At 70.3% G+C, this 55360-nt stretch carries 54 protein-coding genes (1 of these 54 running past the window's edge); 10 read left to right on the plus strand and 44 right to left on the minus strand.

Features of this window, described 5'->3' with window-relative positions:
* Positions 1-178 precede the first annotated feature (178 nt).
* The 23 genes from MCHT01_RS09590 to MCHT01_RS09700 all read right to left on the minus strand — a co-directional run bounded on the left by MCHT01_RS09590 (position 179) and on the right by MCHT01_RS09700 (position 25474).
* Positions 179-2779 carry a protein kinase domain-containing protein gene (locus MCHT01_RS09590; RefSeq protein WP_067064980.1) on the minus strand — a complete coding sequence of 867 codons (2601 nt, stop codon included), beginning with the start codon at positions 2777-2779 and terminating at the stop codon, positions 179-181.
* A 127-nt stretch (positions 2780-2906) separates the two neighbouring features.
* Complete coding sequence (locus MCHT01_RS09595) at positions 2907-3872, minus strand: beta propeller repeat protein (protein WP_148661467.1); 966 nt, start codon at positions 3870-3872, stop codon at positions 2907-2909.
* A gap of 13 nt (positions 3873-3885) precedes the next feature.
* Positions 3886-4806 carry a type VI immunity family protein gene (locus tag MCHT01_RS09600; RefSeq protein ID WP_067064983.1) on the minus strand — a complete coding sequence of 307 codons (921 nt, stop codon included), beginning with the start codon at positions 4804-4806 and terminating at the stop codon, positions 3886-3888.
* A 14-nt stretch (positions 4807-4820) separates the two neighbouring features.
* Complete coding sequence (locus MCHT01_RS09605; protein ID WP_067064985.1) at positions 4821-5771, minus strand: hypothetical protein; 951 nt, start codon at positions 5769-5771, stop codon at positions 4821-4823.
* 41 nt (positions 5772-5812) lie between these two features.
* Positions 5813-6424 carry a hypothetical protein gene (locus MCHT01_RS09610; protein ID WP_148661468.1) on the minus strand — a complete coding sequence of 204 codons (612 nt, stop codon included), beginning with the start codon at positions 6422-6424 and terminating at the stop codon, positions 5813-5815.
* 4 nt (positions 6425-6428) lie between these two features.
* Positions 6429-6800 (minus strand): PAAR-like domain-containing protein, encoded by a 372-nt coding sequence (locus MCHT01_RS26165; protein ID WP_067064988.1) that lies wholly within the window; start codon positions 6798-6800, stop codon positions 6429-6431.
* Positions 6797-7909 (minus strand): hypothetical protein, encoded by a 1113-nt coding sequence (locus tag MCHT01_RS26170; RefSeq protein WP_067064990.1) that lies wholly within the window; start codon positions 7907-7909, stop codon positions 6797-6799. Before MCHT01_RS26170 ends, MCHT01_RS26165 begins: the two co-directional genes overlap by 4 nt.
* Positions 7906-8928, minus strand: coding sequence for a DUF2169 family type VI secretion system accessory protein (locus MCHT01_RS09625; protein ID WP_067064992.1), 1023 nt, complete (start codon positions 8926-8928; stop codon positions 7906-7908). The genes MCHT01_RS26170 and MCHT01_RS09625 overlap by 4 nt, the downstream gene beginning before the upstream one ends.
* Before the next feature lie 13 nt (positions 8929-8941).
* Positions 8942-10327: a hypothetical protein gene (locus MCHT01_RS09630; RefSeq protein ID WP_148661469.1), complete on the minus strand. Its 1386-nt coding sequence runs from the start codon at positions 10325-10327 to the stop codon at positions 8942-8944.
* The gene (locus tag MCHT01_RS09635; RefSeq protein ID WP_067064995.1) at positions 10324-10776 is read right to left on the minus strand and encodes a hypothetical protein; all 453 of its coding nucleotides are present in this window, start codon (positions 10774-10776) and stop codon (positions 10324-10326) included. Before MCHT01_RS09635 ends, MCHT01_RS09630 begins: the two co-directional genes overlap by 4 nt.
* Before the next feature lie 10 nt (positions 10777-10786).
* Positions 10787-13063: a type VI secretion system Vgr family protein gene (locus MCHT01_RS09640; RefSeq protein WP_084452292.1), complete on the minus strand. Its 2277-nt coding sequence runs from the start codon at positions 13061-13063 to the stop codon at positions 10787-10789.
* Positions 13064-13257: 194 nt separating this feature from the next.
* Complete coding sequence (locus MCHT01_RS09645; protein WP_067064999.1) at positions 13258-13770, minus strand: hypothetical protein; 513 nt, start codon at positions 13768-13770, stop codon at positions 13258-13260.
* 90 nt (positions 13771-13860) lie between these two features.
* Positions 13861-14355 carry a hypothetical protein gene (locus tag MCHT01_RS09650; protein WP_067065001.1) on the minus strand — a complete coding sequence of 165 codons (495 nt, stop codon included), beginning with the start codon at positions 14353-14355 and terminating at the stop codon, positions 13861-13863.
* A gap of 139 nt (positions 14356-14494) precedes the next feature.
* Positions 14495-14959, minus strand: a complete 465-nt coding sequence (locus tag MCHT01_RS09655; RefSeq protein WP_148661470.1) for an outer membrane protein assembly factor BamE — start codon at positions 14957-14959, stop codon at positions 14495-14497.
* 60 nt (positions 14960-15019) lie between these two features.
* Positions 15020-16015: a hypothetical protein gene (locus MCHT01_RS09660; RefSeq protein ID WP_067065004.1), complete on the minus strand. Its 996-nt coding sequence runs from the start codon at positions 16013-16015 to the stop codon at positions 15020-15022.
* 88 nt (positions 16016-16103) lie between these two features.
* On the minus strand, positions 16104-16547 hold the full coding sequence (locus MCHT01_RS09665) for a hypothetical protein (protein WP_067065006.1): 444 nt from the start codon (positions 16545-16547) through the stop codon (positions 16104-16106).
* Position 16548: 1 nt separating this feature from the next.
* The gene (locus MCHT01_RS09670) at positions 16549-17898 is read right to left on the minus strand and encodes a hypothetical protein (protein WP_067065008.1); all 1350 of its coding nucleotides are present in this window, start codon (positions 17896-17898) and stop codon (positions 16549-16551) included.
* Positions 17899-17925: 27 nt separating this feature from the next.
* Positions 17926-18906, minus strand: coding sequence for a hypothetical protein (locus tag MCHT01_RS26175; RefSeq protein ID WP_148661471.1), 981 nt, complete (start codon positions 18904-18906; stop codon positions 17926-17928).
* Positions 18907-18933: 27 nt separating this feature from the next.
* Positions 18934-20529, minus strand: coding sequence for a PAAR-like domain-containing protein (locus tag MCHT01_RS25570; RefSeq protein ID WP_084452294.1), 1596 nt, complete (start codon positions 20527-20529; stop codon positions 18934-18936).
* Positions 20530-20534: 5 nt separating this feature from the next.
* Positions 20535-21644, minus strand: a complete 1110-nt coding sequence (locus tag MCHT01_RS09685; RefSeq protein ID WP_067065011.1) for a hypothetical protein — start codon at positions 21642-21644, stop codon at positions 20535-20537.
* The gene (locus MCHT01_RS09690) at positions 21641-22765 is read right to left on the minus strand and encodes a DUF2169 family type VI secretion system accessory protein (protein WP_067065014.1); all 1125 of its coding nucleotides are present in this window, start codon (positions 22763-22765) and stop codon (positions 21641-21643) included. The genes MCHT01_RS09685 and MCHT01_RS09690 overlap by 4 nt, the downstream gene beginning before the upstream one ends.
* A gap of 14 nt (positions 22766-22779) precedes the next feature.
* Entirely contained in the window at positions 22780-23337 is a 558-nt protein-coding gene (locus MCHT01_RS09695) for a hypothetical protein (protein ID WP_067065015.1), read from the minus strand.
* 1 nt (position 23338) lies between these two features.
* The gene (locus MCHT01_RS09700; RefSeq protein WP_084452296.1) at positions 23339-25474 is read right to left on the minus strand and encodes a type VI secretion system Vgr family protein; all 2136 of its coding nucleotides are present in this window, start codon (positions 25472-25474) and stop codon (positions 23339-23341) included.
* Between the two features lie 238 nt (positions 25475-25712).
* Here MCHT01_RS09700 and MCHT01_RS09705 point away from each other — a divergent pair, with 238 nt between their 5' ends.
* Entirely contained in the window at positions 25713-26459 is a 747-nt protein-coding gene (locus tag MCHT01_RS09705) for a hypothetical protein (RefSeq protein WP_148661472.1), read from the plus strand.
* A 181-nt stretch (positions 26460-26640) separates the two neighbouring features.
* Here MCHT01_RS09705 and tssH read toward each other — a convergent pair whose 3' ends face one another.
* From tssH to MCHT01_RS09770, 14 genes are all read right to left on the minus strand, one after another.
* On the minus strand, positions 26641-29292 hold the full coding sequence (gene tssH / locus MCHT01_RS09710; RefSeq protein ID WP_067065020.1) for a type VI secretion system ATPase TssH: 2652 nt from the start codon (positions 29290-29292) through the stop codon (positions 26641-26643).
* A complete protein-coding gene (tssG, locus tag MCHT01_RS09715) occupies positions 29289-30515 on the minus strand; it encodes a type VI secretion system baseplate subunit TssG (protein WP_084452298.1) in 1227 nt (408 codons plus the stop codon). The genes tssH and tssG overlap by 4 nt, the downstream gene beginning before the upstream one ends.
* Complete coding sequence (tssF, locus tag MCHT01_RS09720) at positions 30512-32395, minus strand: type VI secretion system baseplate subunit TssF (protein WP_067065022.1); 1884 nt, start codon at positions 32393-32395, stop codon at positions 30512-30514. Before tssF ends, tssG begins: the two co-directional genes overlap by 4 nt.
* Before the next feature lie 5 nt (positions 32396-32400).
* The gene (gene tssE, locus MCHT01_RS09725) at positions 32401-32895 is read right to left on the minus strand and encodes a type VI secretion system baseplate subunit TssE (protein WP_067065023.1); all 495 of its coding nucleotides are present in this window, start codon (positions 32893-32895) and stop codon (positions 32401-32403) included.
* Positions 32896-32917: 22 nt separating this feature from the next.
* Complete coding sequence (locus MCHT01_RS27715) at positions 32918-33049, minus strand: hypothetical protein (RefSeq protein ID WP_259375143.1); 132 nt, start codon at positions 33047-33049, stop codon at positions 32918-32920.
* Positions 33050-33166: 117 nt separating this feature from the next.
* Positions 33167-33829: a hypothetical protein gene (locus MCHT01_RS09730; protein WP_067065025.1), complete on the minus strand. Its 663-nt coding sequence runs from the start codon at positions 33827-33829 to the stop codon at positions 33167-33169.
* Positions 33830-34630 carry a type VI secretion system accessory protein TagJ gene (locus MCHT01_RS09735; protein WP_067065027.1) on the minus strand — a complete coding sequence of 267 codons (801 nt, stop codon included), beginning with the start codon at positions 34628-34630 and terminating at the stop codon, positions 33830-33832. It lies immediately after the preceding gene.
* 17 nt (positions 34631-34647) lie between these two features.
* Positions 34648-35148, minus strand: a complete 501-nt coding sequence (locus MCHT01_RS09740; protein WP_067065029.1) for an Hcp family type VI secretion system effector — start codon at positions 35146-35148, stop codon at positions 34648-34650.
* A 143-nt stretch (positions 35149-35291) separates the two neighbouring features.
* Entirely contained in the window at positions 35292-35771 is a 480-nt protein-coding gene (locus MCHT01_RS09745; RefSeq protein ID WP_067065034.1) for an Hcp family type VI secretion system effector, read from the minus strand.
* Positions 35772-35938: 167 nt separating this feature from the next.
* Positions 35939-37438: a type VI secretion system contractile sheath large subunit gene (gene tssC, locus MCHT01_RS09750; RefSeq protein WP_067065035.1), complete on the minus strand. Its 1500-nt coding sequence runs from the start codon at positions 37436-37438 to the stop codon at positions 35939-35941.
* Positions 37439-37486: 48 nt separating this feature from the next.
* Entirely contained in the window at positions 37487-37996 is a 510-nt protein-coding gene (tssB, locus tag MCHT01_RS09755; RefSeq protein ID WP_067065037.1) for a type VI secretion system contractile sheath small subunit, read from the minus strand.
* A gap of 94 nt (positions 37997-38090) precedes the next feature.
* Positions 38091-39128 carry a type VI secretion system protein TssA gene (tssA, locus tag MCHT01_RS09760; RefSeq protein WP_067065039.1) on the minus strand — a complete coding sequence of 346 codons (1038 nt, stop codon included), beginning with the start codon at positions 39126-39128 and terminating at the stop codon, positions 38091-38093.
* A 224-nt stretch (positions 39129-39352) separates the two neighbouring features.
* Positions 39353-41431 (minus strand): hybrid sensor histidine kinase/response regulator, encoded by a 2079-nt coding sequence (locus MCHT01_RS09765; protein ID WP_067065040.1) that lies wholly within the window; start codon positions 41429-41431, stop codon positions 39353-39355.
* A 4-nt stretch (positions 41432-41435) separates the two neighbouring features.
* Positions 41436-42125: a response regulator transcription factor gene (locus tag MCHT01_RS09770; RefSeq protein ID WP_084452302.1), complete on the minus strand. Its 690-nt coding sequence runs from the start codon at positions 42123-42125 to the stop codon at positions 41436-41438.
* Positions 42126-42566: 441 nt separating this feature from the next.
* On the opposite strand from MCHT01_RS09770, the gene MCHT01_RS09775 reads away from it, so the two are divergent.
* Positions 42567-43346, plus strand: a complete 780-nt coding sequence (locus MCHT01_RS09775; protein ID WP_067065043.1) for a MipA/OmpV family protein — start codon at positions 42567-42569, stop codon at positions 43344-43346.
* Positions 43347-43392: 46 nt separating this feature from the next.
* Complete coding sequence (locus MCHT01_RS09780; protein ID WP_067065045.1) at positions 43393-44508, plus strand: sterol desaturase family protein; 1116 nt, start codon at positions 43393-43395, stop codon at positions 44506-44508.
* 144 nt (positions 44509-44652) lie between these two features.
* Here the strand turns inward: MCHT01_RS09780 and MCHT01_RS09785 are convergent, their stop codons facing one another.
* The 4 genes from MCHT01_RS09785 to MCHT01_RS09800 all read right to left on the minus strand — a co-directional run bounded on the left by MCHT01_RS09785 (position 44653) and on the right by MCHT01_RS09800 (position 47287).
* Positions 44653-45429: a FadR/GntR family transcriptional regulator gene (locus MCHT01_RS09785; protein WP_067065046.1), complete on the minus strand. Its 777-nt coding sequence runs from the start codon at positions 45427-45429 to the stop codon at positions 44653-44655.
* Between the two features lie 22 nt (positions 45430-45451).
* Positions 45452-45850 carry a type II toxin-antitoxin system VapC family toxin gene (locus tag MCHT01_RS09790; RefSeq protein WP_067065047.1) on the minus strand — a complete coding sequence of 133 codons (399 nt, stop codon included), beginning with the start codon at positions 45848-45850 and terminating at the stop codon, positions 45452-45454.
* On the minus strand, positions 45850-46071 hold the full coding sequence (locus tag MCHT01_RS09795; RefSeq protein WP_067065049.1) for an AbrB/MazE/SpoVT family DNA-binding domain-containing protein: 222 nt from the start codon (positions 46069-46071) through the stop codon (positions 45850-45852). The genes MCHT01_RS09790 and MCHT01_RS09795 overlap by 1 nt, the downstream gene beginning before the upstream one ends.
* A 67-nt stretch (positions 46072-46138) precedes the next feature.
* Entirely contained in the window at positions 46139-47287 is a 1149-nt protein-coding gene (locus MCHT01_RS09800) for a beta family protein (RefSeq protein WP_067065051.1), read from the minus strand.
* Between the two features lie 281 nt (positions 47288-47568).
* Here MCHT01_RS09800 and MCHT01_RS09805 point away from each other — a divergent pair, with 281 nt between their 5' ends.
* Positions 47569-48744: an alpha/beta fold hydrolase gene (locus MCHT01_RS09805; RefSeq protein WP_084452306.1), complete on the plus strand. Its 1176-nt coding sequence runs from the start codon at positions 47569-47571 to the stop codon at positions 48742-48744.
* A gap of 192 nt (positions 48745-48936) precedes the next feature.
* Here the strand turns inward: MCHT01_RS09805 and MCHT01_RS09810 are convergent, their stop codons facing one another.
* Positions 48937-49386, minus strand: a complete 450-nt coding sequence (locus MCHT01_RS09810) for a DUF4148 domain-containing protein (protein WP_067065053.1) — start codon at positions 49384-49386, stop codon at positions 48937-48939.
* A 142-nt stretch (positions 49387-49528) separates the two neighbouring features.
* Between MCHT01_RS09810 and MCHT01_RS09815 the strand changes: the two genes are divergently transcribed.
* A complete protein-coding gene (locus tag MCHT01_RS09815; RefSeq protein ID WP_067065054.1) occupies positions 49529-50317 on the plus strand; it encodes an ATP-binding protein in 789 nt (262 codons plus the stop codon).
* On the plus strand, positions 50314-51648 hold the full coding sequence (locus MCHT01_RS09820) for a 3-oxoacyl-ACP reductase (protein ID WP_067065055.1): 1335 nt from the start codon (positions 50314-50316) through the stop codon (positions 51646-51648). Before MCHT01_RS09815 ends, MCHT01_RS09820 begins: the two co-directional genes overlap by 4 nt.
* A 22-nt stretch (positions 51649-51670) precedes the next feature.
* Here the strand turns inward: MCHT01_RS09820 and MCHT01_RS25575 are convergent, their stop codons facing one another.
* Positions 51671-51826, minus strand: coding sequence for a DUF3309 family protein (locus tag MCHT01_RS25575; RefSeq protein WP_084452310.1), 156 nt, complete (start codon positions 51824-51826; stop codon positions 51671-51673).
* 290 nt (positions 51827-52116) lie between these two features.
* Between MCHT01_RS25575 and MCHT01_RS09825 the strand changes: the two genes are divergently transcribed.
* Both MCHT01_RS09825 and MCHT01_RS09830 read left to right on the plus strand, forming a co-directional pair.
* Positions 52117-52401 (plus strand): type II toxin-antitoxin system TacA family antitoxin, encoded by a 285-nt coding sequence (locus MCHT01_RS09825; protein WP_067065056.1) that lies wholly within the window; start codon positions 52117-52119, stop codon positions 52399-52401.
* Complete coding sequence (locus MCHT01_RS09830) at positions 52389-52886, plus strand: GNAT family N-acetyltransferase (protein WP_148661473.1); 498 nt, start codon at positions 52389-52391, stop codon at positions 52884-52886. The genes MCHT01_RS09825 and MCHT01_RS09830 overlap by 13 nt, the downstream gene beginning before the upstream one ends.
* A 24-nt stretch (positions 52887-52910) precedes the next feature.
* On the opposite strand, the gene MCHT01_RS09835 is transcribed toward MCHT01_RS09830, so the two are convergent.
* A complete protein-coding gene (locus tag MCHT01_RS09835) occupies positions 52911-53798 on the minus strand; it encodes a LysR family transcriptional regulator (RefSeq protein ID WP_067065058.1) in 888 nt (295 codons plus the stop codon).
* A gap of 139 nt (positions 53799-53937) precedes the next feature.
* Between MCHT01_RS09835 and MCHT01_RS09840 the strand changes: the two genes are divergently transcribed.
* The gene (locus MCHT01_RS09840; RefSeq protein ID WP_245643211.1) at positions 53938-54645 is read left to right on the plus strand and encodes a substrate-binding domain-containing protein; all 708 of its coding nucleotides are present in this window, start codon (positions 53938-53940) and stop codon (positions 54643-54645) included.
* A gap of 33 nt (positions 54646-54678) precedes the next feature.
* A protein-coding gene (gene ligK, locus MCHT01_RS09845) for a 4-carboxy-4-hydroxy-2-oxoadipate aldolase/oxaloacetate decarboxylase (RefSeq protein WP_067065060.1) crosses the window boundary here: on the plus strand, positions 54679-55360 show its 5' portion. The gene runs 2 nt beyond the window's last position; 682 of the gene's 684 nt are visible here — the first part of the coding sequence; the start codon lies at positions 54679-54681; its stop codon straddles the right edge of the window (only 1 of its three bases is visible, at position 55360).

Raw genomic sequence — 55360 nt, forward strand, 5'->3', positions numbered from 1 at the left:
AGACTCCCCGCATCATTCGTCAGGCAGCGATCCTCCAGACTCTCCGCGCCATTCGTTGAAGAACAGCGCGCGTCCGGGCGCCCTCTCCCGCTTGCGGGAGAGGGTTGGGGTGAGGGTCTTCGGGCTGTAGCGCCCAGCGCATTCAAGCCTGTCATAGGCAGAGATCCTTTGCGAGAGCTCACGACTGCGCCGGCCCTTCGGGCCGGGCAGGCGGCAAGGTGTCGTCGGTGGGGGCGGTGCCACGCGGTGCCGGCGCGTGCGCGTGCTCGTCGCCCTCCGCCTCGGCGAGCGCCGCGCCCGGCGCGGGCATCGGTCCGGCCGTGACCGGCGCGGCGGCCTTGGCGGCGGAGGCCGCCAGCGCCTGCTTGTCCTGCAGCGCCTGGGCCATGCGGTCGAACGCCGCATAAAGCAAGCCGAACTCGTCCTTCCGCTGCTCGCGAATCCGGAAGTCGACGCGGCCGCGGCCGATCTCGTCCAGCGCCTCCACGACCAGCTTGATCGGACGCGAGAACCAGTTGGCGACGAAAAACATCGCGATTGCCACCGCCAGCACGGTCACCACCGCCAGCACCGCCATCAGCGTGCGCGACAGCCGCGCCACGCTTTCCAGCGGCCGCTCCGGCAGGCCCAGCGCGACGCGCCCGACCTGCTTGTCCTGGAAGGTGATGGGCACCTCGAAGCCCAGGACCGGCGCGTCCGCCACGTGATAGCGGGTGCGCTTGATGCCGCCCTGCTCGCCCAGCGCCTCGGCCGTCGGCGCCTGGTAAGGCTTGCCCACCGCGTCCGGCTGGCTGGACGCCGCGACCACCCCGGCCCGGTCGACCACGGTGACGCTGGAGAAGTCCCGCGTCTTCATGATCTCCTGCAGCGACACGTCGACGGACACCCAGTCCTCGCCCAGCGCCGCCGTGGCGTTCTGCGCGGCGATGAAGCGCGCCAGCGCGGAGCCGTAGTCGGCCACCTGCTGCATCAGCGCCTCGTTCTGGCGCTGCACGATCAGCGAGCCCGTCACCGCCATCACGACGGCGACGATGCCGGCCATCATCGCGGCCCACTTCACCCGCAGCGGGATCAGCTTGGGGCCGCCCTTGACGCGGGCTTCCTCGTCGATCTCGGCGAGCACCTTGACCAGGGCGTCGGCCAGCTCGGTGCCGGTCTGGAAGCGGTGCTCGGGCGCCTTGGCCAGGCAGCGGTCGACCACGCGGCGCAACGAGGCGGGGATGCCCGGCCGCAGCTTGTTCAGCGGGGTCGGGTCGTCCTTGGCGATCTTGAGCGCCAGGCTCACCACGCTGTCGCCGGTGAAGGGACGCTGGCCGGTCAGCATCTGGTACATGACGATGCCGGCGGAGAACAGGTCGGCGCGGCCGTCGATCTTCTCGCCGTTCATCTGCTCGGGCGACATGTACTGCGGCGTGCCCAGCACGTCGCCGACGCGGGTGCGTTGCTCCCCCTTGGTCGACTCCATGTGGGCGATGCCGAAGTCCATCACCTTGATGTCCAGCGTGCCGCGCACGCGGGCGATGTTCCCCGGCTTGATGTCGCGGTGGACGATGCCGCGCTTGTGCGCGTAGTCCAGCGCGCGCGCCAGCTGGATGGACATCACGACCATGTCGCGGATGGGCAGCGGCTGGCCGGGCTCGAGGATGTCGGCCAGCGGCTCCCCGTCCAGCAGCTCCATGGCCATGTAGGGCCGGCCGTCGATCTCGCCCACGTCGTGCACGGTGACGATGTTGGGATGCGAGAGGCCGCCGGAGGCGCGCGCCTCGCGCAGGAAGCGGGAGCGGTACTCCTCGTCCTCGCACAGCGAGGCGTGCAGGAACTTGATGGCGACGTCGCGTCCGATGCCGGGGTCGTGCGCCTTGAACACGCTGGCCATGCCGCCGCGGCCGATGCGGTCCAGGATCTGGTAGCGGCCGACCTGGCGCATCGGCGCGTCGGCGCTCGCGGCGGCGCGGCTGGCGGCCAGCGCGCCGCCGGGCAGCGTGCCGGTGGAGGGCCGGCGGGCCGGCTCCTGCTCGGGCATCGCGCGCAGCGCGGCCACCGCCGCCACGGCGTCGGGATCGAGCACGGTCTCGGCGAACTCGGAGGCCTGGAACTCGGAATCGCCCGCGTCGGTCGATGCCTGACCGCCGATGGCGGATCCGGCGCCGCCGGCCGGCGGGGCCACGGGCGTCGTGGGGCCGGGCGTGGCGCTGGCGGCCGCCCTCGCCGCGCCCTGCTGGGCCGCGGCCAGCAGCTTGGAGGCGGGGACGATCACGGTCTCGTTGCCGTCGGCGTCGAAGGGAGCGGCCGGCACGGCGGGCGCGGCCGGGGTCACCGGGGCGGCGGCCGTCGCAGGGGCGACGGGCGCGGCCGGGGCCTGGGCGGCGGATGCGGTCGGGGCGTCCGACGGTTCGCGAGGCATCAGCAGACTGGCCGGGGCGATGACGGTGTGGTCGTTGTCGACCGGGATGTCGGCGGGCTTGCGGCCCGCGCGGATGGAGAAGGTGTCCGGGAAGGTGGGGTCGATGAAGCTGATGTCCCGTTCCTGCTGGACGGTCTCGGGGCCGTCGTCATGGACGTAGACGCTGCCGGGGCCGGCGCTGCTGCCTGTGCCGGCGGGCGGCGCGGCGCGGTTGGCGGCGGTGATGGGGGGCATGCGCTCCAGCGGCGCGGCGCCCGAGGCGAGCGACGCGGGGACGATGCGGGTGGCGTCCGGATCCAGCGTGGGGTCGTCCCCGGCCGGTGCCGGTCCGGTGCCCGGCTTGGCCGGACGGGAATTGCCTTCTGGTCGTGACATCGAATCGCCTCACCGCGGTCGCGGCGTGGATCGCCGCCAAGTCCGCATCGTCCCTGTCCCGGGGATCGGGGGCAATGAACGAAAGTCATCCGGAGACCGTGTCCGGACGATGGTGGCGTCCGCCGCGTCAGAACTTGAGGCGCGTCCAGGGGGTGGCGCTGGCAGGGTCGTGCTGGATGAACTGCGGGCGCGGCGCCGCCGGTTCGGTGAAGAAGACGCGGCCGCGGCCCTCGAAGGCGCCCGAGGTCTTGAAGTTGTCCTTGACGATCCGGACTTCCTGGCCGGAGAGCTCCGCGACACCGTCCCAGACCGCGAAGAGCAGCCGATCCCCCAGAACCGCCACGTCGATGAGCGGCATCGGATAGCGGCCGAACTCGGAGAAGCCCGTCGCGTTGCCCCTCAGCAAGCGCCCCTGCGCGCCCGAGGCGCAGACCACGACCTCACCGTCGTCGAGCAGCGCGATGCCGCCGAGCGACTCACCATCGGTCGGCGTGCCCGGGACAAGCAGCTGCCGCCATTGGTGTCCATCGAAGTGCAAGAGCAGGTTCTGCGTGCCGACGGCATAGACGTCGTCGATCGAGTGGCCGCGGAGGCTGCGAATCGTCTGCCCCGAAGAACCGTCGCCCTGGCGGGTCTGCGTCCAGGACCGGCCGTCCCAGCGGTACAGGTGCCCGCCATGCGTGCCCACGTGAACGTCGTCGTCGCCACTGCCCCACATCGCGGTGACGTTGGGGAGCAACCCCTCGACGCGGTCGCGGGGAAGCGCCGCGATGCCCCATGCCGGCCCGCCATTGGCAACGTCGTAATCGAGGTCGCCGCTGGCCGCCGGCCATCCGATCGGTGCGGTCGTCGCGACGCGCCCCTCGGCGCTGCCCAGCCAGAGATGCCCGGCAGGCGAGACCCACAGCTGACGGAGCGCGTCGTTGGTCGACAGGATGGACTCCGCCGTGCCGCCCTCCCCGGCCAGCCTGAACAGCGACCCGACGGCCGATGCCGAGTCCCCGAGCTCATACGACAGGACAAGGAAGAACACGCCAGCGGCGCTCTCTCCCACTTGATGAATTTCGCGTTGCAAATGGGACTCCGCGGACATGACACCCGGCAACTCAAGGGGCGACCACGTCCGCGCGCAGCCAAGCCTCCGGCTCCCTGAAGCGCCCCATCCAGGCCTGTCTCACGTCCTCGTCGCGGAACGCGCCGGGCCACGGGCGAGCCCTTTGCAACATCAGCGGCGTCAACAGTTCGTCGACCCGCCGGTAGGCAGCCAGAGAACTCCCGCCATGAATGTCGCCGGTCTCCGGCGCCGATCCCGCCGCCAGCGCGATCCCGTGTCGATCGACGCGAAGGAAGACCCCCTGGGCCGCCAGCCCTGCGGCCTCACCCAAGCGCAGGTTTGCGCGTCGAACCCACTCGCTGCCCACGAGCGTCAACCAGCCCACACTCGGAATCCCCTCCATCGCATCGAACGGCATCGAGGGCGCATCGCCCGGCAAGGCCGCCCAGTGCCGCTTGGACAGCGCCGCGATGCGATCCCAAGCAAGATCCAATCGGTCCCCGTCCGAAATGTGGAACCAGCCCGCGACTCCCCAGGTCAGAGGCAGGTGGCCGATGACCCAGCGCACGAGACCAGTCATGGCCTCTGTGTACCCGCCCGATTCGAACCGGATCGTGATCGTGCTGGACCGCTCGCGGCCTCCCAGGGGCTCGAGATCGACAAAGCGCAGCAACGAACCGCGCGCGCCAGGATCGGAGGCCCATTCGAAGCGGCGGCACGCGGGAGTCGAGCTCGTGGAGGTCGCGGCGTCCGACGGAACGGAACCGGGCAATCGCAGATCGCCTTCAAGCGTCCGCCAACCGGCCTCGCCGCCGGCCCGTCGACAGGCCAGACCCAACGTGCCTTTCAATTGGCGGCTCGCATAGGCCAGGAGGTCCTCGGCGATGGACGTCCGCTCCGCGGCACTGCCGCCAAAATGCAGCACGCATTGAGGCTGGAGCCTCACATCGACCTTGGCCTTGGGAATGGGCATGGCAGACGGGGACCTCAGAAGCTGATGCGGGCCCAGGGCAGCTCATCGTTCCCCGGGTCGTACTCGATGTACGCCGTCACCGGTGATGCGCCCAGGAAGTAGGCCACGCCTGCGTTCGGGATGATCTCCGAGGCATGGAAGTTGGACTTGAGCTCGACGAAGCCGTCCGGCGTCAGCTCGACGCAGCCCTGGTCGCGTGCCGCCAGCAGGATGCGCCCGCCGATCACGCCGACGTCCAGGAACTGCCGTCGGTCGTCCTGACCGAGTACCACCCAGCCTGAACGCGTGCCCTGCAGCACCCGCCCCCCCATGCTGCTGACCAGCACGCTGCCGTCACCGGTGGCGCAGCATCCCGTGAAGGTATCGCTCGGTGACACCCCCTCCGGCGCGGCGACAGGCGACCATGCGCGACCATCGAAATGAAGCAGTGTTCCCCTCTCGCCGACCGCATACACATCGGTCGGCCCGGTTCCACCGAAGGCCCGGATTTCCCCAGCCGCCGCGAAGGCGATGCGCCACGACCGGCCATCCCAGTGATAGATCAGACCGCCCGACGCGGCGACATGGACGTCGTCATCCGCGGTTCCCCACAACGTGCCCAGTGTCGGCCGACCGCCCGCCTCCCGCGGCGGCGGCAAGGTGGTGCTGGTGAAAGGCATGCCGGGCAACAGGGACTCGATGTCCAGTCCGGGCTGGTTCGGCGCCGGCCAGTTCACCGCCGCGCTGGTGTGGACGTGCCCGTTCTCGCTGGCCACCCACAGCGCTCCGCTGGGCGAGGCCCACAGCCGACGCAAGGCGTCATTGCTGTTGAGGATGGGGACGAGGTCCGGCGCACGAGACGCGTCGGTCCGGTACACCTGCCCGGTGCCGTTGCCGGCATCGCCTTCCTCGTAATCGACGAAGAGGAGAAAGAGAGCGCCGCGCACCGGCGCGACGCTGACGATTTCGGAGATCTGCTCTGCCATGTCTGATGTGTTCCTGATCGTTTGTCGGTGACGCGACGGGCTCAGAAGCCGCCGGCACTGCCGGAACCGCCGCGCATCGGCTTCTTGGGCGGCAAGCCCTGGGCCTGGCCGTTGCGCAACGGGGTGCTCTGGGCGACCTTGCCCTGGTAGGACGCATCGACCTTCTGTCGGATGCATTTTGCTGCGGCAGCGGACAAGGCGCTCTTGTCCAGTTCCTTCGCATCGTCGGTGACCTTCCGGTCCTCCAGCACCTTCTTGGCCTCGGGCTCGTACTGATCCATCCATTCCTTGAGCGTCGCGTTCTTCTTCGAGGCCTCGTTGGCCTGACTGAATTCACGCATCGCCTTGGTCAGCCTCTGGTGCTCCGTATCAAGGCTTTGCCCATCCTCGACGATCCAGGTCATCGCCTTGTCGGTGTCGTAGTTGGTGCAGCCATCGATGCGAGGACCATCCCGTCCCTTGACATGCATGTTGGAGCATGGCGGAACATGCTCAGCCTGCCATTCACGGGTGCTCCCCATGTCCTCGTGGGGGCCCATCCGAATCGGCGGGTCAAAGCACGCGAAGATCGTCGCGCAATCGGCATCGCTGATCGCGCCCCCTCCTCCCGCGAGCACCACCTTCAACTGAACCATCGCCGCGCTGGTACCCATGGCCTCACATCTGGTTGCCCATGCCGGAGCTGCCGGTGTAGACCACCGATTCGCCCTCGAACTGGACGTTGGGACTGCCGTCGATGATGAAGGCGGTCGAGCCCGTCTTGTGACTGACGACCTCCTTCTGCGAGCCCGGCTCGTTGCCCACGCAATCGTGGACCACCGCCTGGACGTGGAAGCTCGGCTTGCCGCCGATCTTGACCCCGCGGGTGTCGCCGTCCAGCTCCCCCGAGCCAGCCGGCGTCATGATCGGATACGGGATGGGCACGGGGCTCGGCGCCGCCGGCGTCAGGCAGACGCTGGGATTCATGTAGACGATCTTGTGCCCGGTCGCTTCCCCGGCCGTGTCCCGGTTGTTGGCGATGACGCTCACGCCGGCTCCTTCCGTTCGTGTCGATGCGCCGCGCGCGCCGCGGCGTCCGGCTCCCGGGCCGCCAGCAGCAGCGCGCCGCGCGCGCCGTCGTCCGAGCCCGCCGCCAGCACCGCCAGCCCGTCGCGCGCCACGCCGTGCGCCCAGTCCTGCAGCACCAGCGCCGCCATCAGCGGCAGCGCCGCCGCGCCCACGTCCCCCAGCGCCTTGAGCGGCATGCGCAGGTCCGTCGCCGGATCCAGCACGTCGCCGAAGCGGGCGATGATGTTCTGCACCTCGCGCGTGGCGTGCTTCTCGTGCGACGCGTCCAGCGTCCACACCGCGCAGCGCCGCCCCGCCGCCCGCAGCGGCTCCACCGCGGAGGCCAGCGCCTGCGCGAAGCCGTCCGAGCGGCATGGCGCCTCGCTGCCGACCGGATGCGGCTCGCGGCCCAGGCCCAGCCCGGCCACCCAGCCGTCCTCGGGCCCCGTCGGCGTGACCATCGCGAAGGCCGCCGCCTCGCCCGGTCGCACCCCGTCGACGTTCTCGTGCGTGAGCAGGCGGTCCCGTTGCTGCAAGGCCTCCAGCGCCGGCCAGTGCAACAGGGTGTCGACACCGCCCCAGATCACGTCCCGCCGGGACTCGGCCAGCTGCAGGGCCCGCGCCATCGCGATGGCCCCGGCGGCGCGGCCGAAGGGGAAGGCCTCGATGTCCGCGCCGGCCCAGTCCGGCGGCAAGGCCGCCGACAGCCGCTGAACGAAGTCGCGACCGCCGACATTGAGCTCGTAGCTGCCCGGCTCCAGCGCGAAACGCGCCGGCAGTCCCAGCAGCAGGATGGGCGGCCGCGCGGCCGGTGGCGGCCCGCTCGCGACGCGGCGCCGATGCACGCCCGCCAGCGCATGCGCGGCCAGCGCCAGCAGCCGCTCGCGCGACGGCAGGTCAGGCGGCAGCGCCGGACAGGCGCAGGCCACCACGCGGTGCCCCTCGGCGTCGACGAAGTCCGACAGCCCCACGCCGCTGATGCCGGCCCGCATCAGCAAGGCGGTCTCCGCCAGGCTCTCGCCCAGGCAGGTGACCGCCTCCGCGTGTGCCAGGCCGGCACGCCAGCCGGCGGCTCGCCGTGATGCGCTCATTCGATGAACTCCTTGGCCGACACGGTGATCGAGGTGAAGCGGCGCCGCATCTTCGACGGGCAGCGGAACACCGTCCGCCACACCATCTCCAGCATCAGCGCGTCGCTGTCGACCAGCACCGTGTCGAGATGCGGGCGGCGCGTGTCGGCCTGTCCGTCGATGAGCGCGTCCACGCGCAGCAGGCGCTTGGGCAGGACGAAGTCGAGCACGGCGTCCGCATGCACGCCGGCGATGCGCACCGGCTCGCCGCCGCGCAGCGGCTCCTCGAAGACCAGGCCGGGCGCGGCGCAGTGCTCGTGCTCGGGCCGGTAGTCGGCCGGGCGAGCGGGATAGCCGTCGGCCATCCAGGCCGCGTCGTGCGTGCCGGCCGCCGCGCGGCGCGGGGCGAAGTGCCGTCCGATCGGCGCGCAGCCCGCCGGCACATGACGGCCGCCCGTGGCCGTGACCGGCTCGCCGGGCGCCTCGATCTGCGGCGCGGGTCGGCCCACCAGCGTCTCGGGATGACGGCTGACGCCGCTGCCCACCGGGTTGCGCGCGTCCTCCAGCGGCCGGGCCGGATCGCTGAAATCCGCACCGCCGTAGGCCCGCGACCAGGCCAGCGGCGTCCGCTCCAGCGGACCGCTGTCGCCCGGGCCGATGCTCCCGAAATGACGCGTCCATACGCGGGGCCCGTGCACCCGCAAGAGCTTGATCCGGTCGCGCACCCGGATGCCCACGTCCATCTGCGTCGCGGTCGACCCCGACGGCGGCACCGCATGGCCGCTGAGCACGAAGTCCGTGCCGGGCTTGGGCAGGCCGTAGTCGGCCGGCAGGCGCAGGTCGGCCACGGCGGGATCGCCCCAGGGCTCGTCACCGAGGCGGATCTCCCGCGGCGCCTCCGCCGGACGCAGCCCCTGGCCGGGCAGGATGTCGTAGCTGGCCTTGATCAGCACCAGCCGCGCCTCGGCCCCGTCGCGGTCGAGGATGGGCAGCACCTGGGCGTGGTGACCGCTGTGGTTGTAGAAGGCGGGCTCGTCCATGGCGATCGCCCGTTCACTGCGGCGCCAAGGCCGGCGCCGATGTCGCGGCGCGTGCCGTGCCCGGGGCCACCCCCTCGGCGATCCGGTCGAGCGCGTCTTCCTGCACCGCCACGAAGTCGAACGGGCTGAAGCGGGCGATCGGCACGCGACTCGCCGCGATCAGTTCCAGGTAGAGGTCCTGGCGTCCGGCCCGCCACCATCCGGGACCGCTCAGCTGCGCCAGCAGCACGGCGGCATTCAGCGGACGACCGCCACGCAGGCGGCGCTCGGCCGGCGCCTCGGCGGCCACGCGGCGCCATTCGTCCGCCGGCGAGGTCGCACCGGCGGGCGTCGGTCCGGCGATGGTCGTCAGCGCCTGGGCGGCGAGACGACGTTCCTCGTCGCTGCGCAGGGGATCGTCATGCAGCGCGATCAGATCGGGCATCAGGGCCGGCAGACCCAGCGCCCCGGCCGCGCGCACCGCCGGCCATCGATGGGCCTGGCGCAGCAGGCCGCGCAGCAGGGTCGCGTCGCCGGGGTGGCCATGCAGCGCCAAGGCCTGCAGCGCGCCCGCCCAGCCCGGGTCGCGGGCGGCCATGCGGGCCGCCTGGCCGTGCAGGGCCGGCGAGCGCAGCGCGGCGCCCAGTCGCAGCGCCCTCTGCGCGGTCGGCTCGTCCGTCGAGGCCGCGGCCGTCAGCAACAAGGGTTCGACCCGCGCCGGATCGAAGCGGTGCACCGGCGCGAGCAACGCCGCGCGCACCACGTCCGGGTGGGGGTCGCGCATCGCCTGCGCCCACGCCGCCTCGTCCAGTTGCCAGCGGAAGCCGAGCACGCGGACCGCGGCGGCGCGCAGGGCCGGCGATGCGTCGCGCAACAGCGGCGACAGCCAGTTCGGGAGGTCCTCGCGCGGCGACAGCGACAGCGCCTCCATCGCCTGGGCGCCCTCCTCCGGATGCCGTGCGACGGCCGTCATGACGATGCGTTGCAGCGCGGGCAGCCAGTCCGGGCCGCCGATGCAGCCCAGCGTGAAAGTCGCCGCGAAGACGCGGCCGGGATCGGGCAGGTCCGGATCGATCGCCAGCGCGGCGATCCGCTCCAGCGCCTGCGGCCCCAGGCCGGCGATCGCGTTCACCTGCGCCAGCAGCCGCCGCTCGGAAGCGCGCGGGGTGCGCCAGTCCTCCTCGGGCTGGGGCGCGCGATAGGCCCGCAGCACGCCGACCACATCCAGGCATTCCTCGGCCGCCTGACGCCGGAACAGCGCGGTGCCTCCGGCCGCGAAGGGGCTCGGCGCGTCGGACGACCAGGCGGCGCGCCAGCCCGACAGCGCCGGCACGCGCAGCGCGGGCGCGGGCAGGCCGAGCGCCGCCACGTCGAGCACGGCCGGCCGGTCAATCGTCACCGCCACCATGGCGCCGCTCAATTCATCTTGATCATCGGCGCCAGCAGGCGCAGCAGCCGCCGGCTGCGCGTGGCGAAGTTGGCGCAGACGATCTCCACGTCCCCGTCCGCGCCCAGGCGGATCCGGGACTGACCGTTGCGCAGCACGATGTCGCCCTGGGCCTCGAGCACCAGGGTCTCCGGGCGCTGCGCGAAGGCCAGCGGGTCCGCGACCGGCTGGGGCGTTGGCGCCTGATGGCCGATGCGGCCCAGCACCACGCCACCGCCGGCGCCGTCCTGCCACACCAGCACCGCGTCGCCGCCGGAGCAGGCCGTACCAGGGGTGTCGGGCTGCAGCAGCTCGCAGCGCAGCGTCAGACCGCCGGCCAGCGTCACGCGCAGGCGGCCGTCGTCGTCGATGCCCGCGACCTCGCCGCGGCTCAGGGACTGCGGCTGGCCGATCAGCGGGGCGAGATCGAAAGGATGGGACATCGCGCGTCCTTCAGCTGTTCTGGTTGATGTTGGGCGAGCCCTTCAGGTCCAGGTTGCCGCCGGCCTTGATGCCGATCTTGCCGCTGCCCTGGATCGTGATGGTCGACCCCTTGAGCGTGATCTCGCCGCTGCTCTTGAGGATGAGCTGCGCGGATCCGCACTTGAGCACCAGCTCGGAGGCGGCCTCGACGGCGGCCTTGGCCTTGCTGTTGACGCTGTAGTCGGCGCCCGACTGGAAGCTCATGGTCGAGCCGGACTGCGCCGAATAGCTCGCGCCCGCCTTGTGGCTCATCTTGGCCCCGGCCTCGTGGTTCATGTTGGTGCCGGCGGAGACCGCCTTGCTCAAGCCGATCTGCTCCGAGCTCAGTCCCCCCACCGCCACCACCTTCGCCGCGCCGACCTCCTGCATCAGCGCCGCGCCGACGGCCTGGTTCATCGCGGCGCCCACCGTCAGCGCATAGGCCGCGCCGATGGTCTCGGCCTTGAGCAGCGCGACTGTCACCGTCTGCGTGCTGCCGAAGCTCTGCGTGTCCGACGACCCCACGGTCAGCGTGCGGGTCGCGCCGATGCTCTCGACCTGGTTGGCGCCGACGGTCAGGGTCTCGTTGGCGCCGATGGTCTTGCTGCGGTCCACGCCGACGCTGATGGTCTGGTTGGAGCCCACGCTGATGGACTGGTTCACGCCCACCGACTGCGTCTGGTTGTTGCCCACCGTCTCCGAGTCGTCGACGTCGACGGTGTCGGTGCGGTTGTTGTGGATGGTCGAGGTCTGGTCGTGCTCGATCGTCGTGGCCATGTCGTACTGGCCGTGGATCGTGATCATTTCCTTGCCGGCGGTGTCGTCCATCGACAGCTCGTTGTAGCCGGCGCCCTTGTGGGTCTTGGACTTGATGCCGCTCACGACCGCGCCGGCCGGCAGCCCGTAAGGGGGCATCGACTCGGCGTTGTAGACGCGGCCGGTGATCAGCGGCTGGTCCGGGTCGCCCTCGACGAAGTCGACCACGACCTCCTGGCCGATGCGCGGGATGGAGACTCCGCCCCAGCCCTTGCCGGCCCAGGGCTGGGAGACGCGGATCCAGCAGGAGCTGGTCTCGTCGCGCTTGCCGCGGCGGTCCCAGTGGAATTGCACCTTCACCCGGCCGTACTTGTCGGTGAAGATCTCCTCGCCGCCGGGGCCGGTCACGATCGCGGTCTGCGGGCCCGGGGCCATCGGCTTGGGCGTGCGCCGCGCGGGGCGGAACTGTTGATCCGCCGGAATGGCGCTGAAGCTGCAGCGCAGCGTGGACTCGCCGCTGTCGGACTCGGTGGCGGCCTGGCGCATCTGCATCGAGGTCCCGGTCACCAGGTACTTGGCGTTCTGGTCGTCGCGCGGGTGGCGCTCCAGCGACAGCAGGTGGCCGGTGGCCACGCCCTGCGCGTTGGTGTCGCCGTCGAAGCGGGCGTAGTTGGCCTGGATCTCGTCGAGCCGGTCCTCGGCGTACTGGCTGCCGTCACCCGTCTGCAGGTAGCCGCCCGGGTAGTCGAACACCTCGCCGTCCGACAGGTCGTAGTCGCGGGCGCGGTCCTGCTGGGTCTCCAGCGAGGTGGACGGACGCTCGAAGTCGAAGTCGGTGATGACGATCTTGCCGGGCTTGAGGCTCTCCTGCGCGACCCAGGCGTCGACGAACTCCAGCGCCGGCGGCGCGTTGCCCGCGCCTCCGTAGAAGGGCAGCGAGGCGCAACCGGGCGCGGCGTCGTGGGCCGAGGCCGAATCGGTGAGCACCAGCGTGTGGCCGCCCTCGTCGTGGGTGAAGTACCAGTAGATGCCCTCGTGCTCGAGCAGGCGGGAGACGAAGTTGAAGTCGGTCTCGCGGTACTGGACGCAGTAAGTCCAGGTGCGGTACGGGCGCTGGAGGCGGAACTCGTGACGGGCGACGGGGTGGTCGTCGAAGACCGCCTTGACGATGTCGGGCACCGTCATGTCCTGGAAGATGCGGCAGTCCGCGGTGCGCGTGAGCAGCCAGAGCCAGGGCCGCACCGTCATCTCGTAGAGGCAGTGGCGCCCCTCGAAGCCGGCCAGCGCGAAGCGGGTGACGTAGCCCGAGAGATGGCGGGGCGCGGCGTCGCGCAGGGCCACGGTCAGCGTGGCGGCCTTGCCCAGCAGGTCCGCGGCGCGGATGTCCTTGCGTTCGCTGAGCAGGGTGAGCGTGATCTCGCCAAGCTCGCTCAGGCCCTCGCGCGCCGAGCAGGCGTGCACGCGCAGGTCCTCGGGGGGCAAGGGGGTCTTGAGGCGGAGGGGGACGGCCATGCCCGCACGGTAGGCATGTGCGGGGATCGCCGGAAGCGACCAAAGTCATTCGCGGCGAGGGCCGCTGTCATCGGGGGAAACGGCGGTGACGGGTTGTCACCGGAGAGAGCGACGCCGGGATGCCGCGGTTACAGGCCGGGCGCCCCCCGTGGCGACCATCTGCTCCCCAAGCAGATGCGCCAGCGCGCACGGCGTCAGATCACGACAGGCAGCGCGACGGTCAGGGTGAGCAGCGTGCCGTCCTCGTCGTAGTCGGCGGTGACCTCGAAGTCGTCGACCAGCCACTGCTCCCACTCGACCACGCCCTCCTCTTCCTCGCCGTCGGCGGGCTCGCCGAACTCGCGGTGGGCGTCCTCGCGGGTGGCGACCTCGGCCTCGGCGAACGGGAGCAGGCCCTCGAAGGGGTCGACCTCCTCGGAACCCTCGGGGTAGTAGAAGAGCGCGCTCAGCACGGATTCCCCGGCGCCCTGGGGCTCGCCGTAATCCGCGGCGTGGGCCTCACGGGGGGAGAAGGACATGACCACGCCGAGCTCCTTGAGCATCACGAAGCCGGCGCGCATCTCCTTCTTGCGCTTCTGGGAGAGCTCGGTGGCGCCCTCGACGCCCGGGGCGTACTGGAGGATCGCGGCGACCAGCGGCGCGTCGAGCTCGGTCAGTCCGATCAGCTTGGGGAGATCGGCGGGAAGAATGGGCGTGGTGGAGATCATGGGGTGGGACGATACCGCGAAGCGAGGGGTTCGCGGCACTCCGCCCCGGGGAATTCCGCAGGACCTCACCCTCCCGCGCGGACACGACGGTCAAGCGCCAGCCAAGCGGCTCGGCTCATCCGGCTCCACGGGCAACTGGACCGCCAGGACATCGGATCGGCCGGTGTCGTCGAAGCCCGCGAAGACCGCGTGCCCCTCGCGATCCCAACGAGCCCGGTTCAGATCGGAACAGTGCCACGCCGGCTCGCCGAAGACGCCGCGCAGGTCGTCGAGCGTCCGTCCGAACGCCAAGCCGTCAGGCATCCGCCCGCCGAATGCCTGGAAGGTCTTCAGGCCGGGCCCATAGAAGCGCACGTTGTCGAGCACGAGCGCGCCTTCCGGGTACTCGCGTGCCGGGGGCACATCCAGGTCGCGCTCGCGGACGAAGGTCAGCTCGACGCCCAGTTCCCGCTTGAGCAGGAACGCGCTGCTGTCGCCCCTTTTGAGTCGGGGCGCGGCGTCGATGCCCAGGAGGGTCAGGAGCTCGGCGATCGCGGGCTCGCCGTGGTAGCTGCCGAGCAGCGCGATGGTGTGGGACAGGTCCATGGTCAGGCGGGCGACGAATGCGGTCGCCGGATTCTCCCGACGGGCTGGCCGAGGGCCAATTGACCTTCGGCCGGGGCGGATTGCCCATCCGCAAGTCGCGGGTCGGGCGGCTCAGGCGCGACGGCGTCGCTCGCCCCGTTCAAGCATCGGAGATCTGAAGCGTGACCAGCGTCATCCTCTGCCCATCCTCGGAGAAGTCGACGATCAGCGAGCGGCCGTCGCCTCGGTCCCAACGATCGTTCGGAAACACCGGGCTGACCGAATCCGGCGGGCCGAGCAGCGCGGAGACATCGCCGCGCGTCATCTCGGCGGTCAGGCCCTCGGGAAGCCCCTGTCTGAACCCAGCGTGTTTCCCCGTGGCCTCGGGATAGAGGAACACGGCGGAGAGGACCAATGCCCCCTCGGAAAGACCGCCACGGACCATCGATGGAACGGCCTCGACCAAGGTGAAGACCAGGTCGAAACCACCCTCGGGCACTTCGATTCCGATGTCGTGGCTGCCGCGCTTGAGCTTGACGCGGGACGGCGGAATGCCGTGACGAACCAGTAGCTCCTGGACGCGAGGATCGGTGGATGTGGCGGAGACAAGTTCGTAGGGTTTCATTTGGCGATGCACGTGCGCGTTCAATCCCTCGACGGAGGTTCTCTCGCTCATTGCTGTCAATCAATCCGCGTAAGGAACGACGACCTTGCGCCACTCGCGGCCGTCGAACGTGGAGACGGACCACAGGTCCGCCACCACCAGGAGGCCATCGTGCGCATCCATGTGGCCAGAAGCCAGCACTGGCTTGCCTTCATGCTCCGGCACCGCGATCTCACGGCCATTCCAGACCCGCAGCTGATAGTCGGAGGCGAGCCAGAGCTTGCCGTCGAACCAGCGCGTGTCGTTCCACAGGACGCTGGATCCGCCCTTCTCCAACTCGCGCCAGGTCGACTGCGGCCCCACCCACAAGGTGCCGCCTTCGCTGGTGATGTAGACGTTCCCGTCACCAGCGCAGGTCACCGTGGCGAGCTGCTCGTTCGTCGGGAAGCCCATCTGGCGCCATTCGCGCCCATCGAAGTGCCAGACGTCGCCGTGGCCGCCGACGGCGTACAGATCAGTCTCGGAGAACCCATCCAGGTCACGAAAGCCCGCGGAGCGAAGCTCACCTTCATCGCTCGACATGGGAATCCCCTCGACGAGGTCCCAGCGGCCGACTCCGGTCCGCTTGTAGAGCCGGCGCGCGAGGGCGACGGCATAGGTCTGGTTCCCGAGGCTGCGCAGGCGCTGAATCCCTGGCCAGTGGCCCGCGTCGACCTTCTCCCAGGGACCGTCGAGTCCGCCTCCCGCCGGGTAGGTGTCGCCATCCCGGTCCATCGACGCCACGAGCACGCCCTCATGGAATGGCGCGCGCGACACGCCGATCCGCGGGTGCGTCATGCCCTTGAGCTCCCGAAAGCCGACGTTGTCTTCCGAGGGGCCGTCCAAAAAGATCGTGGCGACCCGGGTGGCAATCTGGCCGTCCAGCAGATGGGAGGCGGCATCGGGCGGCATCGATTGCCGCGCCACGGTCTGCAGCGTGGTCCGGTCGCGGATCGCGACGCCGACGATCTCATAGCCCTTGAAGACGTCTTCCCAGGCGGATCGGTTGAGGACGGCTGGCGCCGTGTCGAGGGTCATCGACTCATCCACTGCGTGAATCGCTTCACTGCGGTGGCGCCCCGACCTCGTCGCGACTGAGCGGCAGCCAGTCGGGCGACTCGCGACATCATCGCCCTTCCGCCCATGCGGTCGCGCTGAGCTCCCGCCAGAGCGGCGGAAGCGCCACGATCCCGCCCTGGTGCGGATCGACCATCCCCGACTCGTCGAGCGCCAAGGGTCTGAGCCGCACGCGATCCGCGGGCGACGCCCCCGGGACGACATCCTCGACGATGGCGGCCTGCACGCAGTGCCCTTGCCGCCAACGCAGCAGCAGTGGCAGGTCCGGCGGGATGAAGCCATCCAGGAACTCGGCGTGGTCTTCCAGATCCAGCCACATCCACGCGACATGCGCCGGCATCGAGTTCGAGCACAAGGCGTCGAAGAGCGGACGCAGTCGCAGGCACTTCTGGCACCAGGCCTCGGCGCCGAGCACGACGAGCAGTTCCGCTTCCGGCTGCGCCAGATGTCGCGCCAGCGATCGCGCGTCGTTCCAGGGGTCGAAGGTGGGCATGTCAGGCAACCTCTTCGAGGCCCATGCGGCGCAGCTGTCGCGCCTGATGACTCGGCGTCGCGCGCAGGTCGACGGCGTACTCGGGATGCATGCGAGACAGCGCGTCGGCCGCGATGAAGCGCAGGGCCTGCGCGTGGTCGCGGTTGGGGTCGAGGATGTCTCGCAGCAGGTGCGGATGGACAGGATGGGCGAGCAGCATGCGCTGATCGCGGGGCCATCCGTGCCGATTGGCCGGATGCGCGCTCACGAGCATCGCGTCGGGCAGCGGCAGGCCGGCGTCGGCATCGCGACGCTCGGCCGTCATCGGCGCATCGAGATCGACCGGCGGTTCCTCCGCGGTCAGCCCCTCCCCCGACAGATCGACGGCGGTCAGGCATTGCCAGACCCAGCCGGCCCAGCGCGCCTGCGAGGGGTCGCGCATCGCGGCGACCACGAAGTCCAGCAATGCGGGATCGCCCGCATGCAGCGAGAAGTTCAGTCCCTGGCGCAACGGCAGGCTGCCGACCAGTTGACCGAGGTCCGGATGGCCGACGGGCACCATGGCGGCGAGCTCGCGCAGCCAGCGGTCGAGCCGGCGTCGCGCCGGCACGCGGTACCAGCCGGTGGCCTTGGCCAGGACGTCGGCTTGCTCGACGACGGCTCGCCACAGCACGCCCGATGCGCGAGCCCGCTCGTCGGCCGCATGGCCTCCGTCGGACATCGCGGCGCTCCAGGCGATGGCAGCCTCGGCCCGGACCGGGCTCGATGCGTCGTCGAAAAGTGGGCGAAGCAATCCGGGTCGCCGCGGCCCGACGGCCCGGCAGGCCGCGGCCCGCACGTGGGGGTCGGCATGCTGGAGCAGCGCCGCGGCGCCGTCGGGAACCTCCTCCCTCAGCGCGCTGGCGCGCAGTGCGAGCACCAGGTCGACGGGCTCGACGCTCGTCCAGGCGGTATCGATCCAGGCCTGGGCATCGCGCCCGGCCGCCCAGGCGAGCGCCGCCGCGGCGCCACGAAGGACGGCGTCCGGCTGGCGGCGGACCGCGCGCAGGACACGCTCGACCCGGGCCGCCCGCGAGCCGGCGTCGCCCAGCAGCGCGCAGTACATCGCCACGAAGGTCTCGCCGGCCTTGCCCCAACGATCCAGTCCGTCGAGAGACAGTTCATACGACCGGGGGTCGTTCAGCCGCAGGCCCTCGAGATTCGCCTCCAGCAGCTGCGAGAAGTGCCAGGCGCGCCGCGCGCCGAGGTGCGTCGCTTCCGCCGGGCGGTCGAGAACCGTCCAGTAGAAGGCGGCGTCCTCGACGTGGCGTCGGACGATGAGCGAAACGAAGGGACGATCCAGTGCGATGGAATCGTGATCGGAAGCAACCATGAACTCGCGCGCCTGCCCGTTCCGGGATCAATCCTTGAAGGGCTCGACGACCTTGCGCCAGGTCTGGCCGTCGAAGGTCGAGACCGACCACAGGTCCGCGACGACCAGCAGGCCGTCATGCGCGTCCATGTGACCCGACGCGAGGATCGGCTTGCCGTCGTGCTCGGGCACGACCAGCTCGCGTCCGTTCCACACACGCAGCTGGTAGTCGGAGGCGAGCCAGAGCTTGCCGTCGAACCAGCGCGTGTCGTTCCACAGGACGCTGGATCCGCCCTTCTCCAACAGACGCCACGTCGAGTTCTGCCCGACCCAAAGGCTGCCGCCCTCGCTGGTGATGTACACGTTTCCGTCGCTGGCGCAGGTCACGGTGGCCAGGCGCTCATTGGTCGGAAACCCCATCTGACGCCATTCCCGTCCATTGAAGTACCAGACCTCGCCATGACCACCGACGGCATACATGTCCGTCTCGGAGAAGCAATCGATGTCATGAAAGCCCGAAGCCTTCATCTCCTCTTCGTTGCGCGGCGCTTCAATGCCGGCGATCTTCTGCCATCTCCCTACGGCGACACGCTTGTGAATCTCCCGTGCCGTCCCGACCGCATAGGTGAACCCACCATGGCAGCGGAGACGAGCCACTCCTGGCCATTGTCCAACCGCGATCTTCTCGAGCGGCCCGTCACCACCACCAAACGGCCAGACATCACCATCCGAGTTCGCTGACGCCACCACAGCACCGGGGCGGCTGAACGGGTCGCGACTGACCCCAAGGCGGGGATAGGCGAACCCCTTCAACTCCTGGAAGCCGACGTTGTCATCCTCCGGGTCCGAAAGAAAGATGGAGGCCACGCGAGTTGGAATCTGGTGGTCCATCAGGTGCGAACCTTCATCCGGTGTCACGGCTTTCCGGGCCAGGGTCTGGATCGTCTCGCGGTCACGTACGGCAACGCCGGTGATTTCAAAACCCTGATAGACGTCTTCCCAAGCGGACCGATTGAGTACGGGGTTCATGTTGTCCTTCACTTCAAAACGATTCGATCACTTCGAGTTGCCACGCTTCGTAGGAGCAGCGGGCGGATCGATGATCTTGGCTTGCGCATCGACCATACCCGGTCGGCTGTTTCCACAAGTGTTCTTGTAGTACGACTCAAGTTGCGATCGGATGCACTCCTTCGAACAGCCCGAGAGCGGGAACGCTTCCTTATGGGAGTCGGCGGCGGCATCAATCGCGTCGTCCATGCTCATCTTCCCGTCAGCCCCGACCTTGCCCATCTTGAGCTTGCTCCGGTGCATCGCGGCCAGGGCATCATGTGCCCGACCGTGGCTGCCGTGATTCTGACTGAAGCCCTCCACGCAAACCGTCGGCGCCGCGTCGTGGTCGTAACCAGAGCACTGCTCCATCAACGACCCCTCCGGGATCAGATGGTGGCCTGTCTGCCCTGAGCAGCAGCCCCCGCTGGTGGCGGACTCCACGCTCGACTTCCCTTTCCCCGGGAAGCTGTTCTTCTTGTAAGGCACGAGATTGCACTTTCTCGCCCGGGTGCAGTCGTTCAAGGTCGCCAGCATGTCCTGACCCTCGGTGGCCAACTGCAGCACTTCCTTGTCGGTCATCTTGTCGATGTCGCCGAACTTGCTCGCGAGATTCTGCAGGTCCTTCGCCTTCTTGGTCAGGACCTCCAGCCGCTCGAGTGACTCCGTGGCGACCGTGCGGATCTCCGCCACGTCGCCGACGGCCACCGCCGCGTCGACGGCCGACCAGATCGCCATCGCCGCGTTGCCCCAGGCAGGAACGGAACTCCCCGCCAACTGCTTCGCGGCGGCCTTCGCGCCCCATTTCATCGCGGCGTTCTTGCCGGCGTTGAACGCCATGTCGGTGAGCTGTTCCTTGAGCGCATTCATCAAGTTCAGTTCACCCGGCAGGTTCTTGTAAGCGTCCTGCAACTTGCCCGCGTATTCGCGTGCCTGCTCGTACCGGGCGACCATGGCGCCAAGTCCGTCGCAATGGTCGTCCGTCCAATGCCAGCCCGACTTGTCGCGTCGTCCCTTGCCACTCTTGCTCCGGAACTTCTGCAGCAGCTGCGACAGCTTGCTGTGCTTCTTGACCGAGCTGCGGGTCTCGGAATGGTCCTTCTCCGGCGCGCAGGCTCGCTCGATCCGGGCCTCCTCCTTCTTGCACGGGTGCCCGCCCAGCAGCCCCCGCGACACATACGGGAACGTCGGCGTGTTGCTCGGCATCGACCCGTGGTTGTGCGTCACGAGGTCGAGGTTTCTCGGCACGCCGAAGCCTTCGAAGACCACGTCGCTCGACCAGTTGGTGAAGTAGGCCTTGCCCTTGATCACCCCCGTCGCCACGCCCTTGCCGAAGGCCTGGGTCGCGGGCTCGTTGCCGATGCTGGTGTCGAACCTCGACTCGTTCTCGATCGCCACCATCTGGCCGGCGATCATCACCGTCTTCGTCCCGTTGGCGATCGAATCGGCAAAGCAGGTGTTGGGATAGGGAATGACCACCGGACCCGCGGCCGGGCCCGGCGGGCTCCAGCAGGGATCCGGGGAGGCGCTGGAGGACACGCCGGAAGATCCGACGGCCTTGCTGGCGATCTCCTGGCCGTTGGCGTAGACGTGGGTGGCTGGCATGGTCCTCAGGCAGTGTCTTGGGCCGGCGCGCGACTGCGCAAGATCAGGGCGGAACGACGCCCGTCGTCGTCGGCGAAGTGCAGCAGGCCGGTCCGGCCCACGCGGATCGTGCCCGCGCGCCCCGTCTCGGCGTTGGTACGCATCTCGTGCGAGATCCACCCCAGCGTCGCCACGGCGCCAGCCGTGCCGGCGTCCCCGATGAACTGCGCGATGCGGTGATGCGGGAACTGCTCGCGCTTGCGCTCCATCGCGCGCGACATCGCGAGTTCGATCTCCCGCCCCATCCAATGCTCGCCGTTCATGCCGCTGGCGTGAAATTCCGAGTCGGCCACGGCGATCCCGGACTGCCGAGCCGCCTCGCGAAGCGTCGCGGTCAAGGCTTGTGCGCGGATCGGCTCGTCGCCGTCCAGGCGCCAGTCGTCCTGCCCGCTCGCGGCGCCCGTGATCCAGACCTCGGCGGCGCTCGATGGAGGCGCCAGCCGCGTCAGCATCACCGCTGCGGCGGCCTCCCCCGGAATCAGCGCGTCGGTGTGCCGTTCCTCGGCCAACCGGTGCTGCGCGAGCAGCCGATCGATCGTCGGCGCGGTCAACAGGCTGTCCGACGCCAGCATCAGCACATGACGGATCGGCTCCTCGCCGTCGCCCCCCTGATCGAGCCAGCGCGAGGCCATCTGCACGCCGTCGGCGAGACCGCCCTTTCCCGCATGCATGGCGCGGCTCGCGCGATGCAGCCCGTAGCCGGTGCTCAGGCCCTGGAAGACCTCATGCAACTCGCGCAAAGGCGTGGCCGGCTGAGACGCGGGAGGCAGCAACAGGAGCAGCGCCGTCGTGGCCGGCAGGACCTGCTCGCCCTCCTGGCTTCGCGCGCGCGCCCAGGCCTCCTCGAAGGCCAGGCGCGCCAGCGCGGCCTGGCGCTGTCCGCCCCAGACGTTGAAGCCGTCGACCGGCGCGCCGACGACCGGCTTGCCGCCCAGTCCGACGAAGCGCGTCTCGCGGAACAAGTTCAGGCGGGACCGGATCGCGGCCGAGGTGCGCGGCAGCGTATGACCGAGCGCGCTGCACAGCCCTTCGGCGACGACACGGATCGGGCGCATCCCGTTCGACTCGCCGCTCATGCCGTCACCTCGTCAGGGCTCGTGTCCTCCGCCGCGCCGGGCACGCCACCGCAACCGGCGCAACCACCGGAGATCCGCTGCCGCCACCACACCGGGTCCACGGGACCGATCGCCACTTCGCTGAACTCCTGGATGCTGCGGTACTGCCGGACGCTGGCCCGCCAGACCACGCTGAATCGCCGCTCCTCGGGCTCGAAGAACAGGGTGTCGACAACCGCCGTCGGCGCCTCCTGCTGATAGTTGGCGCGCAGCACCCGCACCTGCATGTCCAGCCGGGGCAACGCGAAGCTGAGCTGGGGCAGCTCGCGCATCAGATGGGTCAGGCGCACCCGCTCGCCGCCCCGTGGATAAGGCATCTGCTGGTCTGGTGGCGCGACCTGGTGGAAGCGCTCGTCGAAGTCCTCGGGTGGCAGAGGGAACACGTCCCGGCGCCAGCGCTCGTCGTAGGTTCCCGCATGGGCGCGGCGCGGCAGCCAATGGCGGCCGATCGCGCCAAGCGCCCAAGGCAGGGCCTCGTCCCCGGGATGCCGCAGCGGCCGTGACGGATCCTCCAGCCGCGGCGCGGGCAGCCCATCCATCGCCCGCCAGGTACCCTCGCCCGCAAAGCCCAGACCAATTGGGTTGAACTCGTGAACCTCGGCGTGCCCCTCTCCCTCGGGCAAGGACCGCGTCCCGCCAAATGCGAAGGCATGGTGCAGCGGCAAGCTGATGAAGGGCTCGGGCTCGGTCAGCGTGAAGTCCTCGCGGCGCGACCCGGTGGCGCGCCAGCGACGCTCGCCGATGACGCGGACACGCTTGTTGAACTCACCGACCTCGACACCGGCGACCAGCTCGCGAACGGCGAGGCCATCGGGCGCATGGGCTTGAGCATCCAGGATCACATCGCAGCGCGCCTTGAAGCGCGCCATGTCGGCGCCATAGCGCATCGGACTTTCTCCGGGCGCACCGAGGTAGTCGTCGGCAAGCACGATCGCCTGAGGCGGCAATGGACGCGGCCGTTGACCGGGGTCGGGGATCTGCCAGGTCGCCTTGACCGCGATCACCAGGTGCTCTCGCCCCGTCGCATCCAGGGCGACAGCTGCGTCGGCCGCGAGATGACGGGAACCCACATGAAGCTGCATACCCGCTCGCGCCCTCAGTTCACATGCACCGACCCGCCCACGATGCGCTGCGTCGCGGTGGCGTGGCTGGTGATGTAGGTGCCGCGCAGCTGGATGCGGCCGTCGGCGGTGAGGACGATGCAGGCATCGCCGCATCGCAGTTCGAGTTCATCGGCGGCCTCGATCACTTCGCGGTGACCGTCCGCGGTCACGACGAGTCCACGCGGCGCCTCATCCGGACGCGCGTTCTGCCGATCGACCTCATTGACGGCGGACGCCTGGGCGCCATTCCATAGCAACCCGAGCACGATGGCCGAGCCCCCCGCGAGCACGCTGAGCGCCACGCTCTGTCCTTCGTTGGCGGCCGAGAGCGGCACCAGGCTGTGCGCCACGCCCACGAGGCCCAGTCCCGGCACCTGCGCCGCGCCGGTCCCGCCCGGCGCGGGCGCCGTCCGCAGCGTCCCGATGATCACCTGCCCCGGCGCCGGCATCGCCGACACCTGCGCGCCCTGGTTCAACAGCGCGTGCAAGGGCGAGGCCTCCACCGGCGCATCCTCCGTGGCGCGCGGCTGCATGTCGATGACGGTCCGCACCTCAGTTCTCCAGGATCTTCTTGCCCTTGACGGTCACCTCACCGTCGGCCTTGAAGGTCTGCTCGCCGGTGGTGCCCACGCTCAGGGTGTGGCCGTTGAGGATGATGGTGCCGTCGGACTTCATCGTCAGGCTGGCCTTGCCCACCGTGAGGTGGATCTCGTCCTTCGCGTCGACCGAGTAGATCGCGCCGCTGCTGATGCTGTAGTCCTTGCCGACCAGCGTCTTCTTGTACAGACCGACCTGCGCGGTCTGGAATGCGCCGACGGTCGTGTTCATCATCGCGCCCACCGAGGTCTGGTACCCCAGCCCGATCGTCAGCGCCTTGGCCAGACCGATGGTCTCGGCCTTCGCCATGGTGATCGTCTCCGTCTTGTTGCCCCCGATGCTCACCGAGCGGTTGGCGCCGATGCTGATCGTCTCGTTGATCGCGACGTCCTCCGTGCGGTTCATCCCGATCGAGATCGTCTCATCCAGGTCCACGCGCTCCTTGCGGTTCTGATGCACCGTGATCGTCTCGTCCAGATCCACGGTCTCGGTCCGGTTGCCCTTCACGAACACCGTCTCGTGCCGATCGATCGTCTTCGTCCGGTCCTGCCCGACCCAGTGCGTCTCGTCGTGCTCGACCTCGATGTCCTGGTTCTTCTCCGCGTGGATCCACAGCTGCTCCGCGCCCTGCTTGTCCTCGAAGCGGATCGCGTTGGCGTTGCCGTAGCTCCCGCCCTTGGTCGAGCGCGTCAGGAAGCCGCTCTGCGTGGCGTTGGCCGGCAGGTCCCAGGGCGGCAGGTTCTCGCCGTTGTAGGTGCGGCCGATGATGATGGGCGAATCCGGGTCGCCCTCGATGAAGCCGACGATCACCTCCTGCCCGATGCGCGGGATGTGGATGCCACCGAAGTTCGAGCCCGCCCAGGGATGCGCCACGCTCACCCAGCACGAGCTGCGCTCGTTGCGCTGGCCGCGCCGGTCCCAGTGGAACTGCACCTTCACCCGTCCGAACTTGTCGGTGTGGATCTCCTCGCCCGCCGGACCGGTCACGATGGCCGTCTGCGGCCCCGGCACCAGCGGCTTGGGCGTGCGGCGCGGCGGCCGGTACTGCTGCGCCGACGGGATGCAGTTGAAGCTGCAGCGCAGCGTCGTCTCGCCCGATCCCGCCTCGCTCGAGGCCTGCTGCGCCTGCAGGATCGTGCCCGTGACCAGGTACTGCCCGTTCTCGACCTCGCGCGGATGGCGGGTCAGCGACAGCAGGTGGCCCGTGCGCACGCCCTGCGCGTTGCTCGTGCCGTCGAAGGTCTCGTAGCCGGTCTGCAGCTCGTCGAGGCGGTCCTCGACGTACTGCGAGCCGTCGCCCGTCTGGATGTAGCCGCCCGGGTAGTCGAAGACCTCCCCGTCCGACAGGTCGTAGTCGCGCTTGCGGTTCTGCGCGGTCTCCAGGCCGCTGGACGGACGCTGGAAATCGTAGTCCGTGATGACGACCTTGCCGGGCTTGACGCACTGCGCGCTCTCCCAGCTCTGCACGTACTCCAGCTGCGGCGCGGCCTGCGCGCCCGAGCCGTAGAACGGCAGCGACTCGCAGCCCGGGGCCGCGTCGTGCCCGCTGGCCGAGTCGCACAGCACCACCTTGTGCCCGGACTCGTCGTGCTCGACGTACCAGTAGATGCCCTCGTGCTCCAGCAGCCGGGCGATGAAGTTGAAGTCGGTCTCGCGGTACTGGACGCAATAGTTCCAGGTCCGGTAAGGACGCAGCAGCTTGAACTCGTAGCGCGCGACGGGGTGGTCCTCGAAGACCTGCTTGACGATGTCGGGGACCGACATCTCCTGGAAGATCCGGCAGTCCGAGGTCCGGCTCAGCAGCCACAGCCAGGGCTTGAGCTGCATCTCGTAGATGCAGTGCTTGCCCTCGAAGCCACGCTGCGCGAAGCGCGTCACGTAGCCGCTGACGTGGCGCGGGGCGTCGTCGCGCAGGGCCACGGTCAGCACGACGGACTTGCCCAGCAGCTCGCTGGCCAGGATGTCCTTGCGCTCGCTCAGCAGCAGCAAGGTCGTGTCGCCGGCATCGCTCAGCCCTTCGCGCGACACGCAGCTGTGCACGCGCAGCGTGTCGTCGGGCAACGGGGTTTTCAGACGGAAGGGAGAGGCCATGGCTCGCAGGGTCAGGTCGACACCCCGAGTGTCAGGACCGCGTCAAGGCGCGCCAACGGTCGAAAGTCACTCCGGCGTCCGCCCTTGCGGGGGAAGGTCGGGCGTTGATCGCACGATCCGTCGGATCGCCTCGATCCGCGCCGGCGCCAGGCCTTGCCCGGACCGCGGCCGCGGCGCGCCGGCAGCGCGCGCCCCATGATCCAATCCGCTCATTCGCAGCTCCTCCGGCCGACCCACGATGACTCCCTCCGAACACGATCCGATGACCCTGACGCCGGGCGCGGCCCGGGCGCTCAGGAACGGCGGCATCGACGCCGTGGCGGCGCTGGACAGCGCGATGCATCAGGCGCTGCTGCTGGCGCCGGGCATCGAGCACGAGGAGATCAAGGCCTTGCTCGGCCGCGCGATGAGCGCGGTCCTGGCCGAGACCGTCGAGCGCGCCGTCCACGACCATCCGGAGCTCCGGCCCGACGAGGCAAGCTGGATCGCCATCGCGAAGCAGGAGGCCACACGGCGCGCCGGGGCGCGTCCGGCGGCGGCGCACGGCTCGGCGCCCTCGCCCGTCGAGCCATCCGCGGGCGCCACCTCGGCGGCGGACGAAGAGCCCCTCTACGACGTCTGGATCGATCTGCAGTTCCGGGGCGGGAAGGAGCGCGAGACGCTGTGCGCGGTCTTCGGCCATTGCCGGCTACCCAAGACGCCGGCGATCGGGGAGACGCTCACCTTCTGGCCGCCGCGGTCGGAGACCACGACCTTCGACGTGATCGCGAGGGGCGGCGCGCAGGCCCGGCACGACGTCTCGACGCTCATCGACGAGATCGCCCATTCGATCGCGCCCGCGAGCGAGGGCGGCAAGGCCATCGTCACCCTGCGATGCGCGCCGATCGAGGTGGCGTCCGTCGAGGATGGGCGGCGCGTGGCGAGCTTCATGAAGCGTCACCATGGGTTTGAGGTGGATCCGTATGGGGGGAATCGGTTGGGGTGATGGGGCGGCGGCAGCGTCAGCCCGAAGACCCTCACCCCTGCCCTCTCCCGCAGGCGGGAGAGGGAGCAAGCGGGAGCATGAGGGCTCGCTGACTTCATCGGCCCTCACCCCCGCCCTCTCCCGCGCAGCGGGAGAGGGGGTAGGAGGGGTCGCTGGCGGCGGTCGGCTCCGCTGGCGGCGGTCAGTCGAAGGCGTAGTCGAAGTCGCCGTCCTTCACTGTCAGCGCGACCTTCGTCAGGGCCTGGCCGTTCGTGACGCGCGTCAGGTACTCGCGGCTGATGCGTGGCAGCACGGTGTTGGTGAGGATCGCGTCGACCACGCGACCGCCGCTCTCCACCTCGTTGCAGCGGCTGATGATCAGCTTCACCACGTCGTCGCCGAAGCTCAGCGGCACGCCCAGGTTCTCGCTCACGCGCTTCTGGATGCGGCCCAGCTGCAGGCGCACGATCTGGCCCAGCATCTCCTCGCTCAGCGGGTAGTACGGGATCGTCACCAGGCGGCCCAGCAGCGCCGCCGGGAACACCTTCAGCAGCGGTTCGCGCAGCGCCTTGGCGATGCCGTCCGGCTCGGGCATCAGCTCCGGGTCCGCGCACAGCTTCATGATCAGGTCGCTGCCGGCATTGCTGGTCAGCAGGATGATGGTGTTCTTGAAGTCGATGTAGCGGCCCTCGCCGTCCTCCATCCAGCCCTTGTCGAAGACCTGGAAGAAGAGCTCGTGCACGTCCGGGTGCGCCTTCTCCACCTCGTCCAGCAGCACCACGCTGTAGGGACGGCGGCGCACCGCCTCGGTCAGCACGCCGCCCTCGCCGTAGCCGACGTAGCCCGGGGGCGAGCCCTTGAGCGTCGAGACGGTGTGCGCCTCCTGGAACTCGCTCATGTTGATGGTGATGACGTTCTGCTCGCCGCCGTAGAGCGCCTCGGCCAGCGCCAGCGCCGTCTCGGTCTTGCCCACGCCGGAGGTCCCCGCCAGCAGGAACACGCCGATCGGCTTGCTCGGGTTGTCCAGCCCCGCCCGCGACACCTCGATGCGCTTGGCGATCATCTCCAGCGCATGACGCTGGCCCACGACCCGCTGGTTCAGCGTGTCGGCCAGCTGCAGCACCGCCTGCAACTCGTTGCGCACCATGCGGCCCACCGGGATGCCGGTCCAGTCCTGCACCACCGCCGCCACGGCCTGCTCATCCACCGTCGGCAGGATCAGCGGCGCGTCGCCCTGCAGCGCGCTCAGCTCGGACCGCAGGCCGTGCAGCTCGGTCAGCAGGGTCTCGCGCTCCTGGTCGTCGGGCGCGCCCTCGCCGTCCTTGCGCAGCAGCGCATGCAGCTCCAGCACGCGGTCGACCAGGCCCTTCTCCCGCTGATGACGGGCCTCCAGCTCGGCCTTGCGCGTCTGCGCCTCGTCCAGGGAACTCGCGACCCGCTGCTTGCGCTCGGACACGTCCATGCCGATCGCGGCCTCGCGGGCGATGATCTCGCGCTCGACCTCCAGCGCCTGGATGCGGCGCAGGCAGTCCTCGAGCTCCGCCGGCGTCGCGTGCTGGCTGACCGCCACGCGCGCGCAGGCCGTGTCCAGCAGGCTCACCGCCTTGTCCGGCAGCTGTCGCGCCGGGATGTAGCGGTGGCTCAGCCGCACCGCCGCCTCGATGCCCTCGTCCAGCAGGGCCACGCGGTGATGCTTCTCGAGGATCGAGGCCACGCCGCGCAGCATCAGCACCGCCTTGGCCTCGTCGGGCTCGGGCACCTGGACGACCTGGAAGCGCCGCGTCAGCGCGGGATCCTTCTCGATGTGCTTCTTGTACTCGGCCCAGGTGGTCGCCGCGATGGTGCGCAGCTTGCCGCGCGCCAGCGCCGGCTTGAGCAGGTTGGCCGCGTCGCCGGTGCCGGCCGCGCCGCCCGCGCCGATCAGCGTGTGCGCCTCGTCGATGAACAGGATGATGGGCTTGGGCGAGGCCTGCACCTCGTCGATGACCTGGCGCAGGCGGTTCTCGAACTCGCCCTTCATGCTCGCGCCGGCCTGCAGCAGGCCGATGTCCAGCATGTACAGCGACACGTCCTTGAGCTGCGGCGGCACGTCGCCCTGCGCCAGACGCAGCGCGAAGCCTTCCACCACCGCCGTCTTGCCCACTCCCGCCTCGCCGGTGAGGATGGGGTTGTTCTGGCGGCGGCGCATCAGGATGTCGACGATCTGGCGGATCTCCTCGTCGCGGCCGGCGATGGGGTCGATCTCGCCGTTGCGGGCGCGCTCGGTCAGGTCGACGGCGAAGCGCTTGAGGCCTTCCTGCTTGCCCATCGCCGCGGGCGCGATCGCGCCGCTCGCGTCACCGGGCTCGGCGCCCGGCTCGGCGGCGCGCATCGCGCGCTCGGGCGAGCCCTCGGTGATCTGCGCGAAATGCTCGCTGAGGTCGTCGACCGGGATCTTCTCGAACTGCCTGGACACGGCCAGCAGCACGTTGCGCATCGACGCCGTCTTCAGCAGGCCCAGCACCAGATGGCCCGTCCGCACCTGCGTGTCGCCGAACATCAGCGAGCCGTAGACCCAGCCGCGCTCGACGGCGTTCTCGACCCAGCTCGACAGGTCGGTCACCGAGGTCGCGCCGCGCGGCAGCCGGTCCAGCGAGCTCATCAGGTCGGTCGACAGCTGCGCCGCGTCCAGCCCGTAATGCTTGACGATGCGATGCAGGTCGGAATCGGGCGTGTTGAGGATCTGGTAGATCCAGTGCTGCAGCTCGACGTACGGATTGCCGCGCAGCTTGCAGAAGACGGTCGCGCCTTCGATCGCCTTGTAGGCCAGCGGGTTGAGCTTGCCGAAGAGGCTGGTGCGGGCGATTTCAGTCATGAGGTGGCTCCCTGTGTGGCCGGTGGCGACGCCCGCCCCCGCACCCGCTGGCGCGGATGCAGGCGCAGGTCGCCCCGGTCCTGTTGATGCGATTGGCCGCCCGAGCGGCCGGTCCAGGACGTGAAGCCCAGGCGCGCCCGACCCGACAGCGCCGCCTGCGGCACTTCGTCGTGGCGCAGCACCGGCTGCAGCTCCCATTGCAGGTTGTGGCCGACGTACTGCCGGATCCAGTCGTTGAGCGGCCGCCACGCGTCGCCGTCGGGCAGGAAGCGCTCGTACTGGCGCAAGGTCAGCGGGCCCAGCACCACGCGGAAACGGTACTGCCGGTCCCAGGCCTTGTTGCCGGCCGTGGTGTCGCGGCCCAGCGCCGCGCGCGGGCGGCCGATGCGCTCGGCGCGGTTGCGCGCGTGGCCCAGGCGGGTCCGCTCGCCGTCCTCGACGGGCAGCCAGTGCGCGACGTGCTGCTCGATGCGCGCGGGCACGCCGAAGTACTGGGTGATGATCTTCTCCAGCCCCTCGGCATGCTGCGCGCGGCCGCCATGCAGGCCCGCCTGGTGCAGGCGCGCGGACTGCGGCAACGCGTCCGCCGGCCGGAAGCCCTCCCCCAGCCCCACGGCCGCGCCCAGCCAGGCCGCGTAGCGGTCGGACGCCGGCCGGTCATGCTGGACCGCCGGCTGCGACTGCGCCCACGCGCGGTAGAAATGCAGCAGCAGGCGATGATGGAAGACGTCGAGGAAGCGGGTCAGCGTCGGGTCGCTGCGCTGGTGCTGGCGCTCGCGCGCGTACTCGGTGAGGTGCAGCGGCATCGGCCCCTGCGGTCCCAGCAGGCCGAAGAAGCGCACGCCCAGCCGCGGCGCCGGGCCGTTGCCTCGCGTCAGGCTGGCCAGCGCCGCCGGGGCGAAGTCCAGTTCGGGCTCCTGGCCCAGCCGCACCGCCTCCTGCGTCGGGCGCAGGCCACGGCCCAGTCGCGGCGCGTCGGGCCGCAGGCCCTCGATGCGCCGCAGCAGCGCGAAGAAATCGTGCGCCCAGGGGCGCGACTCGACGTCGTCGAAGAGCGCGCGCAGCGCGTCGTCGCCGGTCATGGCGGGCTTGCCGACGATGGCGGCAAAGGGATCGACGCCCTCGCCGGCCGTGGCGGTGTTCGGCACCTGGGCGGCGCCAGGCGCTCCGTCCGGGCCTTTGACCTGCGGGGCGCCTGTGGTGGCGCCGGGCGCGGCGCTCATCGCGCGCCCTCGACCTCGCCGCCGATGCGCGGCGGCCAGCGCTTGACCGGGCCTCGCTGCGCCGTGCGCAGGCTCAGCTGGCTGAAGCTGTTGATCGCCGCGTAGCGGGTGAAGTAGCGCTCCAGCACGCTGGCGAAGAGGAAGGCGCTGTGGCCCTGGAAGTGGAGCTCGTCCAGCTCCAGCTCGATCTCGGTGCCGGCGCCGTAGCTCAGCGGCCCGCTGAACGGCAGCCGCCGCACGACCGGCTTGGCGCTCACGCCCCGCACGCCTTCCACCTGACGCAGCCAGGCCGCGTCGCCCGGCGGACCGTACAGCGCGAGCAGCCGCCGCAACGTCGCCGCCGCCTGGGCAGGCGCCTCGTCGGCCCAGGGCAGTTGCTGCTGGGTCAGCAGACCCACCAGGTTCCAGCCGGCCTCGCCGGACGGCTGCCGGCTGGCGGTGCGCGTCGGCCCATGCAGTGATTCCACCTTCAGCACCGGGCCCGCGGCGTCCAGGCGCCAGGTCCCGGCGCCGTTGTGCGGCAGCAGCATGGGCAGGTCGCGGTTGGTCACCAGCGCGGAGACCGACAGCTGCCGGATGTCCTCGCGATACGGCGCGTGGCGCGGATCGACCAGCGAGAGGAAGACCTCCTCGCCGATGTAGGAGGTCCGCGGCCCCTGCTCCTTCTGGCGCGAGGACAGCAAGCGCGGTTCCCGCCGCGCGGTGTAGAAGCCGGGCGCCTCGGCCGGCGCCTCGTGATAGGTCGCGTACAGCGGCCAGAACGTCTGCTGGCCGAGATTGCCGGCGCCGTAGCCGGTCACCGACTGCAAGCTGTGGATCTCGTAGTCCATCGGCCGCGTGCGGTCCGGCACGACGTGGTACTCCCAGCTGCCGGTGCCGAGCTGGATGCGGTCCAGCCGCTTGGGGAACAGGTTGATCGCCGGCGTGCAGTGCAACGCCACGCTGTCCGCGTCGACCAGCGCCTCCAGCGTCGCGTCGCCGCGGTTGAAGAACAGCACGATCTCGACCTCGGTCCCGTCGACCCGGGCCAGCCGCTCGGCCAGGTCCGTCACCTCGAGGAACAGGAAGCGGCGCGGCATCGCCGCGGCTTCCTGCATCAGGCGGCTGCCGGAGAAGCTGCGGTGCGTCTCGGGCAGCAGGGCCTCGTCGGCGGCGAAGCCCTGCGGGCGGACGCTGCCGGCGTCGCGCCATTGCGCGGCCACCAGCGGGGCGTCGACGCCCTCGCCGGTGACGTAGCTGCCCAGGGTCGCGCCCAGCGCGAGCTCGTGCAGACGGAAGGCCACGTCGTCCGGCGCGCTCAGGTAGAGCGACAGCCGATCCAGGCCGAGCTGGCGAACCGGGATGCCGCCACCGGTGCGCAGCTTCAGGCGCAGACCGCCGCGGCTGCCGCCGGCCTCGTGCAGGCGCGACATCGGCAGGTCGGGCGCGTGGGTGAAGTACTGGGCGGCGGTCAGCTCCAGCGGCCACAGCGTGACTGCATGGGCGGTGCGGAACTCGCAGCGCGTGTCCTGGCCGCGCGGCACGCCCGACTGCAGCACGCTGCCGCGCGGCACGGGGTGGCCCTTGGACAGGTTGGGGTCGGTGGGATCGACGCTGAAGCGCGCGATCATCATCGACGGCACGGGGGCCAGGAAGTTGGGGTAGACGGACTCGAGCAGGTGGGCGATCAGCCGCGGGTGCTCGGCGTCCAGCTTCAGCTGCACGCGCGCGGACAGGAAGGCGAAGCCCTCGAGCAGGCGCTCGACGTAAGGGTCGGCGACCTCGGCGTCCTCCATGCCCAGGCGGGCGGCGATCTTGGGGAAGTCGCGCGCGAACTCGGCGCCCACCTCGCGCAGGTGGGTGAGTTCGTCGTTGTACAGGCGCAGCAGGCGCGGATCCATGGCGTTCAGCCCTCGCGGACCTCGACCTGCCCGGCCTCCAGGTCCATCTGCGTGCGCAGCAGGATCTCCAGCGGCACCGGCTGCGACCACAGGTGGCCGCGGATGTCGAACTCGATGACGTTGTGGGTGTCGAGCACGCTGTTGGCCTCGACCGCGCGGACCTCCAGCGTGTCGGGCAGGATGCGCGGCTCGTAGCGCACGATGGCCTGGCGGATGGCCTTCTCCAGCAGGTGGACGTCCACCTTGGACGCCAGCTGCCCGGACAGCGCCGGCAGGCCGAAGTTCAGCACGCTCTCCGAGACGCGCGCGTACGGATCGGCATCGCGGCCCAGCGGCTGGATCGCGTTGAACAGCCAGCCCAGGTCGCGCAGCACCGCCTGGCGCAGCTGCGACTTGGACATGACGCGCCGCTCCTCCGCCTCGACGCGGTCGAAGGGGTCCTCGTCGGTCAAGCGGTCCAGCAGAGCCGGCTGCAGGCGGTCGCGGTGGATCTGGCTCATGACGGGCGCGAGGCGGCTCGCCTCACTTCGAGGCGCCCGTGTCCAGGCGCCAGAACTTCACCTTGCTGAAACTGAGGTCCTTGCCCCAGGCATCGAAGACGGTCTTGTCGCCGTTGCTCATGGCGCCAGGCCAGCTGCCGATGGAGGTCGACATCGCCAAGGGGCAGAGACCCGTCGCGCGCGCCTTGATCAGTGCAGGACTTGGGGTACTTGATGTACGCCTCGCCGGCCACGCGCTGGAGCTTGGCCACCGCCTGACGATCCACCGGCGTCACGACTTCGGACATGGGTCTTCCTTGGCGTCGGCCTTGCCGACAGGTTGATAGCGCCGCTGCGCGGCGTTCCAGCGCAGCGTGGGCAGGTCGTACGGGCCGCTGACCGCCGGGTTGTCGACATGGACGCGGATCTCCTGCGGCACGCCCTCCTTCCAGCGGCCATGCTTGAGTTCCAGCATGGCGGGCTGATCCCAGGGGAACAGCTGCGACAGGCCGCCCAGGCAGCGGAACTCGCGGTCCACCAGCAGCGGCGTCGGGAACTTCTCCCAGGGGGCGTTGTCCGGTTTGCCCTCGTAATACGCGAGCGTGAAGATCGAGATCAGTGCCACCTGCGGCTGGCCGCCGGGCGCGGTCAGTTCACACCGGCGCGAGAACGCCAGGTACGGCTGCCAGCTGGCGGGCAGGCGCGCGCGGTCCTCCGCCCCCAGCGGCGTGCAGGTGTCGGGGTCCAGCGTCCGCCAGGCCGCGGCCTTGTCGCCGGCCGAGGCGGCCTTGGCCGGCTTGGCCGCGGGCGGCATGGCCCCCCCATCGGCACGCGCCGCGGTGGGCAGGCTCATCGAGGTGGTGAGCGCCAGGGCGCCGACCACGGACATCAAGGCCGACATCAGCACGGAGGACGGCGCCCGGGTGGCGCGCGTCAGGGACGAAGGGAGCGGCATTCAGTTCCTCAACTCGATGAGACGGACATCCAGCAATCCTGCCTCACCTTGATCGCTCATCAGCACGCGCTGGCCGACGCCGGCGTACTGGTCGTCCTCGGACGCCGGCAGCGGCTGCCATTCGGTGCGGCGCGACAGCCAGACGCGTTCGTCGTCGAAGGCGACGCTGCGCGGGTAGCGGGTCGGGATCAGGGCGACGGCACCGCCGCCGTTGGGGAACTCCAGGTGCGCCGGCATCCAGACCAGGTCGCGCAGATCCTCGGGCTTCTCCATCTGGACCTTGGCCAGGGCCGAGAACGGCACCCAGCAGTAGCGGCCGTTGACCACCGCCTCCAGCACCGGGCCCAGGCGCGAGTCGCCGTCGCACAGCCAGTCGAAGGCCTGGCCGTCGATCGTGCCGGCGGTCGCGGGCGCCTGCTCCAGCGCCTGCGCGCGCAGCTGGCGCGCGCCCTTGACGTCGCCGTCGGCCTCGGCCTTCAGCGCCTGGATCATCTGGGCCACCCACTCGGCGGGCTCGCCCATCACCATGGGCGTGGTCTTGCCCTCGAAGACGGCCTCCCGGACGAGCTCGCACTTCAGCGCCTCGCGGTAGGTGTTGACCATCGCCAGCGTGCCCGCGTCGAGCTCGCCGCACACCTCCAGCTGCGCCGCCGCCCGCGCCCACTGGCCGGTCACGGCCAGCAGCTGGAACAGCATCGTGCGCAGCTTGGCGTCCTGCGGACGCTGCCGCACCTCGGCCTGCGCCGCGGCCAGGGCCTCGGTCGGACGGCCCGCGGCCAGCAGTTCCTGCACTGCGCTCATGGATGGCTCCCGGGGATTCAGGTGAGGTCGTCGTCGAAGGTCGTCGTGCCGCCCATCGCGCCCTTGGCGCTCTGCGTGCGGTACTCGACGGCCACCTTCTGGAAGCTCATCGCGATGCGCTCCACCGGCGAGCCGTCGGCATCGGCCTCGATGTCGTAGGAGGCCACCCGCGCCTTCTCCAGGGTCAGGCAGAAGTAGTCCTCCTGCGAGCCGCCGGCCTTGCGCAGGTAGAGCTTGGCGCTCTTGACCTCGTCGTTGGTCGCCACGGCGCTCATCAGCGCGGTGCTGGCGCTGTCCAGGTGCTTGCTGATCGTCAGCTGGCGATAGCTGCGGCGGCCCGTCTGCTGGCCCGCCACCGCGTCGCCCGCGGCGCCCACGCCCCAGCTGAAGCCGATCACGACGATGTCGTTGGCATGGCCCGCCGAGGTGGATTCGCCCTTCACCTTGCCCGCCCGCTTGAGCGACAGGTCCAGGTACATGTCGGCGCTGCTCGCGCCGCCGCTGGTCAACGGATTCATCTTTCGCTCCGGCATGGACAACGCTTGGCGACGGCTCGTCGCATCGGCAAGCGTTGTCCGAGCGCGGCGCGCGCGGCCCGAGGGCCGGCGCGCCGCGGAGGTCCGCGGATCGGAGGTGCCGGCCTGCGCCGGCGCCCGCCGAATTAACGGGTCTCGGTCGTGGCCACGTTCCAGCCGAACTTGACCGCGCCACCCAGGCCGCCCTTGGCGTCTTGGGCCTTGTACTCGAACTCGATGTCCGCGTACGACAGCGACACGCTCTCGCTGATCTCGCCACCGGCGGACGCCGACGGGGACACGGTGGTCACCAGGACTTGCTTGAGCGTGACCTTCAGGAAGTCCTGCTGGCCTTCACCGGCCTTGCGGCAGGTCAGCACGGCCTGGTCGAAGTGCTTGCCCGAGGCGCAGGCCTTGGCCAGCACCGGGGACGCCTTGTCGTAGTAGTGCGCGAACACGAACTGGCCGGGAACGCCCTTGCCCTTGCCGGAACCGGTGCCGGCGTTGGCGGTGCTCTCCTGGCGCACGTCCCACGACCAGGCGAGCAGATCGATCTCGCCCTTGTGGTCCTTGTGGGTGGATTCGCCTTCGACTCCGGCGAACTTCAGATTGGCGTCGATCGTCATGGTCGGTTTCTCCTAGAAAGACTCTTGTGAAAAACAGTCTCCGCGTCGACGCCCGTCGCTTGCGGAAACCGGGGATGAAGAGAACTGCGCCTTCGACAGCGCTCCCTTGGACACGTCGCGCGTCGTCGCGCGCGATTTCTTGATGTCGTTGCGGACTCGGCGCCCGATCACTTGCCCTTTTCGGAGGGCAGCTTGGAGACCAGCCGCAGCGAGACGGTCAGGCCTTCGAGCTGGTAATGCGGACGCAGGAAGAATTTCGAGGTGTAGTAGCCCGGATTGCCCGGGATCTCCTCGACCAGCACCTCGGCGGCGGCCAGCGGCTTCTGCGACTTCGTCGTCTCCGAGGAGTTGGCGGGATCGCCGTCGACGTAGTTCATGATCCACTTGTTCAGCCACTTCTCCATGTCGGCGCGCTCCTTGAAGGAACCCACCTTGTCCCGCACGATGCACTTCAGGTAGTGCGCGAAGCGGGTGCAGGCGAAGAGATACGGCAGGCGCGCGGCCAGGTTGGCGTTGGCGGTGGCGTCCGCGTCGTCGTACTCGGCCGGCTTCTGCAGCGACTGGGCGCCGATGAAGGCGGCGAAGTCCGAGTTCTTGCGATGCACCAGCGGCATGAAGCCGTTCTTGGCCAGCTCGGCCTCGCGGCGGTCGCTGATGGCGATCTCGGTCGGGCACTTCATCGCCACGCCGCCCTCGTCGGTCGGGAAGGTGTGCGCCGGCAGGCCCTCGACCGCGCCGCCCGACTCCACGCCGCGGATGCGGGTGCACCAGCCGTAGGTCTTGAAGGACCGGTTGATGTTGGCCGCCATCGCATAGGCCGCATTGGCCCAGGTGTAGCTGTTGTGCTCGCCGCCGCCGGTGTCCTCCTCGAAGTTGAACTCCTCGACGGGGTTGGTCTTCGCGCCATAGGGCAGGCGCGACAGGAAGCGCGGCATGGCCAGGCCGATGTAGCGCGCGTCGTCGGACTCGCGCAGCGACTTCCAGGCGGCGTACTCGGGCGTGCCGAAGATCTTGGTCAGGTCGCGCGGATTCGCGAGTTCCTGCCACGAGCCCATCTGCATCAGCGAGGGGTTGGCCGCGGCGATGAACGGGGCATGCGCGGCGGCGGAGACCTTGGCCATCTCGCCCAGCAGCTCGACGTCGGGCGGGCTGTGGTCGAAGTAGTAGTCGCCGACCAGCGCGCCGAAGGGCTCGCCGCCGAACTGGCCGTACTCCTCTTCATAGACGCGCTTGAACAGCGGGCTCTGGTCCCAGGCCGTGCCCTTGTAGCGCTTGAGCGTCTTGCCCAGCTCCTGCTTGGACAGGTTCATCACCCGGATCTTGAGCTGCTCGTCGGTCTCGGTGTTGTTGACCAGGTAATGCAGGCCGCGCCAGGCGCTCTCGAGCTGCTGGAACTCGGGGTTGTGCAGGATGGCGTTGACCTGCTCGGAGAGCTTCTTGTCGATCTCGGCGATCATCGCCTCGATCGAGACGACGACGTCGCTGCCGATCAGCGCGGTCTGCGACAGCGCCTGCTGGGCCAGCGTCAGCACCGCCTGCTCGACGGCGGACTTGGCCTCGTCGGTCTTGGGCTTGAACTCCTTGTTCAGCAGCGAGGCGAACTCGCCGCCCTGGTACTCGATGCCCTGCAGCGACGCCGAGGGTTGCGCGAGGATCTCTTCGGCCATGGTGGTTGCTCCGGTGGTCCGTGTGTCTTCTTGAGCGTCGTGCGCCGCTTACTGCGCGGCGTCGTCGGCGGGCTTCTGGGCCGAGGCCAGGGACTTGAGCAGCGCCTCGTCCTTGACGACCTTGGCGATCAGCTGCTCGGCGCCGGCCTTGCCGTCCATGTAGGTGATCAGGTTGGCCAGTTGCTGACGGGCCTCGAGCAGCTGCTTCAGGCCGTCGACCTTGCGCGCCACGGCGGCGGGCGAGAAGTCGTCCATCGACTCGAAGGTGATGTCCACCATCAGGTTGCCTTCACCGGTCAGGGTGTTGGTCACCGGGAAGGCGACGCGCGGCTTCATGGCCTTCATGCGGGCGTCGAAGTTGTCGACGTCGAAGTCCAGGAACTTGCGGTCCGACACGGGCGGCAGCGGCTCGGTGGGCTTGCCCGACAGGTCGGACAGCACGCCCATCACGAAGGGCAGCTGCACCTTCTTCTCGGCGCCGTAGAGCTCGACGTCGTACTCGATCTGCACGCGCGGGGCGCGATTCCTGGCGATGAACTTCTGGCTGCTGGTGGCCATGGGGTGCTCCTTGAAGCGTGGATCGGTCAGCGGTGTTGAACGGGGAAACGGGAAGGCGGAACAGCGGATGCGGGTCGACGGTCGGCGGGCCGGCTCACTCGCTCGGCGTGCCGGCGAGCTTCTCGATCTCGTGCACGCCCTCCGGATGGAGGTCGCGCATGATGTCCAGGAAGGACTTGCTCATGAGCCGCTGCGCCCGACGGATCAGCAGCGGCGCGGGATTGCTGGGCTCGTGGCGCTCGATCCACTCGCACACGCGCGTCAGCGCGCGCACGGCGTCGTCGCGGCTGTTGATCGCGCCGGCGTTGAAGACGGACGCGGAGACCGCGGACGCGCCCGGCGCGACACCGGTCGCCGCCTCGCCGACGGCGCTCTCGGCGCCCTGCCCGGCCGGCGACGCCTGGCCCTGCAGCTGCGCGCCGGCCACGGCCAGCGGCTTGAAGAGGCGTTGCAGCTGGATGAAGTCGAGGCCCTGGCCCTGACCGAGGTGGGCCTCGATCGCGGCCTGGATGCCCTGCACCGTCGGCACGCCGTCCTGGAGGCGGGCCGCCAAGGTCGCGTCCTGCGCCGCCTGGGCGGCCAGGCCGTCCATCAGGCCCTGGGCGGACGGGACCGGCTCGTCGGCCATGGGCTCCGCGTTGCCCAGCGCCAGCTCGACGTCGCGCACCCGCGGTCCGCCGCGCTGGCCGGTGAGGCTGGCGGCGCGCAGGTCGGCGAAGACGGCCATGTCGTTGACCAGGGGCTGCAGCGCGTTCAGGCGCATGGTCGGGTCGTCGTGGTCGTCCGCGTCCAGTTGCGGGTGGACGTTCGCCCAATGGCGCTCGAGCAGGCCGCGGATCAGCGCCAGGCCTTGCAGCGCCGCGCGATAGCCCTGCAGGCGGGCGCCGCTGCGCACCAGCCAGACGGCCACGCGCAGGTCCCGGGTGCGCAGCGACAGCGCGAGCGCCTGCTCGTGCACCTCGCCCCAATCAGGCTCCTCGGCGGGGATGACGGTGTCGCCGTACTGCTGCTCGGGTTTGCCCGCGCCGGCCTTCTGCATGGCGAGGAACGCGCCGTCGTACTCCAGGTCGGCGCCACACGGCGCGTCGTCCTGGAGAGGAGCCAGCAGGGAGTCGAGGTCGAGGTCGGCCATTGCGTCAGAGGCGCACGTTCGGTTGCATGACGTGGACTCTAGAGACAGCGGTTTCGGCGCGCAGTGGTCGAAAGTCACTTTGGCGCCCGCCGACGGGGCCGGACTAGGGATTGCCCAGCGCGCGAAGGCCGATCACCAGCGGGCGGGCGGACGCCTTTCCCCAGGAAGGGGGTGCACTTCGGGAGACGAGAGAGAGACACCCCCTCCCGGGGGCGCGAGGCCGCTCAGGCCACCATGCCGCGCAGCGCGTTGAAGAGCTTGCGGGGTTGCAGCGGCTTGAACAGGACGGTGTGGCCGCTCTCGGTGGCGCGGCGCAGTTCCTCGCGGCTGGTGTCGCCGGTGACCAGGATGGCCGGGACATTGCTGCCGCAGAGCTGTCGCACGCCGCGGATCGCGGCGATGCCGTCCGGCCCGTCGCCCAGGTGCAGGTCCGACAGGATCAGGTCCGGCGGCACGACGCGGTGCCGCACCGCCTGCTCGGCCTCGGCCGCGGTGGCCGCGACGATGGCTTCGTAGCCCCACTCCTCCAGCAGCAGCTGCAGGCCGACGCGGATGGGCTCCTCGTCGTCGATGACCAGCACCAGGCGGGGCTCGATGACCGTCATGGGCACGGTGTCCGCGGCGACGGCGAAGTCCTGGATCTCCGGTGAACCCCCCACCGGGATGCTCAGGCGGAACATCGTCCCCTTGCCCGGCCGCGAGGCCACCATCAGCCGGTAACCCAGCAGCTGGGCCAGGCGCTTGACGATCGCCAGGCCCATGCCCAGGCCCTGGGTGCGGCTGCGCTCGCTCTGACCGATCTGATAGAACTCCGCGAAGATCCGCGGCAGATCGGCCGAGCGGATGCCGATCCCGGTGTCCCAGACCTCGAGGTTGATGTGGGTCTCGGTCGAGCGGGCCACGACGACCACGCCGCCCTCCTCGGTGTACTTGATCGCGTTCTGGATCAGATTGCCCAGGATGCGCTCCAGCAGTTGCGGGTCGCTGGTGACCGACTTGCCGCCCGGCGAGAAGCGCAGCCCCAGGCCGTTGGCCTCCGCCTGGCCGGCGTAATGCATGTGCAGCCGGCGGAACAGGTCGCGCAGCGGGAACTGCTGCAGGTTCGGCTCGATGGTCCCGGCATCCAGGCGGGAGATGTCCAGCATCGCGTTGAAGGAGCGCTCCAGGCCCTCGATCGAACGGATCACGTTCCGGATCAGCGGCTCCTCCTCGGTCCCCTGGAGTCGGCGCTCCAGGCTGGCGGCGAACAGCCCCAGCGCGTGCACCGGCTGGCGCAGGTCGTGGCTGGCGATGGCCAGGAAGCGGCTCTTCTCCTGGTCCGCCCGGATGGCGCCGTCGCGCTCCTGCTCCAGGGTGCTGAGCTGCAGGTCCTGCTCCATCGCGCTGCGCTTGGCGCGCTGCCATCGGTAGTGTTCGAGCAGCGCCAGGCCGCCGATGACGGTGGCCGCGGTGAACCAGATCGGGCCCGCGCCCGGACGCGCCGACGGATCCATCAGGCGCGCGATGCCCTCGGACATCGGCAGCAGCGCGATGCAGGCCGCGCCGCGGCCCATCGGCGCGAGCAACACGCCCACCACGGCCGCCGTGGCGGCCAGCAGCGGGCCGGTCAGCACGCCGCGAGAACCCGGCGACTCGGCCAGCCAGGGATGCAGACACAGCAGCGCGAGGCAGCCCGCGCCCTGCAGGATCAGCAGCCGGCGGCCCTCGCGGTCGCTCAGCGAGGCGCGCGTGGCGGGACTTTCCAGATGCTGGGAGAGCGAGCGGGCGGTGAAGACGCAGCCCAGTGCCAGCGCCAGCACGCCCACGATCCAGGCGACCAGGCCCGGCGTGACGGTGGCGCGCACCAGCGCCGACCCCAGCGGCACGGCCACGGCGCCCAGCAGCCAGGGCCAGTGCGCCCAGGCCTCGTCGAATCCCGCGTCCTGCAGCCGGCGCGCGATGGCGCGGCGTTCGCGGCGGCGTCCTTCCTGGACGTCCTCCTCGGCATCTCGCCCGGCACCGGCGACCGCGACGAAGCGGCTGCCGATGCGCGAGGCCCCGGAACGGCGCGGCCGCTTGGCGCCAGACGCCCCGTCGCCGGAAGGCGCGGCGTCATCCGCCTTCGCGCGAGAGGTCGGCGCGCCGACCACCTCCGCGCTGAAGCCGGCCTCGGTCAGGCCCGGGCCCTGCCCGCCCTGAACGCCGGAAACGCCAACGCCGCCGGAGGCGCGGCTCGCCTCCAGCATGCGTTCATCGGTCAGGATCTCGGTCGCGGGGAAGCCGCTGACGGCGCCCGTGTCGGCGTCCGGTCGGTGGACCGCCATCCGCTCAGCGGAACAGGCTGATCATGTGGGAGCGGGACTTCACGTCCAGCGCCAGCAGCAGCGACGACACGTAGTTCTTCACCGTGCCCAGCGACAGCTGGGTCGAGGTGCTGATCTCCTGGTTGCTGCAGCCCGACAGGACCAGCTCCAGGATCTCCAGGTGACGCGGGCCGAGCTCGGCCACGCGGTCGTACATGGCGGAGGACGGGAAGCGCGGGAACAGCGAGCCCGACTGGGCCGGGCGGTGGCGCGGGCCGTCGGCCAGCAGCGCGCGCAGCGTGGTGCGCATCTCCGCCATCAGGGCGCCCTTGGGCAGGTAGCCGACGGCGCCCAGCGCCCGGGCCTGCCGCACGACGAATTCATCCTGCGTGCCGCTGAACACGACGACGCGGGCGTCCGGGTAGGTCTCCATGAACTGGCGCAGCCCCTGCAGGCCCTTGCAGTCGCCCAGGTTCAGGTCCAGCAGCACCGCGTCGATCGAGTCCTGGTCCGCGTAGGCCTGCAGGCCTTCCTGCAGCGAGCCCGCCTCGATCCAATGGATGTCGATCTCGTCCAGGTTCTGGTACAGCGTGCGGATGCCGGCGCGCACCAGCTCGTGATCGTCGACCAGCAGCACGCGGCGCTTCACCGCGGGCATCGCATAGCCGCCATTTCCAACCGCCTCGAACGAACGGGCAACGGACACTGCTTCCATAGGGCCTCCCTTTTTTCGACTGACCGCTGATCTCCGGCGCGGTCGTCGCGTACCCCTTACTGCTCTGCCGGAGAAGGCCCGGATGATAGGCCGATGGTCACTTGCGTCGCCCCCTCTCTAGGGGGAACCCGGAGGGGGGACCCTGGAAACACTTGTGACCAGACGTTTCCGTACTGGACACGCCAAGCTTGTCACGACCTTGACGTATTTTTTGCGCCTTTTTGCCAGCGACCTCCACCCCTAGGTTGATCGCCTCCCTAGAACATGCGGGGTCCAGCCCTGCATTCGTGTCAGGTCCCCGCCAGCTTCGCGACAAGCTCGTTTCCTAGAATCGCGCGATTGTTTCCGCCCATGCACTGCTCATCCCCTCCCCGCACCGCTGCGCTTGGAACCTTAGGGTTTCCACGGATCACCGCCCCCGTCACGCCGCTGCTGGCGGGCTTGACCGTCCTGGCCGCCGCGCTGTCCGCGACGCCGGCCCGGGCTGCCGGCAGCCTGGTGCTGATGGACGCGCCACCGGCCGAGGCCAGTCTGTCGGCCGGCCTGTCGACCCGCAGCTGGCCCTCCGCCCCCGGGGGTCGGGCACGCAGCAGCGACGTGCTGCCCGCCTTCGAGTACCTCCATCCCAACGGCGCCTTCGTCTCCACCGACCTGGGCGTGGGCTGGAATCTGGCCCCGCTGCTGTGGAGCGCCGAGACCGCCAAGACCTGGCAGGTCGGCGCGCGCCTGTGGCCGCAGTTCGGCCGCCCCAGCCGGGTGACGCCCAAGGGCGTGGATCGGCTCGGCTCCCGGATCACGACGGAGGCTTTCGCCAACGTCCAGGCGACCGAGTGGCTGATGCTGCAATCCGGCTTCTCCTGGGGCAGCGGCCGGCGCCACAACGGCGCGCAGTTCGAGATCGGCGCCACCTCCGGCATCCCCATCGGTGACGACCTGATCGCGGTGACGATCGCCGGCACCGCCGCCAACGCCGCCCACCTGCGCAGCAGCTACGGCATCGGCGCCGCCGAATCCCGCGCCAGCGGCCTGCCCGAGTGGCGTCCCGCCGGCGGCTGGATGGACTGGAGCATCGCGCTGAGCGGCGAGCACAAGTTCAATGAACGCTGGTCGGTCAGCGGCCAGTGGCTCAACGCCCGGCTGGTGGGCGACGCGGCGCGCTCCCCGCTGACGCAGTCGCGCTCGCAGCAGAGTTTCAGCATCAGCGTCTGGCGCAAGTTCTGACGCCCCGCCCCCACGCCTCCGCCGCCCTCCTCCCGAGCCCCTCCCCATGCATCGCGTCCTCCTCATCGCCGTCCCGCTGTTCGGGCTCTGCATCGCGTTCGAATGGCTGTGGGGGCGGCTCAAGGGCCGGGACAACTACCGGCTGGCCGATTCGATCAGCAGCCTCAGCCAGGGCCTGATGAGCCTGGCCGTGGCCGCGGTGACGCCGCTGTTCCAGAACGGGCTCTACCTGCTGGTGCAGCCGCACATCGCGCTGGTGTCGCCGTCGGTGTGGGACGGCTGGTGGGGCTTCGTCGTCGCCATCGTGCTCTACGACTTCTGCGACTACTGGTTGCACCGCGTCAGCCACGAGAGCGCGCTGTTCTGGGCGGCGCACACGGTGCACCACCAGAGCGAGCATTTCAACCTGACGACCGCCCTGCGCCAGGAGAGCTTCTACGCCGTGATGGGCACGCCCTTCTTCCTGCCGATGGCGCTGCTGGGCATCCCGGTCGAGCAGTACGCGGCGGCCGGGCTGTTCGTGCTGCTGTACCAGTTCTGGATCCACACCGAGCATGTCGGCCGGCTGGGCTGGCTGGACCGGGTGTTCTCGACGCCGTCCAACCACCGGGTCCATCACGCGGTGAATCCGGGCTACCTGGACAAGAACTACGGCGCGGTGCTGGTGATCTGGGACCGGATGTTCGGCACCTTCGTCGAGGAGTCCGAGCCCTGCGTCTACGGCACGGTCAAGCCGCTGCACAGCTGGAATCCGCTGTTCGCGGTCGGGCAGTTCTACGGGGAGCTGTTCCAGCGCATGCGGGCGACGCCCCGTCTCGGCGACAAGCTCAAGGTGCTGTTCAAGTCGCCGGGCTGGGCGCCGCCCGGCCTGAGCTTCCTGGCCGAGCCGGATGCCGAGCGTCTGCGCCAACCGCGCTTCGATCCCCCGGCGCGTCCGGTGGACCGCTGGCGCGCGATCGGGCTGTTCCTCATGACGGCGGCGGCCACGGCGGCCTGGCTGGGCGAGAGCGACGACCTCAGCGAGGCGCGAAACCTGGTTGCCGCGGCGGTGGTCGCGGCGGGCCTGTACGGCACGGGCGCGCTGCTGTCCCGGCGCGGTGGCTGGCCCATCTTCGTGGTCGGTTTGGCGCTGAACGCCGCCCTGCTGGCGGTGATGTGGTGACCAGCGCCGCGGCCGCGCGCTGAAGCACTGATCCGCTGATCCGCTGATGCGCCGATGCGCTGATGCGCTGGTTCACCGGTCCGCAGGCGCGCCGATGCGCTGATGCACCGAAGCGCGCACCCGGCGGCGCCTTGTCGACAGGCCTCAGCGCCGGTGCTCGTCCCTCGGCGCCGCCGGCCCTTCGGCCTGGATCGATTCGCGCAGGTTGTCCGCCACTTCTTGAAGCTGCACCAGCGTCGCCTGACGGGCTCCGAGCGGGTCACGTCCGCGGATCGCGTCCAGGATGGCCTCGTGGCGCGGCAACGCGCGCTCATGGGCGTTGGGTTGCCGGCCGCTGATCAGGATGGACTCGCGCAACGCCATCGACAGCATGTTCCCGATGTAGGCCATCAGGTCGTTGTTGGTGGCCTCGGCGATGTGGCGATGGAAGGCCAGGTCCGGCTCGAGCATCTGCTCGATGCTGCCGGCCTCGGCCATCAACGCGAAGTCGGCCTCGATGCGGTGGACCTGCTCGTCGGACGCGGCCCGCGCGGCGAGTGCCGCGGCGGCGGGCTCGAACACGCGGCGCACATCCATCAGCGTGGCCTGGAACTCGCGCTGCGGCTTGGTGGCGATCAGCCAGCAGAGCACGTCGGGGTCGAGCAGATGCCACTCGTTGCGCGGCCGCACGATCGCGCCGGAACGCTGGCGGGACACCACCAGCCCCTTGGCCGCGAGGACCCGCACGGCCTCGCGCAACACCGGGCGGCTGACGTCGTAGCGATCGAGCAGCTGCGACTCGGCGGGCAGCCGGTCCCCGGGTTGGAGCTCGCCCGCGACGATCGCCAGACCCAGCTCCCCGACGATGCGGGTGTGCATGCTCTTGCTCTCGCTGTCGCGGGAGCGCGGGCTGTAGGTCGAGGAAGGCGCGCGCGGGGTCATGGGGGCGGGAGGCTAACACGGCTCATCGCAGCAACTCGGCCCCATCCAGCTTCGATGCCTTGACGTCGAAGGTGTGCAAGGGGCTCCGCCCCGCCGCCGCTGCCACATGCGCATGGATGCAGTCAGCCAGGTCCGCCGCGGATTCGCCATAGCTCTCGACCGCATGGATGATCGCCTCCTCGTTCTCGATCAGGAGCTCGGAAGACTCGATGATCCTGACGAAGGCCCCAAGGACCTGCGACTTGTCGAACTTGAAGCAGGCCCTGAGGACCCACTCGAGTTCCAGGATCACGGTGGTCGACACGAAGAGCCTCACGTCGTGGTGGGCATGCCGCCTCCTCAGACGTTCCACGGCTTCAGCCTGGTTCGAGTCATCTTGGACGATGAATCGAACCAGGACATTCGTGTCGATCGCGGACATCAACGGAACGGGTCCATGTCCTCGACGCTGACCCGGACACCGGGCGGTGCCTTCAGGATCCCCCGAAGATCCGCCAGCGTCCCAGTCTTGGCCAGCACATAGATCCGACCATCCGGACGCAGCACCCACACCAAGCGCGTCCCCGGTTCGGCTTTCACCGCGTTGCGAATCTCCGCCGGGATGGTCACCCGGCCACTTCTGCCCATGATCGATTCCGGCACATCGGTCTCCTGTCAAACGATCCGAAGGGATCCACTCTAGGGGCCGGTCCGACGTCGATCCATGACCTCAAACAGTTGAAGACTGCTCCACGGCCCCAGAACTCGGGAGATCACTGGCTTGGGAAAGTGGGACCTCGGCCGGACGCCCGCGCAGACCATCCACCTGCGCCGCCAGATGCAGATTCACCCGCACCGCCGTCCAGGCGCTGCGGCCGCGCGCATAGGGCCGGCCGTTGGCCGCCTCCATGATCTCGTGCTCGCCCCATGCGCCGCGGGTGCCGAGCTCGGGGGCGGCATCCACGATCGCCTGGGCGGCCTGGGCATGGGCCTCGTCGCTGGTGCCGGCCCGGCCGCGCTCGCACAGCCACTCGTTCTCGCGCGCGTAGTCGACGCGGCCGTGACCGCGGGGCAGCTCCGGCTCGACAGCGTCCGCCGCGTGCACCGAGGCATGATCCCCATAGCCGACCGCCGTCACGCCGCCCAGACGCCGATGCAGCTCCCGCTCCAGGATGCCGAGCCGGCCTCCGATGGCCTGCCGTCCGCCGCCGGATCCGCGGGGCTGCGCGGGAAAGCTGTTGCCCATCACCACCATCCTCGTTCCCGGACTCGCGGCCCATAGCTTCTCCAGCATCCCGCGCGCGATGCCCGCGCAGCCGAGCAGCCAGTCGCGCTCGATGCCCAGGTCCACCATCACGACGGCCCGCTCCGGCGCCCGCAGGCTGCGCAGCGCCTGCACCACCGGCTCGACCCGCGGCCAGCGCCCGCGCAACCGGAACACGACCAGACCGAAGGCCGCCTCGATCGCCTGCGCCTGACGGGTGGTCTCGCCCTCCGCCGCGTGGTCGACGGCGACGCCGACGCCATGCTCCGCCAGCTGCACGACGGGGACGGCCCGCTTGCACGAGGCCGCGAACGTGCGCCACGCGCGGAACCCGTCGGACGGATCCAGCAGACGCGACAACGGGGCCTCGAGTTCCGTCGAGCGCTCCGCCAGCGGCGGCAGCTCGATCAGGTGCGGGAGCCCCTGCATCACCTCGGCCGCCCGGCGCGCCGAGCGTTTCAGGTCCGGCGGGCCGTCCGGCAAGGGCATCAGCGTCATCACGGGCAGCATCCGGGTCTTGCGCGCCTTGTCGAGCTCACGCAGCGCGCGGAGCTCGGCGGGCTGCGTGCGCAACGCCGGGAAATAGAGGGACGGGGCCAGGGGCGTGTCGATCATCGGAATCCTTCCTCGCCGGGGCCCCGCGGGGTCCGGGCCGGTCCATGCCGGTCGCACCGTGCGACCCGCCGTGCGCGCAGGCTAGGAAGGCCCGCGGCGGAAAGCCAGGGGCGAACTTGATCGACATCAGAGATCGCGCAACTCACCGCGCTTTGTATGCCCCTGTATCCCCGGCACCGGGCGTCACATCCTGATGCGGAATGCCCCCGGCGCCGACAAGCCGGGGATACATGCGACCGGTCCACTGGGCCTCGTTCCTTCCACCACACCCGAGGCCTGCCATGACCCACCGCTCCGAGCGCGATTCCGCCACCGCCCCGCACCTCACCGCCGCCCCCGACGCCGTGGCCGGCGACACCCCCACGGCTCGCCCCGCCAAGGCCGCCTGGCCTCGCCGAGGCTTCCTGGGCCTGGGCGCCGGCGCGCTCGCGGGCGCGGCCCTGTCGCTCGGTGGGCTGACGCCGTCGCTCGTCCGCGCGGCGACCTCGAGCCCGTCGGCCACCGGCGGCCTCGCCGCCGCGGCGGGCGGCTCGCCGGGCACGCCGATCGAGATCGCTCCCGCCTTCGGCGTCCTGAAGCACATCGATGCGGGGGATCTGCGGATCGGCTATGTCGAGACCGGCCCGGCCGACGGCCCGCCGGTCCTGCTGCTGCATGGCTGGCCCTACGACGTCCACACCTACGAGGAGGTCGCCCCGCTGCTGGCCGCGGCGGGCTACCGCGTGATCGTCCCCTACGCCCGCGGTTACGGCACCACGCGCTTCCTGTCGGCCGACACCGTGCGCAACGGCCAGCAAGGCGCGCTGGCGCAGGACACGATCGCGCTGATGGATGCGCTGCGCATGCCCAAGGCCGTCGTCGCCGGCTGCGACTGGGGCGCCCGCACGGCGGGCATCCTCGCGGCGCTGTGGCCGGAGCGCTGCCAGGCGCTGGTGGCCGTCAGCGGCTACCTGCTGGCCAACCGCAAGGTCAACGAGCAGCCGCTGCCGCCCGCGGCCGAGCTGCAATGGTGGTACCAGTACTACTTCGCGACCGAGCGCGGCCGGCTGGGCTACGAGAAGTACCGCGCCGAGTTCTCGCGTCTGATCTGGCAGATCGCCTCGCCGCAATGGCGCTTCGACGACGCGACCTTCCGTCGCAGCGCCGCCGCCTTCGACAACCCCGATCACGTCGCGATCGTGGTGCACAACTACCGCTGGCGCCTGGGCCTGGCGGACGGCGAGTCCCGCTTCGACGCGATCGAGGCCCGCATCGCCGCCGGCCCCGCCATCTCGCTGCCGACGATCACGCTGGAGGGCGACGCCAACGGCGCGCCCCACGTCGATCCGTCGGTCTATCGCCGCAAGTTCAGCGGCCGCTACGCCCATCGGGACCTGAGCGGCGGCATCGGCCACAACCTGCCGCAGGAATCGCCGAAGGCCTTCGCGCAGGCGGTGATCGACGTGACGCGGCTCTGACCGACCTCGGCCTCGAGGCCGCCACGAACGCAGGCGGGGGACTTCGCATGAAGTCCCCCGTCACTCGAGGTCGGATGACCTTCTACAGCTTGGTCCGGTCACCCATGACCGCATCCACGGTCCGTGCGCTCGGTGCCGTCCCGTCTGAATCCCGGGGGATCCTCGCGGCGGGCATCGTCGCGCCCGGAGCGATCAAGGACGCGATGTATGCGTCGCCTCGAGCTCCGGCGCATAGCCTGATTCGCTCCACATCCGGTCCAGCGTCCCGTCCTCGCGGGCCTGCTGGAGCTCGTCCATCACCTGGGCACGGGACTTGCCGCCCGCAGCGGGAGCGGCGAAGCGCAGGTCGCCGTTCGGGTTCGCCATGTCGGCGGAGACGCTGATGTCGGACTCGGCCTGATGGTTGGAGTACTGGACGGGCATGCCCCTGGCTTCATCGAAGTCCGGCGAATAGCCCTGCTCGCTCTGGATCTTCGCCAGGGAGCCGTCGGCGCGGGCCTGTTCCAGCTCGGCGACGACCTGGTCGCGGGACTTCGGTCCGGACACGACCTCCTCCTCGACCTGCGCGAGGACGGGCCCGCTCAAGGTGGCGGCCAGCGCGACCACGCCGGTCGCGATCGATAGACGGTGGAAGTGACGCATGGTGGATCTCCTTCTGTTGAAAGTCGTCTGCACGCGAGGCTCGTGGCCCCGCTGCGTCGGCGCACGTTTCATCAAACGCCTTGTGACCCACTCTAGGCCCGCGGCCTCGTCGTGAGCCGCACAGGCCGATGACGGTTTTGTCATGTTTCAGGACACATGGAGAGCGCTGAAGGCGCTGCGGTCGCGCTTCCGGACGCAGCGCGAGCGCATGGCCCGCCTGGAGGGCTTCAGCGCCAACGTCGCGCATGAGCTGAGGACGCCGCTGGCGACGCTGATCACGGGCACCGAGCTGTCCTTGCGCGAGGGCGGCCTGCCGCCACCGGCGCAGGAGCGCCTGGGCGCGAACCTGGAGGAGTTGCGCCGGCTGTCCGGCATCGTCGACGACATGCTCTTCCTGGCCCAGGCGCGTGGGGGCCAGCGGGCCCGACGCGAACCCGTCGACAGCCTGGCCCTGCTCGCCCGCGAGGTGGCGTCCTTCCACGAGGCCGCGATCGACGAGGCCGGCCTGACGCTGCGCGTCGACGGCGACGGCGGCGGTGACTTCGACGCGCCGCTGCTCCGACGCGCGCTGTCCAACCTGATTGACAACGCGGCGCGATATGCGACACCGGGCAGCGCGATCCGCGTCGGCATCGAGGCGCTGGGCCGAGGCCGGATGCGGCTCTCGGTGCTCAACGAGGGCGCGGAGATCCCGCCCGACCGACTGCCCCGCCTGTTCGATCGTTTCTACCGGGCCGACGCGCCGCGCGAGCGGCCCGGCGAGCATCACGGCCTGGGACTGTCCATCGTCGCCGCCATCGCCCGCATGCATGGCGGCGCGCCGTTCGCGCGGTCGGGCCCAAGGGGGACGCGCATCGGGCTGACCCTGTCCGGCGCGAGGCGGCCATCCGCCTACACTGCGCGCCGTTCCCCGACCGCCGCGCCGCCATGACCGATCGCCTGCTCTCCTTCGTCCAACACCCCTGGGGCCGCCGCGTGGCGCGCGCGCTGGGGCTGCCGCAACCGGTGCGGCTGCCGCGCCGGCAGGACGCGTGGTCGGACAAGGAGCTCGCCGGCCGCGCGGTCCTCGCGATCGCGCCGGGCAGCGCGGCGCCCTTGCCCTCGCTGCTGGCGGCCCTGGTCGCCCAGGGGGCCGGCGCGAGCGCGGGCGGCCCGGTGCAATCGCTGGTCGTCGACGCCACCGGCTGCCGCGATGTCGCGGCACTGCGGGCGTTGTTCGAGCAGACCCAGCTCAGCCTGTCGCGCCTGGCCGTCGGCGGGCGGGTGCTGGTGCTGAGCTCGTCCGCCGCCGCCGATGCGACCGAGGCCGCCTGCCTGCATGCGGTCCAAGGCTTCGTCCGCGCGCTGGCCAAGGAGATCGGCCGACGCGGCGCGACGGCCAACGCGCTGGTGCTGCAGGAAGGCGCGGCCTCGCCGCCGGCGCTCGAGGCCGCGCTGCGCTTCTTCTCGACGGATCGCTCGGCCTACGTCTCGGGTCAGGTGCTGGCCTGGCGCAAGGAGGACGGCGGCGCCCCCGCGGCCACGACGCCCCCGGTGGCGCCTCGCGTGGCGCTGGTCACCGGCGCGGCCGGCGGCATCGGCGCCGCGACGGCGCGTCGCTTGGCGCTCGACGGCCTGCGCGTGCTGTGCGTCGACGTCCCGGCGGCGCGTCAGCCGCTGGAAGCCTTGACCCGGGAGATCGGGGGATCGCTGCTGACGGTGGACCTCGCGGGTGCCGGCGCGGCCGATGAACTGGCCGACGCGCTGCACCGCCTGGGCGGCGTCGACGTGCTGGTCCACAACGCGGGCATCACGCGCGACCGCACGCTGGCCCGCATGAGCGCCGCGGAGTGGGACTCGGTGATGGCCGTGAATCTGTCGGCCATCCTGGCCGTCGACGCGCGATTGGACGCGGACGGCCTGCTCAACGCCGGCGCGCGAGAGATCTGCCTGTCCTCGATCAGCGGCATCGCCGGCAACGCGGGACAGACCAACTACAGCGCGACGAAGTCGGCGCTGATCGGCTACGTCGCGGCCCGCGCGTCGTCCCTGGCGGAACGCGGCGCGACCATCAACGCGATCGCGCCCGGCTTCATCGAGACCGCGATGACACGCCGCATGCCGCTGATGGTCCGCGAGGCGGGCCGGCGGCTGAACGCGCTCAAGCAAGGCGGCACCCCGGCCGACGTGGCCGAGGCGATCGCCTTCCTGGCGGCGCCGCAGTCGCAACCCGTGACGGGTCAGGTCCTGCGGGTTTGCGGGCAATCCTTGCTGGGGGCGTGAGTCCCTGCTGGCGCGCCGAGGGCTAGATGCGGCCCATCAGCAGCAGGATCACCAGGATCAGCACGATGAGGCCGAGCCCACCGCTGGGGTAGTAGCCCCATCCGCGGCTGTGCGGCCAGGTCGGCAGCGCGCCCAGCAACAGCAGGATGAGAACGACGAGCAAGATGGTGCTGATCATGCGGGTCTCCGAGGACTTGTGGATCGGGGCCGCGGCACGGGCGTGACGCGGCGTTCGTGACTCGGATACGGCAACCGGGATGCCCGCTCGCGCCGCGCACGATTCCCCCTTTGGTGCCCCCTCCTCGTCGCCCCCGTCGGGGCGATGCGCCGACGCGGGTGATCCGGGGGGATGGCCTCAGCGCTGGCTCACCCGCCAGGATCTTCATCCTCTCTTCGACGGGCTTCACTGTGTTGACAACGTATACACATCCATGGGAGATTGCGGCCTTCCCTCCGCCAGCCGCCGCCATGACGCGTCACAGCACCAAAGCCGTCACCACGACCATCAACCTCCGTGTTTCGGAAGAAGCCAAGGACCTGATCGATCGCGCCGCGGCCGCCGCGGGCAAGACCCGCACCGACTTCATGCTGGACGCGGCCCTGCAGTCCGCCCGCAATGCGGTGCTGGACCAAGCCTTCTTCCAGGTCGACGCCGCGCAGCTCCAGGCCTTCCAGGACATCCTGGACCGTCCGCTGAGCGAGAACGCGGCGCTCCAGCAGATGCTCGCCAGGAAGGCGCCGTGGGAGCAATGACGGCCGCGTTCGTCAGATCGCCGGAGTTGCTGACCGCCGCCCACCACCTCGAACGCTTCGCCTGCGCTCGCCCCGAGCTGGCCGACTGGCTGCGAACGCGGGCGCTTCCGAACCAGTCCTCCGGCTCATCACGCACCTACGTCGTCACCTCGCCCGATGACCCGATGGAGGTCGTCGGCTTCTATGCGCTGGCCCCGGGCGCCATCGACCCGCGCCAGGCCACGGGCGCCCTCCGCCGGAACGCGCCGTCGCCCCTCCCGGTCTTCCTGCTCGCCCGGCTCGCGGTGCACGACGGCTGGGTGGGCCGCGGACTGGGGCATGGCTTGCTGAAGGATGCCTACCTCCGTGCCAGGCAGGCCGCCGCCATCGTCGGCGGCAAGGCCTTGGTGACCCATGCGATCGACGACGCGGCCAAGCGCTTCCATCTGAAGCACGGCTTCGTCCCGTCTCCCCTTCATCCGCTCACCTTGATGATCGGACTGTGACGGGCACCGTCGCCGGATCGGGGCCTAGCGCCCCTCCCCCACCATCCGCATCAACACTCCCGCCGTCCGCTGCATCAAGGGCGTGGCGCGCTTGCTGGTCGGCGTGACCAGGCACAGCGTGCTCTGGATGTCCGCCTTCGCGAAGGGCGTGGTGACCAGGCGCTCGGGCTTCTCGTAGATCCTCAGCGCATCCTCGCCCAGCGCCGCGTGGCCGATGCCGGCCGCGACGCAGTCCAGGATCGCCGGCACGCTGGCGACCTCCCATTGCACGTCCAGCTGCACGCCGGCCATCGCCGCGGCCTGCTCCATCAGCGAGCGGAAGATGTGCCCCCGCTGCGGCATCACCAGCGGATAACGCGACAGCTGCGGCAGCGTCGGCGGCCGCGCCGGCGCCTGATCGCGCGGACTCACCAGGCAGAGCCGCTCGCGGCGCAGCGGCAGGATCTCCAGCGCGGGCACGGGCTCCGGGTTGTAGACCAGCGCCAGATCGGTCCGGCCGGTCAGCAGCCACTCGGTCAAGTGAACCGAGAAGCCCTCCATGATCGCCAGCCGCGCCTGCGGCATCTCCGCCCGGAAGGCCCGGATCAGCGCCAGCGTGTGAAGCCGCGCCAAGGTCGGCGGCATCGCGATCGTGATCTGCCCCACCGGCTCGCTGCGCCGCGCGCGCAGGTCGTCCTTGGCATGGCTCACCAGATTCAGGATGTCCTGCCCGTGCTGCAGCAGCCGCTTGCCGGCCTCGGTCAACTGCACGCCACGGCCGTTGCGCAGCAGCAGGGTCTCGTGCAGCTCCGTTTCCAGCGCCCGCACCTGGCGGCTCAGCGCCGGCTGGGCCACGCCCAGCACCAGCGCCGCCTTGCTGAAGCTGCCGTGTTCGGCCACGTGGACGAAGGTCTCGAGTTGGGTCAGGTTCATGGGCGCCGATGCTCGCATGAAGCGCGCGGATCCCGCCATCCGGGCCATGCCCGATCGGAATAGCAGCTAGTGGAAGCTAGAACTGGATCGTTTGACCTCGCCAGACCAGAATCCGCCGCAATTCGACAGGACCCGCACCGTGATCGCTCCCCTCGCCGGCATTTCCTCGATGGCCACCCGCGCGCTGCTCGGCGAGCTCGCCGCCGCCTGCACCGCCGAACTCGGCCTGGAGGTCCGCATCGAGTCCGTCGGCGGCGTCGACGCCGCCCGCCGCGTCGAGGCCGGCGAGCCGCTCGATCTGGTCGTGCTGGCGGCCGACGCGATGGACCGACTCGCGAAAGCCGGCCATCTGCGGGCCGGCTCACTGCGCGCGGTGGCCGATTCGGCGATGGTGATCGCGGCGCCCGAGGCCGGCGCATCAGATCGCTCACACCCCGACGTCTCCACCGCCGACGCGCTGCGCGAGGCCCTCCTCCGGGCGAGCGCCGTCGGCTACTCCACCGGCCCGAGCGGGACCGCGCTGCTGAAGCTCATCGATGCCTGGGGCCTGACCGACGCGCTGGCCGGCCGTCTGCGCCAGTCCCCGGCCGGCGTGCCGGTGGGCCGCATGGTCGCGCAAGGCGATGTCGATCTCGGCTTCCAGCAACTGAGCGAGCTCCAGCACCTGCCCGGCGTCGCCGTGCTCGGCCCCATGCCCCAGGGGCTGGAGATCGTCACCCGCTTCAGCGTCGCCGTCGCCGCCACCAGCGCCGAACCCGCCACCGCCCAGCGCGTCGCCGACTTCCTGGCCGATGCCCGCCACGACGAGCGGCGCCGCCGGCTGGGCATGACCACGCCCTCGGCCTGACTCCCCGTCCTCTCTGCCTGCAAGGAATCCGCCATGTACGAACTCGGCGTCGTCTACCGCAACATCCACCGCGCCGACCGGATCGCCGCCGACGCGCTGCAGCACTTCGGTGCCGCGACGGTGCACGAGGCGCAAGGCCGTGTCGGCCTGCTCAAGCCCTACATGCGACCGATTCAGCACGGCGTGGCCGTGTCCGGCACGGCGGTGACCGTGCTGCTGCAGCCCGGCGACAACTGGATGCTGCACGTCGCCGCCGAGCAGATCCAGGAGGGCGACCTCGTCATCGCCGGCGTCACCGCCGAGTGCACGGACGGTTACTTCGGCGACCTGCTCGCGACCTCCTTCAAGGCCCGAGGCGCGCGGGCGCTGATCATCGACGCCGGCGTGCGCGACGTCCGGACGCTCAACGAGATGGGCTTTCCGGTCTGGAGCAAGTGCATCTCCGCCAAGGGCACGATCAAGGCGACCTTGGGCTCGGTGAACATCCCGGTGGTCTGCGCCGGCGCGCTGGTGCACCCTGGCGACGTGATCGTGGCCGACGACGACGGCGTCGTCTGCGTCCCCGCCGCGACAGCGGCTCGAACGCTGGAGGCCGCCGCCGCCCGCGAGGCCAACGAGGGGGCCAAGCGCGACAAGTTCGCGGCCGGCGTGCTCGGCCTGGACCTCTACAAGATGCGTGAGCCGCTGGCCCAGGCCGGCCTGCGCTACATCGATT

It is taken from the genome of Mitsuaria chitosanitabida ATCC BAA-476 = NBRC 102408 (genome assembly GCF_001598255.1).
GTDB classification, from domain to species: Bacteria; Pseudomonadota; Gammaproteobacteria; order Burkholderiales; family Burkholderiaceae_C; genus Roseateles; species Roseateles chitosanitabidus.

Bases quoted from the DNA above. Each gene is read 5' to 3' on its own strand.
- MCHT01_RS09590 (WP_067064980.1), bottom strand. From the start codon at position 2,779: ATGTCACGACCAGAAGGCAATTCCCGTCCGGCCAAGCCGGGCACCGGA.
- MCHT01_RS09595 (WP_148661467.1), bottom strand. From the start codon at position 3,872: ATGTCCGCGGAGTCCCATTTGCAACGCGAAATTCATCAAGTGGGAGAG.
- MCHT01_RS09600 (WP_067064983.1), bottom strand. From the start codon at position 4,806: ATGCCCATTCCCAAGGCCAAGGTCGATGTGAGGCTCCAGCCTCAATGC.
- MCHT01_RS09605 (WP_067064985.1), bottom strand. From the start codon at position 5,771: ATGGCAGAGCAGATCTCCGAAATCGTCAGCGTCGCGCCGGTGCGCGGC.
- MCHT01_RS09610 (WP_148661468.1), bottom strand. From the start codon at position 6,424: ATGGGTACCAGCGCGGCGATGGTTCAGTTGAAGGTGGTGCTCGCGGGA.
- MCHT01_RS26170 (WP_067064990.1), bottom strand. From the start codon at position 7,909: ATGAGCGCATCACGGCGAGCCGCCGGCTGGCGTGCCGGCCTGGCACAC.
- MCHT01_RS09625 (WP_067064992.1), bottom strand. From the start codon at position 8,928: ATGGACGAGCCCGCCTTCTACAACCACAGCGGTCACCACGCCCAGGTG.
- MCHT01_RS09635 (WP_067064995.1), bottom strand. From the start codon at position 10,776: ATGTCCCATCCTTTCGATCTCGCCCCGCTGATCGGCCAGCCGCAGTCC.
- MCHT01_RS09640 (WP_084452292.1), bottom strand. From the start codon at position 13,063: ATGGCCGTCCCCCTCCGCCTCAAGACCCCCTTGCCCCCCGAGGACCTG.
- MCHT01_RS09645 (WP_067064999.1), bottom strand. From the start codon at position 13,770: ATGATCTCCACCACGCCCATTCTTCCCGCCGATCTCCCCAAGCTGATC.
- MCHT01_RS09650 (WP_067065001.1), bottom strand. From the start codon at position 14,355: ATGGACCTGTCCCACACCATCGCGCTGCTCGGCAGCTACCACGGCGAG.
- MCHT01_RS09655 (WP_148661470.1), bottom strand. From the start codon at position 14,959: ATGAAACCCTACGAACTTGTCTCCGCCACATCCACCGATCCTCGCGTC.
- MCHT01_RS09660 (WP_067065004.1), bottom strand. From the start codon at position 16,015: ATGACCCTCGACACGGCGCCAGCCGTCCTCAACCGATCCGCCTGGGAA.
- MCHT01_RS09665 (WP_067065006.1), bottom strand. From the start codon at position 16,547: ATGCCCACCTTCGACCCCTGGAACGACGCGCGATCGCTGGCGCGACAT.
- MCHT01_RS09670 (WP_067065008.1), bottom strand. From the start codon at position 17,898: ATGGTTGCTTCCGATCACGATTCCATCGCACTGGATCGTCCCTTCGTT.
- MCHT01_RS26175 (WP_148661471.1), bottom strand. From the start codon at position 18,906: ATGAACCCCGTACTCAATCGGTCCGCTTGGGAAGACGTCTATCAGGGT.
- MCHT01_RS25570 (WP_084452294.1), bottom strand. From the start codon at position 20,529: ATGCCAGCCACCCACGTCTACGCCAACGGCCAGGAGATCGCCAGCAAG.
- MCHT01_RS09685 (WP_067065011.1), bottom strand. From the start codon at position 21,644: ATGAGCGGCGAGTCGAACGGGATGCGCCCGATCCGTGTCGTCGCCGAA.
- MCHT01_RS09690 (WP_067065014.1), bottom strand. From the start codon at position 22,765: ATGCAGCTTCATGTGGGTTCCCGTCATCTCGCGGCCGACGCAGCTGTC.
- MCHT01_RS09700 (WP_084452296.1), bottom strand. From the start codon at position 25,474: ATGGCCTCTCCCTTCCGTCTGAAAACCCCGTTGCCCGACGACACGCTG.
- MCHT01_RS09705 (WP_148661472.1), top strand. From the start codon at position 25,713: ATGACTCCCTCCGAACACGATCCGATGACCCTGACGCCGGGCGCGGCC.
- tssH (WP_067065020.1), bottom strand. From the start codon at position 29,292: ATGACTGAAATCGCCCGCACCAGCCTCTTCGGCAAGCTCAACCCGCTG.
- tssG (WP_084452298.1), bottom strand. From the start codon at position 30,515: ATGAGCGCCGCGCCCGGCGCCACCACAGGCGCCCCGCAGGTCAAAGGC.
- tssF (WP_067065022.1), bottom strand. From the start codon at position 32,395: ATGGATCCGCGCCTGCTGCGCCTGTACAACGACGAACTCACCCACCTG.
- tssE (WP_067065023.1), bottom strand. From the start codon at position 32,895: ATGAGCCAGATCCACCGCGACCGCCTGCAGCCGGCTCTGCTGGACCGC.
- MCHT01_RS27715 (WP_259375143.1), bottom strand. From the start codon at position 33,049: ATGTCGACCTCCATCGGCAGCTGGCCTGGCGCCATGAGCAACGGCGAC.
- MCHT01_RS09730 (WP_067065025.1), bottom strand. From the start codon at position 33,829: ATGCCGCTCCCTTCGTCCCTGACGCGCGCCACCCGGGCGCCGTCCTCC.
- MCHT01_RS09735 (WP_067065027.1), bottom strand. From the start codon at position 34,630: ATGAGCGCAGTGCAGGAACTGCTGGCCGCGGGCCGTCCGACCGAGGCC.
- MCHT01_RS09740 (WP_067065029.1), bottom strand. From the start codon at position 35,148: ATGAATCCGTTGACCAGCGGCGGCGCGAGCAGCGCCGACATGTACCTG.
- MCHT01_RS09745 (WP_067065034.1), bottom strand. From the start codon at position 35,771: ATGACGATCGACGCCAATCTGAAGTTCGCCGGAGTCGAAGGCGAATCC.
- tssC (WP_067065035.1), bottom strand. From the start codon at position 37,438: ATGGCCGAAGAGATCCTCGCGCAACCCTCGGCGTCGCTGCAGGGCATC.
- tssB (WP_067065037.1), bottom strand. From the start codon at position 37,996: ATGGCCACCAGCAGCCAGAAGTTCATCGCCAGGAATCGCGCCCCGCGC.
- tssA (WP_067065039.1), bottom strand. From the start codon at position 39,128: ATGGCCGACCTCGACCTCGACTCCCTGCTGGCTCCTCTCCAGGACGAC.
- MCHT01_RS09765 (WP_067065040.1), bottom strand. From the start codon at position 41,431: ATGGCGGTCCACCGACCGGACGCCGACACGGGCGCCGTCAGCGGCTTC.
- MCHT01_RS09770 (WP_084452302.1), bottom strand. From the start codon at position 42,125: ATGGAAGCAGTGTCCGTTGCCCGTTCGTTCGAGGCGGTTGGAAATGGC.
- MCHT01_RS09780 (WP_067065045.1), top strand. From the start codon at position 43,393: ATGCATCGCGTCCTCCTCATCGCCGTCCCGCTGTTCGGGCTCTGCATC.
- MCHT01_RS09785 (WP_067065046.1), bottom strand. From the start codon at position 45,429: ATGACCCCGCGCGCGCCTTCCTCGACCTACAGCCCGCGCTCCCGCGAC.
- MCHT01_RS09790 (WP_067065047.1), bottom strand. From the start codon at position 45,850: ATGTCCGCGATCGACACGAATGTCCTGGTTCGATTCATCGTCCAAGAT.
- MCHT01_RS09800 (WP_067065051.1), bottom strand. From the start codon at position 47,287: ATGATCGACACGCCCCTGGCCCCGTCCCTCTATTTCCCGGCGTTGCGC.
- MCHT01_RS09805 (WP_084452306.1), top strand. From the start codon at position 47,569: ATGACCCACCGCTCCGAGCGCGATTCCGCCACCGCCCCGCACCTCACC.
- MCHT01_RS09810 (WP_067065053.1), bottom strand. From the start codon at position 49,386: ATGCGTCACTTCCACCGTCTATCGATCGCGACCGGCGTGGTCGCGCTG.
- MCHT01_RS09815 (WP_067065054.1), top strand. From the start codon at position 49,529: ATGTTTCAGGACACATGGAGAGCGCTGAAGGCGCTGCGGTCGCGCTTC.
- MCHT01_RS09820 (WP_067065055.1), top strand. From the start codon at position 50,314: ATGACCGATCGCCTGCTCTCCTTCGTCCAACACCCCTGGGGCCGCCGC.
- MCHT01_RS25575 (WP_084452310.1), bottom strand. From the start codon at position 51,826: ATGATCAGCACCATCTTGCTCGTCGTTCTCATCCTGCTGTTGCTGGGC.
- MCHT01_RS09825 (WP_067065056.1), top strand. From the start codon at position 52,117: ATGACGCGTCACAGCACCAAAGCCGTCACCACGACCATCAACCTCCGT.
- MCHT01_RS09835 (WP_067065058.1), bottom strand. From the start codon at position 53,798: ATGAACCTGACCCAACTCGAGACCTTCGTCCACGTGGCCGAACACGGC.